The organism is Autumnicola musiva (assembly GCF_031846585.1).
Lineage (GTDB): Bacteria > Bacteroidota > Bacteroidia > Flavobacteriales > Flavobacteriaceae > Autumnicola > Autumnicola musiva.
Genome location: NZ_JAVRHK010000020.1, coordinates 1 through 53,474 on the forward strand (window position 1 = coordinate 1; position 53,474 = coordinate 53,474).

Here is a 53,474-nt window from a genome sequence, read left to right on the forward strand (position 1 = left end):
CATTAAAATAAAAAACGCTTACCTCAAGGACTCTAATCGCTCTCATTACTTCCATTTGAGCGTCCAAATCTATCTTTTCTTTCCTTCTCAGAATTTTATTTTTAGAAGGCGATTATGAGCATCACCGCAATTCCCTAAAATTTTGAATCCATTCCCGCAGATGTAGTTTAATATCTTTTTACTCCTTGTTACTTACAAATAGATCAGGTTTTAAATATCTCCAGTCATAAAGTCTGAACCTAATCTGTTTCTTAGTGCCGCCATATCATCACTAACTTTTCTATCTAAAATTTTTGCATAATGCTGAGTAGTTTGAAGATTTTTATGGCCAAGCATCTTACTCACACTCTCAATTGGCACACCATTAGACAAAGTTACCGTTGTGGCAAAAGTATGCCTGGCCAGATGAAACGTTAGATTTTTATTGATACCACAAATATCTGCAATCTCTTTAAGATATGCGTTTGTCTTTTGATTGCTTAAAACCGGCAATAATCTCTCCTCATTTACCTCTGGATGCGTTGAATATTTTTCGAGTATAGCTTCTGCAGTTGGAAGTAGAGGAACACTGCTGCGTGTTTTTGTCTTGGTCCTTTTTGTTTTTATCCATTGGTTTCCATCAAACCCTGTTACTACCTCTTTTGCTGAAAGTTTCTCTACATCAGCATACGAAAGTCCAGTAAAACAGCAGAAGAGAAAAATATCCTTTACAAGACATAATCTTTGATTATTTATCTCTTTTCCAATCATAACCTGCAGTTCCTCTTTTGTTAGAAATTCCCGGTCCACAACTTTTAATTTCCCTTTCCAGTTTAGGAACGGATCTTTGGTCATCCATTCATTTACATGGGCAATTCTTATGATCTTCTTGAAATTGGTAATGTATTTTATGGCTGAATTGTGGGCACAATTTCTTTCCGTTTTTAAATAGTACTCGAATCCTGAAATAAATTTGTGGTTTACATCTTTTACGGGAATATCGAAAGCTTTAAACTCCTTTTTAATATATTCCTCAACATGCTTTTTTGCAGTTCGATATCTTTCGGCAGTACCAGCGGCAAAATCTTTACCTATAAGCCGGTTCACACGGTCATTATGTTCCTGAAATATTTCAAGAAGCATTTTTACCTGGTTTTCATTTTCTTTATCCTTACCTAAAAAGACATTAATAATATCTTTTGCCGAAAATGATTCACCTCTATCAATTAGCTTTTGATGGGCAGTATAAATATCATTTTCCATTTTAGTGAGGAATCTATTAATAAGTTTTGCCTGAGATGAAGTTCCCAATGCTTTTCCAGCATTCACATTCCAAATTGAAAGAGGAATTTCTCTATTAGTTGTTGTAACTGCACGCTTACCATTCACGGTTATTCTAAGGTAGATTGTACCCATATCCGTTTTAGTTGTGCTTTTTCTTAAATAAAAGATGTGTGAGAATGAAGTTTTCATATCTTGAAAGTATTGATTCGACTGCTCCAAGATACAATATAAACAACTAATATATAAATAGTTAAGTTTTTGTTATTAGGATTATTCTTACTTTGGTTACACTAAAAAGTAGCTGTTCAAGTGTAACCGAATTTGTAACCGAATAGAATGATTTCAAATGGTTTTATTTGATATCTTAAAAAAGAAAAAAGCCCGGAAACCGTGAGTTTTCGGGCTTTTTGGTTCCATTTGATTGGAAACAAGCGGAGAAAGAGGGATTCGAACCCCCGGAGGTGTGACCCTCAACAGTTTTCAAGACTGCCGCATTCGACCACTCTGCCATTTCTCCTTAGCGGATGCAAATATAGAATGCTTTTTCATTTCAAAAAAGTTTTATTCATTTTTTTTAAACCTTTTTTTATTCCAATCTGGAAATGAATATTTTACAATATAAAATCCTGTTTCGGCTATATTAGGATTCCTTTTATCTATAAGGAAGGTTTCCAGTTGAGCTTTATTTTCAGCTATCTTAGGGTGCACATAAAAACTATAATTAAATGTCAGGAATTTTTTCACCTTTTCAAATTAAAGATGTTGAATTTAAAAACCGCCTTACTGTATCTCCAATGTGTATGTATAGCAGTGAAGATGGGTTTGCCAATAACTGGCATATGGTACATCTGGGCAGCCGTGCAGTAGGCGGCGCAGGATTGGTTTTTACTGAAGCTATTGCCGTTTCTCCGGAAGGAAGAATTACTCCTTACGATCTGGGGATTTGGAAAGAAGAACATATTATTAAACTAAAAGAAATAGTGGATTTTGCAACGTCTCAGGGAGTGGTTATTGGTACACAGCTGGCACACGCAGGTCGCAAAGCTAGCACTGCCCGGCCATGGGAAGGTGGTGCTCTTCTTGATGTGAATTCTGAGGGATGGGAAACTTTTGCTCCCAGTGAAATTCCCTTTTCAGAAGAGAACCCATCTCCACAGGAGTTGGATGAAGAAGGTTTGAAAAAGGTAGTAAACGATTTTAAATCGGCAGCTGCCCGTGCTGTGAAAGCAGGTTTTCAGGTCGTTGAAATTCATGCTGCCCATGGTTACCTGCTGCATCAGTTCCTTTCTCCGCTAAGCAACAAAAGAAATGACAATTATGGAGGCGGGTTTAAGAACAGGACGAGGTTGCTTTTGGAAGTAGTTGAAGCTGTAAAAGAAGAATGGCCCGGGAATCTGCCTCTTTTTGTACGTATTTCTGTGACCGGCTGGGTTGAGGGAGGCTGGAATGTGGAAGAATCGGTAGAACTTTCAAGAATTCTTAAGCAAAAAGGTGTGGACCTTATTGATTGTTCTTCCGGTGGCTTGATTCCAGATGCCAAAATTCCTGTTGCTAAAGGTTATCAGGTACAGTTTGCTGAAAAGATAAAATCTGAAGCCAATATAGCTACTGGTGCAGTAGGATTAATTACTACTACTGAAGAAGCTGAGGAAATTCTTTTCAAAAAGCAGGCTGATCTTATTTTTATGGCACGTGAGTTTTTACGTGAACCTTATTTTCCTCTCAAAGCTGCCGCAACTTTAGGATCTGAAATTCCCTGGCCTCCTCAATATGAACGTGCAAAACCCGGAAAATAGCCTAGTTTTAAACATGTTAATATTCACCATATTAGATCAAATTTAATTTTTATGAAAAAACAGAAACTTTTTACTTTGTTCCTTCTCTTAACCTGTTTTACACTTTTTGCTCAAAAAGAATATAAGGAACTTATGAGTCAGGATTGGTCAAATCTTAAAAAATATCGTTCTGATAATGAAGAGGTTGTGAAAAATGGCAATTATCCCAAGGTTGTGTTTATGGGAAATTCAATTACCGAAGGTTGGGTAAATATGCATCCCGAATTTTTTTCTGAAAATGATTATGCAGGAAGGGGAATAAGCGGGCAAACCACTCCGCAAATGCTCATACGTTTTACCCCAGATGTAATTGATCTTAAGCCGAAGGCGGTGGTAATTCTTGCCGGTACCAACGACATTGCCGGTAATACCGGTTTTTCTTCAGTAAAAATGATCACTGATAATATTAAAGCTATGGCACAACTTGCCGGGGCCAATGGAATAGAAGTTATTCTTAGTTCCATTTTGCCGGTTTATGATTACCCGTGGCGGCCGGGATTGGAACCGATAGATAAAATTGCCAAAATTAATACATGGATTGAAAAGTATTCCCGGGAAAATGGTCATACGTATCTGGATTATTTTTCAGCAATGAAAAATGAAAAAGAAGGTATGAAAGCTGAATATTCCGAAGATGGGGTGCATCCAACTTCTGCCGGTTACAATGTTATGGAACCTTTGGTGAAAGCAGCTATTAAAAAAACTCTGAAGGAGAATTAAAAATTGCAGGAGACCATTTTCATTCTAATTTGGCAGAAAATAGGCATAAAACTGCTATCTTGCTGCACCTTAAAACAAAATATCTAATTTTATATGAAGAAACTACTTTTGCTTGCACTTTTGGCTAATCTTTTTAGCTGCGGTGCTCATAAAGATGTGGAAAATGCAGATCCCATGGAGTATGCAAATACCATTACTACAAGTGAATTAAAAGAGCATCTTTACACTTTCGCCAGCGATGAATTTGAAGGTCGTGACACGGGAGAGCCGGGACAGAAAAAAGCGGCGGAATATCTTAAAAATGAATATCAAAATCTAAATATACCTGCTGCCCAGGGAAATGATGATTATTTTCAGGAAGTACCGGCAAGTTTTTTTCGTGGAGATATAAAAGATTCTGAAAATATGGTTGCTTATTTTAAAGGCAGTGAAAAACCTGAAGAAATTGTGGTGATTTCCTCTCATTATGATCACGTGGGAATGGATGACGAAGGCAATGTTTTTAATGGGGCCGATGATGATGGTTCCGGAACTGTTGGAATTCTTGAAATTGCTGAAGCTTTCACTAAGGCAAAAAAAGATGGCTATACTCCAAAGCGTTCCATTCTTTTTCTAAATGTAACCGGAGAAGAAAAAGGTCTCGTAGGATCAAAATATTATACTGAAAATCCAATATTTCCGCTTGAAAATACCGTAGCCGATCTAAATATAGATATGATTGGTAGAATAGATCCTGAGCATGCCGGAAATGATAATTATATTTATCTTATCGGGAGCGATAAACTGAGTACAGAATTGCACGAGTTGAGCGAACAGGTAAATGAAAAATACATGAACCTGGACCTGGATTATACTTATAACGATGAAAATGATCCAAATCGTTTTTATTACAGAAGTGACCACTACAACTTTGCAAAACATAATATCCCAATTATTTTCTACTTTAATGGGGTACATGAAGATTATCACAAAATCACAGATACGCCGGATAAGATTAATTACGAAGCATTGGCAAAACGTGCAAAACTGGTTTTTCTTACCGCATGGGAAATTGCCAATCGTGACCAGCGCCTTATCGTAGATAAAGCTGAAGAAGACACCGAGTAAATTTTTCTGGCAACCTCTTTTTTATGGAACTTTATCATGAACCTTAAAATTGTCCGGTTTTTCAGCAGAACAGGTGTCTTTATTTTGCCAATTAAAAGCTACAGTAGACACTTTTCCTTTTTCCGAAGAAATTTGCTGTGAATGCTCAGCAGGTGCTTCCATAATTAAGGAGAGTAAAAAACTGATTATAAGATTGATGAGAGTGCTCATAACTATTGGATGGTATCTGTTGTTGTAGTAGTGTCAAAAGCTTCTTTGTTAACGGATTGCTGATTACCGGAATCTTTATTTCGGTTTTTCTCAATCTGAATATCCACGCCATCATTATTTATATTTACCCTGGCATTGTAATCACCTTCTTCATTCCATTCATCATTATTCTCCCATTCTTCATTATTTGTTTCACTTTTAAAATCACTTTCATCAACAGGACAACTATTACAAATAGTTCCACCATCAATTACATGAAGATATCTTTCCTCGTCTGCCCTTTTAAATATATTATCACTTCCATACCTGCTAACATAGGCACTCGCGCTGGCATCAACGTGCATAGTGGTGCCTTCGGGTACATAAAGTGTAATTTCCACCTCCTGATCTCTGAATTTATTTTCCATGTCTGAAGTAAGATAACTGTCCAGCCGAAGTTCTTTCCCCTGAAGGTTCAACTCATAATTGATACTTTGAGCTCTTCGGTTAGCATCTTCAAAATCGCTTCCTTCAGCTTTTTTTACAATTTCTGCACTGGCCAATGAATCTCTTGTAGATTTAAATGTTAGCCAAACACGATCGGAAAAAAGCATTTTTCTACCATTTTCATCATGCCTAATTTTGAAATCACCACCGCGATAAAAACTGCTGGAAAAATTATTTGCATTTTCCATGGTGACATAAAGCGTATCCTGGGGACTTAGATTTAGGGATTGGGTAATCACAGTTTCCCCGTCAAAAGCACGATATGTGGCTTGTTGAATTCCAATTATACCAAGTCCTATAAGGGAGATTATCCAAAGTCCAAGCAGCACGTATTTTGCGGTTGTTCCGATAGACTTTAAATTTGGAACAAGAATTTTCAAGCCCAGGATAAACAGGAAGAAAAAAGGAATTGCCGTAAAGAAAAATGTTAATATCGAAATTAACCAAAATGGTCCGCCACTAACTGCCATTTCTACATAATCTATCCATGGGGTTTCAATAATGCCAAATATTCCCACTGTAAATAGGCCAATAAAGAGACCAATTAATATTGCTCCTGCAATTAGAATAAGTAATATCCCAATAAATTTCACAAAAACATTAAGCAATACTTTTATAATATTACCAATTGCTGAACCGGCGGAACTTGCTCCCGATCGGGCTCTCTGACTGTATTTTTGATAATCTACATCTTTAACCCTGCCGGAAACATTGTCAAAACCTTCACGGATTTTTTTTTCAATATTACTGATGGTGACTTCTTCTCCCTGCATGGCCAGGAAGTCTGCAGTGGTTTTAGCTTCGGGAACAAAGATCCATAAAGCAATATAGATTAATATGAAGGCTCCGCTGGTAAGGAAGGTGAGCAGTATCCATAAAAGCCTTATCCATACGGCATCTATTTCAAGATAATGTTCCAAACCTGAAGATACGCCCCCCACATAAGAATGCCGGGTATCCCGGAATAATTTTCTGCCACTGGTTTTATGCGTGGTTCCTTCATAAGCCGGTTCATCTTCAAAGATTTCTTCATCTACCATATAATCTTCAGGCTGGCCCATAATAACGATTACTTCTTCTACTTCTTTTAAACTTACTACCTGCCGTTTATCCTTTATTTTCTCAGTGAATAATTCAGCAATACGGGCTTCAATATCTGCTATAATTTCTTCGCTACCTTTCGTGTTAGTTAAAGAGCGTTTTATAGCTTCCAAATAATGTTGCAGTTTGGCGTATGCATCTTCATCTATATGAAAAAATACGCCGGCAAGGTTTATATTGACTGTTTTATTCATGATTTTTATTTTTTTGAGTGGTTACAATGGTTACGGCTGTTTGCAGTTCGTCCCAGGTACTGGTAAGTTCTTTTAGAAATATTCTTCCGGTCTCTGTAAGGCCGTAGTATTTACGGGGTGGGCCACTACTGGATTCTTCCCAACGATAAGATAGAAGTCCTGCATTTTTAAGCCTTGTAAGTAAAGGGTAAATAGTGCCTTCTACTACCAGCAATTTGGCATCTTTTAAGGTTTCGAGGATTTCAGCCACATAAGCGTCCTCATCCCGCAGGACAGAAAGAATGCAGTATTCCAGCACACCTTTACGCATTTGTGCCTTGGTGTTTTCAATCTTCATAACGTCTGATTTTGAATGTTGTTAAACTGTCCATTTTTTGATTGATGATGATTAGAGTGATGTTTCTTCTGAATCTTGTTAAATGAATTATAGTCTGGAATTTTTATCTATGGTTTTGACATTTCCGGTTTGGATTTCTGTTGAAATAAAACTGATACAAAGCGGATATTTATAAAATTCACCTTCACTTGCTTTTAAGCTGGCGCTTATCACCGCGTAGATTTCCAGTATAATAAGGCTTAGAATTAATGTTCCAAAAATCCCGGAAATAACAATTAGCGGAATAAATTCCTGAAAATTGTCCATTCGGATATGGTCATTATAGACATATAATGTGTCAAAGCTTAAGCTTACTCCAAACAATATCAGGATGGCAATTCCCAATACACCGAGTAAAATTGTGTAAAGGAAAATACTTATCTGGAAATTAACGGCATTTTTTCCATGGCTATCCACAAATGGATCCTGTTTTTTTAGAAGCCATAGCATAAGAGGGAAAAGGAAATTTCCAAAGGGGATTAAGTATTTGGAAAATACCGATAGATGGATGAGGGTGGCCAGCGATTTATCCTGATCTAATACCTGTGAGTTCATAACATATTAATTTCTTATACAAATATATGTTTAAAAGAAGGTATTTTGCAAAACATAGTACTATAATTTAACTTTTATTTAAGTTTTTAATATTTTATTTTGTAGAACCAGAACCATTTGAGTTTTAAACCAACGGGAGATAGCAAACATTCCGGTTAGATTATTTTAGCTACTTTTAAAAATTTAAAACAGCTACATGAAATTTACACCTGCCAAACTCAATACCTTTTTAATGCTGAAGTTACCTAGCGCATGGCTTTGCGGGGTTCGGGTTAAAGAAATAGAAGAAGATAAATGTACGGTAAGAGTAAAACATCGCTGGATTAATCAGAATCCTTTTAAATCAATGTATTTTGCGGTGCAGGCAATGGCAGCAGAGCTGAGTACCGGAGCTTTGGTAATGGCAAAAATTCAGAAGGAAAACCGCAAAATATCGATGCTGGTGGCCCAGAATAAATCTTCATTTTCTAAAAAAGCAACCGGCAAAATTACTTTTTTGTGTGAAGATGGTGAAAAGGTCAATGCCGCTATAGGTAAGACATTAGAAACCGGCGAAGGCCAAACCTTTTGGATGACGAGTATGGGGTATAACGAAGATGGGGTGGAAGTTTCCGGTTTTCAATTTGAGTGGACGGTGAAGGTGAAAAGCAGAATTTAGAACACCTGTTTCTTTTTTAAACGTTCTTCAAAAAAGAAACAGGTGTTCTGGTTGATTCCCTGTGGATGATAGCCGTATCCAAAACATGCTTTACGGGATCGGTATTTTCATCTTTTAATCTCGAAATAAGCGTTTCCACGGCCATTTTCCCCTGTTCTTCGGCATGTTGGTTCACCGTGCTCAGAGAAGGAAGAAAATGCTCTCCCATAAAACCATTGGTAAATCCAATTACCGAAATATCTTCCGGTATTTTATAGCCATTTTTTATAGCTGTACGCATTGTTAGAATGGCCGAAAGTTCATCGGCAGCCAATATTCCATCAACACATTTTTCAGAAATAACCGGCAACAATCGTTCCTGAAAAACAGCATAATCCTTAATATGAAGAATATAAGGTTCAGCTCTTCGCTTCGCCTGGGAAATGGTATATCCATTCTGTCTTTGCAGGTCTACACTGGTATCAAAGATTGTAGATAAGTAGATAATATTTCTGCAGCCGGTTTGGTGCATTTCATCAGTTGCTTTTTCTGCTATTTTTTTATCGTCTATAGAAATGCTGTCACAGGAAAGTTCATCTGAAATTCTGTCAAAAAACACTAAGGGAATTCCGTAGTCTATAATGCGTTTTAAATGATCCAGTTTCTTAGTTTGCTGGGTTTCTTTGGCCAGGGAAAGAATAATGCCATCTACCCGGCCACTAAGAAAGGTTCTGAGACTTTCTTCCTCTTTTTCTGTAGATTCATTGGAAATACAGATAATAATCTTATATCCTGCTTTAGCTGCAGTAGATTCAATGCCATGAAGCGCTTTTGTAAAAAAGGAGGGAAGGATATTAGGTATTACTACCCCAATGGTTTTTGTTTTGTTATTCTTTAAACTTTGCGCCATTCCATTGGGAACGTAATTATTTAAAAGAGCAAGTTGTTTGACGCGGCTTCTGGTTTGAGCACTAATTTCAGAGCTGTCATTTAATGCCTTTGAAACCGTGGAAACGGATAAATTCAACAGCCTTGCCAATTCTTTTAAAGTCACTTTTTGCTCCATAGTCTCATGTTTTGGTGTAATGCTGCTTCGGGAGTTGTTGTAAAGTTTCCGCCGCCATTTCTGCAGTAATATCCCTTTGCGGCCCTGCAAACATTTCGTAGCCCACCATAAACTTCTTAACGGTAGCCGATCTTAGCAAGGGTGGATAAAAAGACATGTGAAAATGCCATTCCGGATATTCGCCGCCATCTGTTGGAGCCTGATGAATTCCGGAGGAATAGGGGAAAGAAGTTTCAAAAAGATTATCATACATAATGGTCAATGCTTTAATTATTTCAGCAAAAGCTTTTTCTTCCTCCTGGCTTAGCTGGTTTATATTTTGATGTTGCTCACGCGGAATGATCATTGCCTCATATGGCCATACCGCCCAATAAGGCACTAAAGCAACAAAATACTCATTTTCAGATAGAATACGTTCTTTTAATTCCAGCTCCTGTGTTAAATAATCGCTAAGAAGACTACGTTTGTTTTTCTCCCAGTATTTTTTAAAATGACGGGATTTTTTCTGAATTTCGGTCGGGATAGAAGACTGGGACCAGATTTGCCCGTGCGGGTGCGGATTGCTGCACCCCATAATAGCACCCTTGTTTTCAAAGATTTGAACATAATTAATGTCGTCACTGCTCCCCAGTTCCCGGAATTCTTTTTTCCACATTTTTACCACTTTGGTGATGTCTTCAACTTCCATAAGTGGAAGTGTAAGAGAGTGGTTGGGTGAAAAACATACTACTTTACAAATTCCCTTTTCAGATTCAGCCTTTAATAAACCGTTATTAACTTCTTCCTCAGGAGTGTCAGGAAGTAAAGCCGAAAAATCATTTACAAAAGTATGTGGCTCGGTATATTGTGGATTGGTTTCTCCGCTGGCGCGGGTGTTCCCTGGGCAGAGATAGCAGGATTCATCATATTCCGGTCTTCTTTCAGTTAAATTTTTCTCTGTTTTCCCCTGCCAGGGCCGTTTTGTGCGGTGGGGAGAAACCAGGATCCATTCTCCGGTTAATATATTATATCTTCTGTGTGGATTATTATTTAGTGCGTTGCTCATTTTCAGCATTTTTCAGAATGATTTATTCTATAACAGTTCCTTCACTTGGAGAAACAGAAATTACATCCATATTAATATTAAATTTTTCAGCGTAAGCTTTAGAAATTTCCTTTACATAATCATCAATTTTGTTAGCTTCAATAAGATTGATGGTACAGCCGCCAAAGCCGCCGCCCATCATACGGGAGCCGTAAATAAAATCTTTATCTTCAGAAAAATCTACCATAAAATCCAGTTCCGGGCAACTTACTTCATAATGATGCTGAAGCCCTTTGTGCGACTGGTACATAAGCTCGCCAAATTTCTTCAGTTCCCCGTTTTTCATCGCTTCGGAAGCTTTTTGAACCCTTTCATTTTCATTTAAAACATAAAGGCATCGCTGGTAGGTTTTTTCTGTGAGCTGATCTTTAAATTCTTCCAGCATCTCAAAACTCACTTCTCTCAGGCTAGAAACTTCAGCATATTTTTGCTTAATTTTTTTTACGGCCCCTTCACATTCCGCCCTTCGGGTATTGTATTCACTGTCGGCAAGACTGTGGGAAACGTTGGTATTCAGTAACAATAGTTTACAGTCTTTAAAATCGGCCGGAATAAATTCCGTTTCCAGATTTCTACAATCCAACAGTATAATATGATCTTTTTTGCTCATTACAGAAGCAAACTGATCCATAATTCCACAATTGGAACCTACAAAATTATTTTCAGCCCGTTGCGAAAGCTCAACAATTTCCTGTTTTGATAAATTTAAAGTAAAGAGCTTGTTTAAACCGCCTGCAAAACCGCATTCAAGGGCTGCAGAAGAACTTATCCCCGCTCCAATAGGTAATTCGCTTTTTACAATACAATCGAAACCGCCCAGCTTTTTGTCCATTTTTTGAATTTCTTCAATCACACCAAGCAGGTAATTTTTCCAGGAATCCTTCTGTTTTGAAATTTCAGCGAGGGAGAATTCAAAATAGCTGTCAAAAGTTTTGCTATAAATCCTGCAATTATCGGTTGAAACATTTCTTTTAAATTCGAAGAAAATTTTTTTATCAATGGCAGTGGGCATTACAAAGCCATTATTGTAATCGGTATGTTCTCCAATGAGGTTGATACGGCCTGGTGAAGATACTTTTACTTCTGTCTGAAAATCGTTAAAAATTTTTGAAAGGGTCATGTAGCTTTCTTTATCTGAATATATAAATTATACTCAAAGGTAATAATTGTAAAAAATACGCTCATTCTAATTTTGAATTATTTCTATATCTTTAGAAAAAAATAAGAGATAATCTTAATAAATGACTGAAATTATATCTGATTTATACCACGTAAAGGATAAACTTTACGCGGCTGCAGACTGTATTATTTTTGGATTTGAAGGAGGGAGGATCAAACTATTGCTTTTTAGAAGAAGGGTTGAGCCGTTAAAGGGGGAATGGTCCCTAATTGGAAGCTTTGTTCGTTTGGATGAAGATGTGTCTGAAGCAGCAAAGCGGGTTCTTAAAGAAATCACCGGACTGGAGAATGTGTTTATGGAGCAATTAAAAGCTTACGGTAAAGCAGACCGGGATCCGGGCTTCAGGTGCCTCTCAATAGCTCAATATGCTTTAATCCGTATAAATGAATATGATGAGGAGCTGGTGGAAAAACATGGTGCCCATTGGTTTAATATTGATGAAATTCCGGATTTGGTTCTGGATCATAACCAGATGGTGGCAGATGCATTGAAGCGTTTAAAGCAAAAGGCGAGGTATCAACCCATTGGTTTTGAACTTTTGCCGGAAAAATTTACCATCCCTCAGTTACAACAGCTTTACGAGGCAATTTACCAGCGGGACCTGGATTCTCGAAATTTCAGAAAAAAACTGCTCTCTCTAAATGTGTTGATAAAACTTGATGAAAAGGATAAATCCAGCTCAAAAAGGGGTGCGTTTTTATATAAATTCGATGATAAGAATTATCAGAAATTATTGGAATCAGGTTATAATTTTGAGATTGCTTAGGCAAATCAATTTTACAAATCGAAGTATCACAGTTAATTAAATCTTATGGAGTACAAATATAACCGAAGACATGCTATTAAAAGTATAGCCCTGGGATCTGGAGCTTTAAGTTTAGGTGGTTTTTCTTTTGCCTCAACACAAACTAAAGAGAAGCGGAATTCAGAAAAATTAAAAGGAAATGTCAATCATTCTGCATGTCGCTGGTGCTATAATGATATTCCCCTGGAGCAATTTGCCCGTGAGTCTGCAGATTTAGGTTTGAAGGGAATAGATCTTCTAAAACCTTCGGAATGGAAAACTGCTGAAAAATACGGATTGGAATGTTCTATGGCTACCGATGATTTTGCCAATATTGAACATGGTTTTAATGATATTAAGAACCATGGAAAATTACAGGAGGCTTATAAAGCCTTGGTAAATAAAGCTTCGGAACATGGAATTAAGAATGTGATTTGTTTTTCAGGAAATAAAAGGCAGCTGAGTAAGGAGGAAGGGCTTGAAAATTGTGCCGTTGGCCTTACACCTTTGTTAAGGTACGCCCAGGGGAAAAATGTAAACTTGGTGATGGAACTGCTAAATAGTAAGGTAAACCATCCCGATTACCAATGTGACCACACCAAATGGGGCGCTGATTTATGCGAGAAGATGGGACTGGACAATTTTAAATTGCTGTACGATATTTATCATATGCAGATAATGGAAGGGGATGTGATAAGAACAATTACTGATAATCACCAATATATTAACCATTATCATACCGGTGGGGTTCCGGGGAGGCATGAAATTAATGATTCTCAGGAATTATATTATCCTGCTATTATAAAGGCTATTCTGGAAACCGGTTTTAAGGGATATGTTGCACAGGAGTTTGTTCCTACCTACGATGATAAAATGGCTGCGCTTAAAGAAGGTGTGACGATTTGTGATGTTTAAAATTGCACAAAGTTATTTGAATATAAAAACGGCCTCTTCCCGGAGGCCGTTTTGAATAACTAACACTTAAAGAATAAAATTATCCACATTTGGAAGAGCCGCAATCTTTACAGGTAAGGCAACCCTCCTGATAGATAAGGCTTGTGGAATTACAATTATTACACTTTTCTTTCCTTGCTACCGTACCATCGGCAATGTAACGTTTTAAGGCGCGTGCGACTCCGTTTTTCCATGTGTTTATAGATTCAGTGTCCAACTGAAGACTGGCAATGAGATCCACTACTTTTTCAATAGACATACCGTGCCTTAAGGTACTGGAAATTAGTTTGGCATAATTCCAGAATTCCGGGTTAAATTTATGGGAAAGTCCTTCAATGGTGGTTTTATAGCCTCTTTTGTTCTGATACTGAAAATCATACCTGGAGGTACCATCTTCATTCCTGTTTTTAATAATAAGGCCTTCATTAACCCAACGTGGTATTAATATGCCATCCTCATCATCGGCAAAACCGGTGAAAATTTCATAAGGCCGGTCATCAATAAGACCAATAAAAGCGATCCATTTGTCCTTGTTATTCTGAAATCGCACCACATCGGCTGTTAATACCTGGGGTCTTTTGGTCGGGAAAATTGAATTTCCCTCTTCATTTTCTTCTTCTTTTTTCTCTTCATTGGAGATCAATACTCCTGAACGGGAACCATCACGATAGACCGTTACCCCTTTACAACCTGCCTGCCAGGCTTCCAAATAAAGTCCGCCCACAAGCTCTTCAGTAGCATCATTGGGCAAATTAATAGTCACACTTATAGAGTGATCTACCCATTTTTGGACCGCTCCCTGCATTTTCACCTTGCTCAGCCAGTCCACATCATTAGAAGTTGCCTGATAATAGGGGGAGCTTTTTACCAGTTTATCAAGCTCTTCGTGCGAATAATTTTTTGTAGTGTCGTGGCCGTTTACCTGCATCCATTGCTTAAAGCGATGGTGGAAAACCACATATTCTTCCCAGGAGTCCCCAACTTCATCTACAAAATCAACACGTACATCCTTATCATTAGGATTTACTTTCCTTCTCCTTTTGTAAACCGGGAGAAAAACAGGCTCAATACCAGAAGTGGTTTGTGTCATTAAACTTGTAGTACCGGTAGGCGCAATGGTTAAAAGTGCAATATTCCTTCTACCGTGTTCAAGCATATCATAATATAGCTTTTCATCAGCCTCTCTCAAACGTTGAATGAATGGATTGTCCTTTTCCCTGTCGGAATCAAAAATGCCGAATGCACCACGTTCTTTTGCCATATTAACCGATGCCCTGTAGGCTTCAAGTGCGATTTTTTTATGTATATCTACTGAAAAATCCACGCCTTCCTTACTACCATATTTTAGGCCGAGCCCTGCCAGCATATCACCTTCTGCAGTAATTCCAATTCCTGTTCTACGGCCTTCCTGAGCTTTCTTCCTTATGTTGAGCCAAAGGTTTCTCTCCACGCCCTTGACATCTAAATTCTCAGGATCGGCATCAATTTTAGCTAAAATTCCATCAATTTTTTCCAGCTCCAGGTCAATAATATCATCCATTATTCTTTGTGCAGCTGCAACATGTTTGTTGAACAGGTTATAGTTAAAAGAGGCATTTTCAGTAAATGGTTCTTCTACATAAGAAAATAAATTAATGGCCAGTAAACGGCAGGAATCGTAAGGACAAAGCGGGATTTCCCCACATGGATTTGTGGAAACCGTTTTGTAGCCAAGATCTGCATAGCAATCGGGCACCGATTCATTTATTACCGTATCCCAAAATAAGATTCCCGGTTCGGCAGATTTCCAGGCATTATGAACTATTTTTTTCCATAATTTTTCTGCTTCAATGTCTTTTACGTTTACAGGGTCTTCACTATGAATTGGATATTTTTGAGTGTAAGTTGTATTATTTTTAACCGCTTTCATAAAAGCGTTATCAATTCTTACCGAAACGTTGGCACCGGTAACTTTTCCCTGCTCCATTTTTGCATCGATAAAATCTTCAGCATCTGGATGATTAACGGAAACTGAAAGCATAAGGGCGCCTCTTCTTCCATCCTGCGCCACTTCCCGGGTAGAGTTGGAGTAACGCTCCATAAAAGGAACAATCCCTGTAGAGGTTAAGGCTGAATTTTTAACAGGCGAACCTTTAGGGCGAATATGAGAAAGGTCATGACCAACCCCACCGCGACGTTTCATTAGTTGTACCTGTTCCTGATCAATTTTCATGATTCCACCGTACGAATCGGAGTTTCCGTCATTACCAATTACAAAACAATTAGAAAGTGAAGCAATTTGGTAAGGATTGCCAATACCGGCCATGGGGCTACCCTGTGGCACAATATATTTAAAGTCTTTAATCAAATCAAAGACTTCATCTTCTGTCATAGGATTTGTATAACGCTGCTCAACCCTGGCTATTTCCTTTGCTATTCTCCTGTGCATATCATTAGGAGTAAGTTCGTAAATATTACCAAAGGAATCTTTGAGAGCATATTTATTTACCCAAACCCTTGCGGCAAGGTCGTCACCTTTAAAATATTTTATTGAAGCCTGGAATGCTTCTTCCTGGGAATAGGTTTTGGAAGCTGTTGGTTTTGCTTGTACTGGCATACATTTTAGATTTTTGGGATTACTAACCTTATAAAGAATGAACGTAAATGTAGGCAAGAAAAACATATATATTCAAAAGTATCTTTCTAAAGTTATCAAGAAAATGATGTTAATATATTGTTTTTCAGAACTTTATTAATTTATCAACATTAAAAAGTTGACAAATTATAGGGATATTATTAGGAGGGATGAAGTTACTGGCAATGCGGAAACTACGGGAGTTGAATAGAAAAATGAAGGAATGGGTAAGAGAAAAAAGAAGTAGCTATTAAAAAAAGAGGCTGATTGAATTTCAATCAGCCTTCTTTGAATTAACACCTATGAAAATTCAAAATAAAAAATTATTCTGTATATCACCACAGAAATTCATCTTAATTTGTTTGCCCCATTCTCATTGGAGGTAGAGTAATAATTTAACCGGCAAAGAAAAAATCTTCCCGGAATTGTAGCCTTTCTATTTAAGTTACCAAGATAGGATTTTTTTGGAGCTTACCATGAAAAAAGTTCAGTAGCAGTTGATTTTTTTTATCTTTCTTCAAAAATATTACTAAAACAGGGTGAAAGAGTGGAGAAAGCCACACGGCAACTTGAATTTGATATTATGGAGAAACGAAGAGCAGTGATTTTTGATCTGGATGGAATAATTGTAGACACTACAGGTTTACAATTTCGCGCCTGGAAAAAGGTAGCTAATGATTTAGGTTGTAATTTTTCAGAAGAACAAAATGAACAGTTAAAAGGCATAAGCAGGGAAGATTGTTTAAAGCAGATTCTTTCCTGGGGGCAATTACAACTATCTCCTCATAATTTCCAGCATTGGATGCAGAAAAAAAATGATTACTACCTAAAATATGTTGAAGAAATAAATGCTTCAGCAATTCTGCCCGGAGTACAGGAACTAATTAATTCTCTTGACCGGAAAAATATTCCCTATGCATTGGGTTCTGCCAGTAGAAATGCCGGAACTATTCTTAGGAAGTTAAATCTGGTATCAAAATTCTCCGCTGTTGTTGATGGTAATGATGTAAATGAAGGAAAACCAGATCCCGGAATTTTTCTTCTGGCTGCCCAAAAATTAAATTGTTCGCCCTTGTCCTGTGTTGTATTTGAAGATTCTATAGCGGGAATAAAAGCTGCAAATCGTGCAGGAATGATAAGTATAGGGATAGGAAAAAGAGAAATTCTTTCAGAAGCTGATTATGTCTTCAAAAGCCTTCAGGAAGTAACCGAAAGTTTTTTATTGACCCTTCCTGCACTTAAAGTGCAGGAAAAATAGCGAAAATTGCCTCGTTATTTATAAAATTGAAAACTGCAATTTTATACGAATTGTTGATAATTCGAAGCTAAAAATCATAAAACATTAAAAAGCTTAACCTAAAATTACGCAATTTTATGAGTTATTAACCGAAAACGATTTAGTTTTTATCAAAATTAGGTTATAATGATTAATTGAAATAGATTTGGCTTAATGTCAAAGAAAATCAATACTATAGGAGTATTAACATCAGGAGGAGATGCTCCGGGAATGAACGCCGCAATACGGGCAGTTGTTAGGGCTTGCTCTTATTATCATTTAGACTGTAAAGGTATTTATCGTGGTTACCAGGGATTGATAGAAGGAGATCTCGAAACCTTAAATGCGCGGTCTGTAAGAAATATTATAAATAAAGGAGGGACTTTTTTAAAGTCAACCCGTTCTGAAGAATTCAGGACTAAGGAAGGTCGTGCAAAAGCGCATGAAAAGCTAAAGCAAGAAGGGGTAGATGCCCTGGTGGTAATTGGTGGAGACGGAACTTTTACAGGAGGTAAGCTTTTTAGTGAAGAGTTTAATTTTCCGGTAGTAGGAATACCTGCTACTATAGATAATGACATTAACGGAACAGACTATACCCTTGGCTACGACACTGCATTAAATACAGTAGTTGAAGCCATAGATAAAATACGGGATACGGCCAGTTCCCATAATCGTCTTTTTCTTATTGAGGTTATGGGGCGTGATGCCGGAGACATCGCCTTAAATAGCGGTATAGGTGCGGGAGCTGAAGAAATCCTTATTCCTGAAGAGACTGCTGGTGTGGAGCGTATGCTGGAATCGCTTCATAAGAGTAAGAAGTCAGGAAAAACTTCCAGTATAATAGTGGTTGCAGAAGGGGAGAAGAGCGGTAAGAATATTTTTGAACTTGCCGATTTTATACATGAACAGGACGAGGAATATGATATAAGAGTGTCAGTTCTGGGGCATATTCAAAGAGGAGGTTCTCCAAGTTGTTTTGATAGGGTACTTGCCAGTAAACTGGGAGTTGGTGCTGTAGAAGCTTTAATGGATGGCAAAAGCAATGTAATGATTGGTATCCATCATCAAAAAGTAGACAGTGTTCCTCTGGAAACAGCACTTATAGGGAATCCAAAAGTAGATAAAGAATTAAGAAGGGTGGCAGACATCACTTCAGTTTAAATTTTAAAAATAGAAAAATGAGTACAAAAATTGGAATTAACGGTTTCGGTCGAATAGGAAGGATTGCTTTCAGAATAGCGGCTGAAAATGATAATGTTGAAGTTGTAGCAATTAATGATTTACTGGATGTAGAACACCTGGCATATTTGTTAGCTCATGATTCGGTACATGGGAAGTTTAAAGGAGAGGTTTCTGTGAAAGACGGAAATCTTGTAGTAAATGGAAAAACAATTCGCGTAACCGCAGAACGTAATCCTGAAGATCTTAAATGGGATGACGCCGGAGCTGAGGTTGTTTTAGAATGTACCGGTATTTTTACATTGAAAGATAAAGCTGAAGCGCATCTAAAAGCGGGAGCTAAAAAAGTAGTGATTTCAGCACCTTCTAAAGATGCTCCAATGTTTGTTATGGGAGTAAATCATAATGAAGTGAAAGCTGAAGATAAGATTATCTCAGGAGCTTCATGTACTACAAATTGTCTTGCACCTCTAGCTAAAGTTATAGAGGATGAATTTGGTATTGTGGAAGGTTTAATGACTACTGTTCATGCCAGTACTTCTACCCAGTTTACCGTAGATTCTCCTTCAAAGAAGAACTACAGGTTAGGAAGAAGTGCAATGGCAAACATTATCCCGAGTTCTACAGGTGCTGCCGTGGCGGTAACCAAAGTAATTCCTGAATTGAAGGGGAAATTAACTGGAATGGCTTTCCGTGTTCCAACTACCGATGTTTCTGTAGTTGACCTTACAGTGAGAACTGAAAAATCTGTTTCTTACGATGATGTAAAAGCTGCATTCAAGAAGGCTGCAGGAGGTGATTTTAAAGGGGTGATTTCTTATACTGAAGAAGAAGTGGTTTCCCAGGATTATGTATCAGATCCTCATACATGTAATTTCGATGCAGGAGCCGGTATCGCTTTAAATGATAATTTCTTCAAATTGATCGCATGGTATGATAACGAATATGGTTATTCATCAAAATTGATTGATTTGGCTGCACACGTTGCTAAATTATAATATTTCCAAAGCCTGAAAATATCTGACTGTGGTTTCTTACAGAAGATGTTTCAGGCTTTTTTGTCTCTTATTATCAAATAAAAAATTATGATTTTAATTACCGACGGGGGATCAACAAAGTGTGATTGGATTTTACTGGATCATCAGGGAGAACAGGTTTTTAAAACCCGTACAAAGGGGTTGAACCCTGCAGTATTTCCCGAGCTGGTTCTCGAACAGCGTATTGAAGAAAATCCTGAATTGAGATCAGTTAAAGATCAGATTGAAAAAGTACATTTTTTTGGAGCCGGTTGCGGGACGGAAACCCCACGCAAGTTGTTGCAGGATATTATTGCTAATTTTTTCACTAATGCAGATGAAGTACTGGTAAGGGAAGACACCGTAGCGGCAGTTTATGCCACAGGTAAAAGTCCGGGTATTGTATGTATACTGGGTACAGGCTCCAACAGTAGTTACTTTGATGGAGAGGAAATTCACCAGACCATAAATTCCCTGGGGTATATACTTATGGATGAGGCCAGTGGAAATTACTTTGGAAAAAGGCTTATTAGGGACTATTATTATAAAAGAATGCCTCCGGAACTGGTAGTGAAATTTGAAGAAAAATTTAATTTAGATTCCGACGAAATTAAAAAGAATCTGTACCGGAAAGAAAATCCTAATACTTATCTGGCTTCCTTTGCGGAATTTATTTTTACAAATGAGAGAAATGGCTATTTCTACAAACTCGTGTATGAAGGAATCCAGGATTTTGTTCAAAGCAGGGTCTTGTGTTATAAACAAGCTCAGAGCGTACCTATTCACTTTATTGGAAGTATAGCTTATTTCAGTGAAGATATTATAAGAGCGGTATTTCAACCTTACGGATTGGAATTAGGAAAAATGGTTCGTAGGCCTATAGATGGTCTTATTGAATACTATCAAGCAAATTTTTTCAATAAAACTACTCAGGGGTAAAAATTTTACTAGAAAATAGAAAAAGCCGGTTTTCAATGAAAACCGGCTTTTTTATTAATTCAGCAGAATCAAAAATAACTTCCCTTCAACATTAAAATTTTATTACATTTAGTAGATATAATTCTTTTAAATGCTGGTAAAGATCTACGGCAGTGCCGTTTTTGGTGTGGAAGCAACTACAATAACCATAGAGGTTAATGTGGTTACTGGTATTGGCTATCACCTGGTAGGTTTGCCTGATAATGCGGTGAAGGAAAGCAGTTACAGGATTGCTGCTGCACTTCAGAATATCGGTTATAAATTTCCCGGAAAGAAAATTATTGTGAATATGGCTCCTGCCGATCTTCGTAAGGAAGGTTCAGCTTATGATCTTTCTTTCGCAATGGGAATACTTGCAGCTTCAGAACAAATCAAGGCTGAAAACATTGGGGATTTCATAATCATGGGGGAACTTTCTCTTGATGGAAGCCTTCAGCCTATAAAAGGAGCCCTTCCAATTGCAATAAAAGCAAAAGAAGAAGGTTTTAAAGGTTTTATACTTCCCGTACAAAATGCGAAAGAAGCCGCTATTGTTAAAGGACTGGATGTATATGGAGTTGAAAATATCCTGCAGGTAATCAAATTCTTCAATGAAGGCGCTTCTTTAGAGCCAACAGTTATCAATCCCCGGGAAGAATTTTATAGGAATATTGATAATAACGATCATGATTTTGCCGATGTAAAAGGACAGGAATCCATCAAACGATGTATGGAGATTGCCGCAGCAGGCGGGCATAATATAATTCTAATCGGCCCGCCTGGAGCAGGAAAAACGATGCTTGCAAAGCGGCTTCCGGGAATTCTTCCACCCATGACCTTGCGTGAAGCTTTGGAAACTACCAAAATTCATAGTGTGGTGGGACGCTTAAAAGAAAATAAAGGGCTAATGTCTCAGCGCCCCTTTCGTAGTCCGCACCATACAATTTCAGATGTGGCCCTGGTAGGCGGGGGAGCTTATCCTCAACCAGGAGAAATTTCACTTTCCCATAATGGGGTACTCTTCCTGGATGAATTGCCGGAATTTAAAAGAAGTGTGTTGGAGGTAATGCGGCAACCGCTGGAAGATCGGGAAGTTACAATTTCCAGAGCAAAATTTACCGTAACCTATCCTTCCAGTTTTATGTTGGTAGCCAGTATGAATCCCAGCCCCAGTGGTTATTTTAACGAACCCGGCGGGCCTGCTTCCTCTTCCCCGGCAGAAATGCAGCGCTACATGAGCAGGATTAGCGGCCCTTTACTGGACAGGATAGACATTCATATAGAAGTAACTCCGGTGCCTTTTGATAAATTGAGTGAAGACAGAAAAGGAGAAAGTAGTAATACAATACGGGAGCGTGTTTCAAAGGCCAGGCAATTGCAAACAGCGAGGTTTGAGAACTTTGGGAATGTACATTATAATGCGCAGATGAGTGTGAAGCATATTCGGGAATTCTGTGTTTTGGATGATTCTTCAAAGCAACTATTAAAAACTGCCATGGAGCGCCTTAATCTTTCCGCACGTGCTTATGACCGGATTTTAAAAGTCTCCCGTACTATTGCCGATCTGGAAGCTTCAGATAAAGTTAAAGATGTTCATATTAGTGAGGCAATCCAGTATCGCAGTCTTGACAGGGAGGGTTGGTTAGGTTAAGTAATTGTCTTTTATTATACTCCAGTAAGGCATTCCACATTAAAATATGAGTTCTTTTATGGCAAGAACTATTATATTTACGCAAATAACCCCGATAATTATGAAAAAGTTCCTTGTACTTATTGCTTCAGTTCTTGTTATGGGATGTAAAGGAGATAATTCTAATAATTTGGAGGAAGTCTCCAATTCTGAAACTGATAGTATTATGGAAGAAGATTTTATTCCCGATTCCATTCTTGGTGTAGATAAAATAAAATTCAACATTGAAGAGGCCAACAAACTGGCAGAATTGCCGCTGAATTGTATAGAAACAGAATATCCTAATAAGCTGGGACAAACGCTGGAGAATGCAGATGCAATAGGTGAGCCGCAGGAGTTACATCCCGCTTTCTACGGATGCTTTGACTGGCACTCTTCCGTGCATGCACACTGGTCTCTCGTAAAGTTGTTAAAGCAGTTTCCGGGGTTGGAAAAGGAGCAAGTAATACGTGAAAAACTGAAGAAGTCTCTTTCCGAAGAAAATATAAAATCTGAAGTAGAATATTTTAACCGAAAGGAAAGTGACTCCTATGAACGCACCTACGGCTGGGCCTGGTTGCTTAAACTCGCTGAAGAAGTAAAAACCTGGAATGATCCGTTAGGGGAAGAAATTAACGAGAATCTACAACCGCTAACCAATCTAATTCTTCAGCGGTTTCAAGAATTTCTGCCTAAGCTCAATTACCCGGTGAGGGTTGGGGAGCACAGTAATACCGCTTTTGCTTTGAGTTTTGCATATGATTATGCTGAAGCTACCCAGGACCAGGAACTGCTGGAACTTATATCCAAACGTGCGAAAGATTTTTATTTAAAGGATGATGATTGTCCTGTAAGCTGGGAGCCGGGAGGCTTCGATTTTCTTTCTCCATGTCTGGAAGAAGTGGACATTATGCAAAAAGTGCTGCCTAAAAACGCCTTTAATCTGTGGATAGAAGATTTTATGCCCAATCTTAAAAATGAAGATTTTACCATGGAAGTGGGAGAGGTTTCAGACCGAAGTGATGGTAAGCTGGTGCATTTGGATGGCCTCAATTTTAGCCGCGCCTGGGTATTTTATCATCTTGCAAACAAATACCCTCAGGAGTTTTCTCACCTGGAATCATTAGCAAATGAGCATGTGGCATATTCTTTTCCTAATTTAGTTGAAGATAGCTATGAAGGTGGCCATTGGCTTGGTAGTTTCGCTATATATGCCCTGGAAAAATCCAAAGGGAAGGAGTGAAAAATTTTTTACGCCAGCTAGGTCCCGGGGTTTTAGTTTCTGCGGCTTTTATTGGCCCCGGGACGGTAACTGTCTGTACACTGGCTGGTGTGAATTTTCGGTATGGGCTGCTTTGGGCCCTAATTTTATCTGTAATTTCCTGTATTGTACTTCAGGAAATGTCTGCCCGGGTGGGATTGGTTTCACAAAAAGGTTTAAGCGATTGTATAAGAGAAGCGATAAAAAGACCTTTTTTCAAATTTATAGCGCTTTTACTTATTTTTTCGGCAATTGTAGTTGGTAATGCCGCCTATGAGGCTGGGAATATTACCGGTGCGGTGCTGGGGGCAGAAGCTTTTTTTGGAGATGGAAATTTTTCTTTGGGTAAGTTCACTTTGAATTTATGGAGCCTGTTGATTGGGGGTGCCGCATTTGCCTTACTTGCAATAGGAAACTATAAAATGTTGGAAAAAATTTTTATCAGCCTGGTAATATTGATGAGCATTTCTTTTATAGTCACTGCTCTAATTACCAGGCCAGATCTTATTGAAATTTTAAAAGGTTTTGTTCCTGCGGCTGGTTCTGCTGAAATTATTACGGTAATTGCTCTTATAGGAACTACAGTGGTACCTTATAATCTTTTTCTTCATGCATCACTGGTAAGCGAAAAATGGAAACATGCCGAAGATTTACCTGTGGCAAAAAAGGAACTGTCAATTTCTATTATCCTGGGTGGAATGGTTTCTATGGCTATTGTAATTTGCGGTGCATCTTCCAGTTTAACCGAAGTTTCTTCGGCAGCAGATCTGGCAGCGGGCCTGGAGCCATTATTTGGCAAATTAGCCACGTTATTCATGGCAGTTGGATTATTAGCCGCGGGAATAACCTCATCGGTTACAGCGCCTTTGGCTGCCGCATATGTGGTAAAAGGTTGCTTGGGATGGGGTGACGGCTTAAAATCTTTCAAGTTTAAAACGGTATGGGCAGTTGTGCTTCTTTCCGGTGTTTTCTTTTCTTCAGTTGGAATAAAGCCTGTCCAAATAATTCAATTTGCCCAGATTGCCAATGGAATCCTGTTGCCTGTCATTGCAATTTTCTTAATTTGGATTGTAAACCAAGATTCGGTCATGGGGAAATACCGTAACACCAAAAAACAGAATATTATAGCAATTCTTGTATTGGCAATTAGCTTTTTCCTCGGAATTAAATCGGTTTATGCAGTAATCTTAAACTTTTAAAAGATGAAAGAAATACATATAAATTGCGATCTGGGCGAGGGAGGCGATTTTGATGCTGAACTAATGCCACTGATTTCTGCCTGTAATATTGCCTGCGGAGGACATGCCGGAAATTCGGTATCTATTAGCAGGACCATTGATCTCGCGATTGCTAATAATGTTGAAATTGGAGCTCATCCTTCCTATCCCGATAAGGAAAACTTTGGAAGAAAATCACTTAAATTACCAGATGAAGATTTAATAGCTTCTATTATAGAACAGGTAAAGCTGGTAAAGAAAATAGCTGAAGAAAAAGGAGGAAAGATTTCTCATGTAAAACCTCATGGAGCACTTTATAATGATGCCGCAAAGAATAAAAAAACAGCAGAAATCGTGCTGGATTCTTTAAGGCAAATTGAAGGTGATTTTACACTTTATGCACCTTACAATTCTATAATTTCACGCTTAGCCAAACCTGAAATTAAAGTTGTTTTTGAAGCTTTTGCAGACCGTAATTATAATGCAGATTTAAGCCTGGTCTACAGGTCCAAACCTAATGCAATCATTCATCAGGAAGAAGCGGTTTTTAAGCATGTTTTTCAAATGTTTTCTGAGGGAAAAATCAGGAACGGAAATGAGAGCGAAATCAACATTAAAGCAGATACTTTTTGCCTGCACAGCGACACAAAAAATTCAGTACAAATCCTTAGTTTTTTAAATAAAAATCTGCTGGACAGAAATGTTAAAATTAGATAATTATGAAAGAAGATTTTCCGCGGATAAAACCTATGGGTGAGCGGGCAATTCTTATTGAATTTGAGCCGGAAATCAGTGAAAATTTACTGGAAAAAATTTTATTTTATAAGAAAGAAATTGAAAAATATTATAGTGAAGTAAAGATTGAAGTAACTAATACATATAACTCGTTATTAATTAATTACATTGTTAATATAGAGGATGTCTATGGAGAAGTTTTGGTTATTGAAAAGTTAATTAAGGGAGCTAATGTAGTCAAAAATTTTGAAGCCAAACTTTACAGGCTTCCGGTTTGTTATAGTGCAAAATTTGGCGTTGATCTTCAATTGATTTCCGATGAAAAAAATATGGAAATCAGTGAAATTATTAGATTGCATTCCACGGTGGTGTATCCGGTTTATTTTATAGGTTTTTTACCCGGATTTTTATACCTGGGAGATCTGGATAAAAAACTTCATTTCCCACGTAAAAATGAACCCAGAATGAAGATAGAAAAAGGAGCGGTTGGCATTGGGGAAAATCAAACCGGAATTTATCCAAAATCCAGTCCGGGAGGGTGGCAGATAATTGGTAATTGTCCGGTGCCTGTTTTTGATAAAAATAAGCTTCCGCCATGTGAAATTTCTGCCGGGGATAAGGTTAAATTTTATCCGGTTTCCGAAGAGGAATTTGAAAAAATTTCAGAAGAAGTAAGTAAAGGGGAATTTGAATTAAAAGCTGAAAAATATGTTGGGTGAAATTGAAGTTTTACAACCGGGATTATTTTCAACAATTCAGGATTTTGGAAGAAAGGGATTTCAAAAATTTGGTATTCCTCAAAGTGGGGTTATGGATTCTTATGCTGTAAAAAAGGCAAATCTTATATTAAGAAATAAACCTGAAGATTCCGTTCTGGAAATTACACAACTGGGGCCAAAATTAAAATTCCATGAAGCTGCAAAAATTGTTATTTCAGGAGCAAATTTATCTCCGGAAGTAGATGGTGTAGTGGTGGAGCAAGATTCAGTAATAAAAATGAACGGCGGAGAAATACTGTCCTTCGGAAGGAGAAAACTTGGTTGCCGCGCCTACGTGGCAATAAAAGGTGGTTTTAGAACCGAAAAAATTTTTCAGAGCAGAAGCTGGTATGAAGGAATAAGTTCTTTTCAAAAACTTGAGAAAGGTGCTAGATTACCTTTTGAAGTAAACGAAAATGAAAAGAAAGAAACTTTTACCAGTGTAAAGTCTTTTTTGGATTATATGAAATCTGGTGAAGTTGAGGTTTATCCCGGCCCTGAATATGATGAACTATGTGATGCGCAAAAGCTGCTGTTGGAAAAAACTGAATATACCATTGGTAAAAATAATAACCGGATGGCCATTCAGCTTGCTGAACCGTTGGTTAATGACCTAACCGCCATAATTACCGGCCCCGTGTTACCGGGAACAATTCAGCTAACGCCTTCAGGGAAAATGATGGTGCTCATGAGAGACGCTCAGACCACCGGTGGATATCCCAGGATTCTTCAGTTAAGTGAAGATGGAATCAATACTATTGCACAAAAAGTTATGGGGGACAGAGTAACTTTCAAATTTCGCCATTATAAAAACAACTGAAAGAAATGCCGCATCAGCAAATAAAGGTGAAAATTTGATAATTGTATATGACAATGTGCATATGAAAATATTTTTCAACCACAGTATCCCTTATTACTAACTTAACCAATTAGGCAGTATCTTTGCTCAAAATAATGAAAAAGAAAAGTGATTGATTCAGCAAAAATAGAATTACGAAATCTTCGTGTAAAAGATTATGAAGAGTTAAAGATATCCATGATCAAAAGTTATCAGGCGATGCCTAACGAATACTGGTCTAAGGGGGACATTAAAACATTAATAAATAAATTTCCCGAAGGTCAGCTTTGTATTGTTATTGATAATAGGATTGCCGGTTGTGCCCTCTCCATAATTGTGGATTATGATCAGTTTGACGATAATCATACTTACGAAGAAATCCTGGGCGGCGAAAATTTCTCCACGCATACCAAAAACGGAAATGTTCTTTATGGAATAGATGTTTTTATACATCCTGAATTTCGGGGTATGCGTCTGGGAAGAAGGCTGTACGAAGTACGAAAAGAATTATGCGAGCATCTTAATTTAAAGGCAATTGTTTTTGGCGGTCGTATTCCTAATTATTCCAAATATGCTAATGAATTAACTCCAAAAAAATATATTGATAAGGTGAAGCTGCAGGAAATTCATGATCCTGTGCTTTCTTTTCAGCTTTCCAATGATTTTCATGTAAAAAAGGTTATCAAAGGTTATTTACCGGGAGACCATGAAAGTAAGGAATTCGCCACCCTCATGGAGTGGAATAATATTTACTACTCCAAACCTCAAAAGCTGGTAAATACCACAAAAACAGTAGTAAGGCTTGGCTTGGTGCAATGGCAGATGCGCCTGTTTAAAGATTATGAGGCTTTGGTGTCACAAATAGAATTTTTTGTGGATGCCGTAAGTAACTATCAGAGTGACTTTATACTTTTTCCTGAATTGTTTAACGCGCCGCTTATGGCACAATTTAATGATCTGTCAGAACCGGAAGCTATACGGGGTCTTTCGGGATATACAGAGCGCTTACTGGAGACCTTCAGGGAATTTGCCATAAATTACAATATCAATATTATTACCGGAAGTATGCCGCAGGTAATTGGGGAGCATATGTACAACGTGGGGTACCTTTGCCGAAGGGACGGGAGTTACGAACGTTATGAGAAGCTGCACATTACTCCCGCCGAAGAATCTGCCTGGGGAATGAAAGGGGGAAACAAACTTGAAACTTTTGATACCGATTGTGGTAAAATTGGGGTGTTGATTTGTTATGATATAGAGTTTCCTGAAGTATCCCGTATCCTGGCAGAAGAAGGCATGAATATTCTTTTTGTTCCTTTTATGACCGATACCCAAAACGGGTATTCCCGGGTAAAGATTTGCGCCCAATCCCGTGCTGTGGAGAATGAATGTTATGTGGCAATTGCCGGTTCGGTTGGAAATCTTCCTAAAGTGAACAATATGGATATCCAGTATGCTCAGAGTGCAGTTTTAACCCCTTCAGATTTTGCTTTTCCCGTAAATGGAATTAAGGCGGAAGCAACTCCAAATACAGAAAGTACATTGCTGGTTGATGTAGACCTGGATTTGTTGAAGGAACTGCATAACTTTGGAAGTGTGAGAAATATGAAAGACAGGAGAAAAGATCTTTATTCCCTGAAGAAGAAAAAATAATCTCCAGTAGAAAACAGCAATGAGCATAGAGGGCTGAAAATAAATAATTTTTCAGCCCTCTCTCTATTCTTGCAGTTACATTTTCACCACATTATCTTTTTCGATGTAATCCTGCCTGTTCTTTTTAAGTTCATCCATTCCTATTCCCGTTCGGATAGAATAAAATCTTTAATAAAAAGAAAAATTGAACGATAGAAGATCGGTGCGGCAGTGCCTGTCTTTACCTGAATATTAATTTTATTGAAAATTATAAATTTTAGGGTATTGTGTGTTAATATCCTATTATAAATCATAAGACTTAAGAATTTTAGATAAAGTATCATGTATTATGAACGAAATTTTAAGATATAATATTTCCGATTTCGTAAGTCTTCTTCTGTTCCATTTTTTCCAGCTATCGTAACAAAACTCAAATTAACTATCTGTAAATCAGATTATTGTTGATATATGTGTTTTTTTGAAAGTAATTTCCTGTGTTTTCAGGAAGAGGCTAACTATTCCCAAGCTGTTAACTTTAATTTTTATAAGAGAATTAATATAGAATGAACAATAAGTATAGTCAGGTATTAACACAAAGCGATTCACAACCAGCTGCCCAGGCGATGTTGCATGCAATAGGATTAACAAAAGAAGATTTTAATAAACCTTTTATTGGAGTTGCCAGTACCGGATATGAAGGGAATCCGTGTAATATGCACCTTAACGATTTGGCCAAACTGGTAAAACAGGGCTGTAATGAGAGCGAACTCGTTGGCCTTATTTTTAATACTATTGGCGTAAGTGACGGAATTTCCATGGGGACACCTGGAATGCGTTACTCCCTTCCTTCCCGAGATATTATAGCAGATTCTATGGAAACTGTGGTAAACGCCATGTCTTATGATGGAATGGTAACCGTAGTTGGATGTGATAAAAATATGCCCGGAGCACTTATGGCGATGTTACGTATTAACCGGCCTGCGATTTTAGTGTATGGTGGGACTATAGCTTCAGGATGCCATAAGGGGAAAAAGCTGGACGTGGTTTCAGTTTTTGAAGCCTGGGGCTCTAAAGTTTCAGGAGACATAAGTGATGAAGATTACGACAGTGTAATAGAGAAAGCCTGCCCGGGTGCAGGTGCCTGCGGTGGAATGTACACCGCAAATACAATGGCTTCAGCAATTGAAGCATTGGGAATGTCTTTGCCGTACAATTCTTCCAATCCCGCGGTGGGAGAAGAAAAACGTGCAGAAAGTATCGCTGCAGGAAAAGCAATGCGGCTTCTGGTTGAAAAAGATATTAAACCTCGTGACATTGTAAATAAAAGATCCATTGAAAATGCCATTAGGGTGTTAACGGTTCTTGGTGGTTCTACCAATGCGGTGCTGCACTTTCTTGCCATAGCCAAAGCTGCGGAAGTTGAATTCAGTTTAACCGATTTTGAAAGAATATGTGACAGCACTCCATTTCTGGCAGATTTAAAGCCGAGTGGAAAATATGCTATGGAAGACGTTCACAGAGTAGGTGGAATTCCTGCAGTTTTAAAATATATGCTGAAAAATGACATGTTGCATGGGGACTGTCTTACGGTTACCGGTAAAACTTTAGCTGAAAATTTAGCGGAATTACCAGATTTGGATGCCGGTCAGGATGTGATAAGGCCATTGGATAATCCAATCAAGAAAACAGGCCATATCCGCATTCTGTACGGGAATTTAGCTGAAGAAGGTTCCGTGGCAAAGATCACGGGAAAAGAAGGCCTTCAGTTTACCGGAAAAGCAAGAGTATTTAATAGTGAATATGATGCAAATGATGGAATTTCCGAAGGGAAAGTAAAAAAAGGAGATGTTGTGGTAATTCGTTATGAAGGTCCAAAGGGCGGTCCGGGAATGCCCGAAATGCTGAAACCTACCGCGGCTATTATGGGTGCGAAATTAGGAAAAGATGTGGCGCTTATTACCGATGGGAGATTTTCCGGAGGAACCCATGGATTCGTGGTAGGGCATATTACTCCTGAGGCCCAGGAAGGTGGATTAATAGCATTCATTAGAGATGGTGATGAAATCACCATTAATGCGGAAACAAACAAAATTGAAGTGGCACTTTCAGAAGAAGAAATTGCAGAAAGAAAGAAAAACTGGGAGGCTCCAGCCTTAAAATTTAAAAAAGGAGTGCTTTATAAATACGCGAGAACGGTTTCTTCGGCTTCACAGGGCTGTGTGACCGATGAATTTTAATACGGTGAATTATGGAAGTAAAAACAGCAAGTTTCGAAAGAAGGACCACTGAGGCAACAACTAAAGTCTCTGGTGCCGAAGCGGTAATAAAATGCCTGTTGGAAGAAGGAGTGGATACCATTTATGGATATCCCGGCGGTGCGATTATGCCCGTTTATGATGAATTGTACAAATATCAGGATAAGCTCCATCACGTCCTTACCCGCCATGAGCAGGGCGCCACGCATGCTGCCCAGGGTTATGCACGGGTAAGCGGGAAGGTGGGCGTCGCTGTGGCTACTTCCGGTCCGGGAGCTACCAATCTTGTCACCGGTATTGCCGATGCGCAGATAGATTCCACTCCTATGGTTTGTATTACCGGCCAGGTTGGTTCACATCTGCTGGGAAGTGACGCATTCCAGGAGACCGATATTGTGGGAATTTCTACCCCTATCACTAAATGGAATTATCAGGTAACAAGAGCTGAAGAAATTCCTGAAGTGCTGGCAAAAGCATTTTATATAGCAAGATCAGGCCGGCCCGGCCCCGTATTGGTTGATATTACCAAAGATGCGCAATTCGCTTCACTGGATTTTAGCTATAAAAAATGTTCGGGGATAAGGAGCTACAAACCTTTTCCGGAAGTAAACCTTCTGGACGTGGAAAGGGCTGCCGAAGCTATTAACAATGCCAAAAAACCTATGATTGTTTGGGGGCAGGGCGTTATTCTTGGTGGTGCCGAATCTTTACTGAAAGAAGTAGTGGAAAAAGCCGGAATTCCGGCGGCATGGACCATTCTTGGGCTTTCCGCTCTGCCTACCAAACATCCGCTAAATGTGGGAATGGTTGGGATGCATGGCAATTATGGTCCTAATATGCTTACCAATGAGTGTGATGTGCTAATCGCAATAGGGATGCGGTTTGATGACCGGGTAACCGGAAATCTGGAACATTATGCCAGGCAGGCTAAAGTGATTCATTTTGAAATAGACCCGGCAGAGGTTAATAAAAATGTACATGCTGATATTCCTGTTTTGGGCAATGTAAAAGAAACTCTGAAGCTTTTGCTTGAACTGCTGAAGCCCAATAAGCACGAAGCATGGCATCAGAATTTTAAAGATCATTACAATATAGAGTTCGATAAGATCATCAAAAATGATCTAAATGCCGAACGTGGAAAAATTGGGATGGCCGAGGTAATGGATGAAATTAATAAATGCTCCAATGGAGATGCCGTAATTGTTTCTGATGTGGGACAGCACCAGATGGTTGCCTGTCGTTATTCCAAATTTAATCAGACCAGGAGCAATGTTACTTCCGGTGGGCTGGGAACTATGGGTTTTGCCCTTCCGGCAGCAATAGGAGCCAAAATGGGCGCGCCAAAACGGGATGTTGTGGCCATTATTGGGGATGGTGGTTACCAGATGACCATTCAGGAGCTGGGCACGATCTTTCAGACAAAGGTTCCGGTGAAAATTGTGGTTTTGAACAACGGATTTTTAGGAATGGTAAGGCAATGGCAACAATTGTTTTTTGACAGGAGATATGCCTCTACAGAAATGACAAATCCTGACTTTGTAACCATAGCTAAAGGTTATCATATAAAAGCTAATCAGGTGACCGAGCGGGCACAGTTAAAGGATGCGGTTAAGGAAATGATGGAATCGGAAGAAGCCTATTTCCTTGAAGTAAAAGTTGAACAGGAAGAAAATGTATTCCCAATGATACCAACGGGAGCAGCAGTTTCAGAAATATTATTAGAGTAATGGAAAATAAAACCTATACCGTTTCTATCTATACGGAAAACAATCTGGGATTATTGAGCAGAATTGCCGCAATTTTCCTGAAGAGACATATTAATATAGAGAGTATTACCGCTTCCCCAAGCGAGGTGAACGATGTAATGCGCTTTATTATTATTGTGAATGTAACTGAAGAGCAGATAAAGAAAATAGTGGGCCAGATCGAAAAACAGATAGAAGTGATTAAAGCTTTTTATCATACCGATAAGGAAACTATTTTTCAGGAAACCGCTCTTTATAAGATTAAATCGGAAGATTTTCTGGACGATCATAATATCCAGGATTTCATCAAAGAGACCAATGCAAGGATTGTTACGGTTACCAGAGAATTCTTTGTAATTGAAAAAACCGGTAAACGTCATGAAGTAGACCATCTGTATGAGGTTTTAAAACCATACGGATTGATGCAGTTTGTTAGATCGGGTACAATCGCGGTAACCAAAAACGAAATGCCAATATCAGGAATATTAGAAAAATTTAATACAACAAATTCAATATCATGACGAACTATTTTAACAGCCTTTCTTTACGTGAACAATTAGCCCAGCTGGGAACCTGCCGGTTTATGGCACTGGATGAATTCAGCGACGGGGTGGCTGCATTAAAAAATAAAAAAATAGTTATTGTGGGCAGCGGAGCCCAGGGACTAAATCAAGGGTTAAATATGAGGGACAGTGGTCTCGATATTTCCTATGCCCTTCGTGAAGGTGCGATAAAAGAAAAACGCCAGTCCTGGAAAAACGCAACCGAAAACAATTTTAAAGTCGGTACCTATGAAGAAATGATTCCGCAGGCTGATCTGGTAATAAACCTTACTCCGGATAAGCAGCATACTTCTGTGGTAAATGCCATTTTGCCTCATATCAAAAAGGACGCTGTACTTTCCTATTCCCATGGTTTTAATATTGTGGAAGAAGGAATGCAGGTAAGGGACGATATCACCGTAATTATGGTGGCCCCAAAATCTCCCGGTTCCGAAGTAAGGGAAGAATATAAAAGAGGATTTGGTGTGCCAACCCTTATTGCCGTACATCCTGAAAATGACCCGCAGGGGATTGGTTTTGAATGGGCAAAAGCTTATGCCGTGGCAACCGGCGGACATAAAGCCGGAGTTTTGGCTTCTTCATTTGTAGCGGAAGTAAAATCAGATCTCATGGGAGAGCAAACCATTTTATGTGGAGTGCTTCAAACAGGATCCATCCTTACGTTTGATAAAATGGTGGCCGATGGGATTAAACCTTCATACGCGGCAAAACTTATTCAGTTTGGCTGGGAAACAATTACGGAAGCTTTAAAGCATGGCGGAATTACCAATATGATGGACCGGCTTTCCAATCCTGCCAAAATAAGAGCAAATGAAATTTCTGAAGATCTGAAACAACAAATGCGCCCGCTTTTCCAGAAGCATATGGATGATATTATTTCAGGAGCCTTCAGTAGCCGGATGATGGAAGACTGGGCAAATGATGACAAGGAACTATTGGAATGGCGTGCTGCTACAGAAAATACTGCTTTTGAACAAACTGAAGCTACTTCAGAAGAAATCAATGAACAGGAATACTTTGATAAAGGAGTTTTATTAATTGCTTTTGTAAAATCGGGTGTGGAACTTGCTTTTGAAACTATGGTGGAAGCCGGAATAATTGCAGAATCTGCTTATTATGAATCGCTGCATGAAACGCCGCTAATTGCCAATACCATTGCGAGAAAGAAATTATATGAGATGAACCGGATTATTTCAGATACAGCAGAATATGGCTGTTACCTTTTTGATCATTCCGCTAAACCGCTAATTAAGGATTATGTAAATAGCCTTGAAGCTGAAGTGGCGGGGAAATCTTACGGAACCGATTATACAGGAGTGGATAATCAGGAATTAATAGCGGTTAATGACGCTATCAGAAATCACCCGGTTGAAGAAGTAGGGGGAGTGCTGAGAAAAGCTATGACCGCAATGAAGAAAATATACGCATAATGGAGACTTTGCTGGCAGACGAGAAAAGATATAAACCCCGGCTGGAAGCGGTTAAAGATGCCGCTGAAAGAATTGCTAAAGTGGTGGTGAGGACTCCTCTTGCAGATTCTTTTACCTACACCAATAGATATGACGCCCGTGTTTTGCTGAAAAGGGAGGACTTACAGCAGGTGCGTTCTTATAAAATTCGTGGGGCTTATAACAAGATTTCAAGTTTGCCGCAGGACCAGCTGGACAAAGGAGTAATTTGCGCCAGTGCTGGGAATCATGCACAAGGTGTGGCCTTCGCCTGTAATAAGTTGCAGGCGAAAGGCGTCATCTATATGCCCATTACCACTCCGCGTCAAAAAGTGGAGCAAACCCAGATGTTCGGTGGAGAATGGGTGGAGGTTATTCTTAAAGGGGATACATTTGATGACTCCTATAAAAATGCCTTGAAACACGGAACGAAATTGGGCCAGGTGTTTATACATCCTTTTGATGATGAAAAAGTGATTGAAGGCCAGGCAACCATCGCTCTGGAAATCCTGGAACAGGCAGATGCACCTATAGATTATGTATTTGCACCTTTGGGTGGCGGCGGACTTTTAGCCGGGATTTCTTCAGTCTTTAAGGAACTTTCGCCTGACACTAAAATTATTGGTGTGGAACCGGAAGGTGCGGCATCCATGACTTCTTCCCTAAGGGAAGGAAAAGTGGTGGAGCTTTCACAAATTGAACGTTTTGTAGATGGAGCCGCAGTGCAAAAGGTGGGAACACGGAATTTTGCTATCTGTAAGGAAAATTTAAGTAAAATGGTAACTGTTCCAGAAGGGAAGATATGCCAGACAATTCTTGACCTTTATAATCAGGATGCGATTGTGGTGGAGCCTGCCGGGGCAATGTCTATTTGCGCTTTAGATTATTTTGCTGAAGAGATTAAGGGCAAAAATGTGGTATGTATTGTAAGCGGGAGTAACAATGATATTACGCGGACTGCTGAAATTAAAGAGCGAGCCTTGCTGTACCGCGGGCTTAAACATTATTTTATAATAAGCTTCCCCCAAAGAGCCGGTGCTTTAAAAGAATTTGTCGCGAAGGTTTTAGGACCACATGACGATATTACCCATTTTGAATACTCCAAGAAACACCACCGGGAAAATGGTCCAGCCGTGGTGGGAATAGAACTGAGTGATCCGGCAGATTTTGAACCGCTGGTAGAGAGAATGAAGAAAAAGAATTTTTATGGGGAATATTTGAATGACAAACCAAATTTATTTCAATTTTTAGTCTGAAGAATTTTGTGGGTATAAAATTTAATGTACATTTATAATATGATTTCAAAGAGAAACATAATATTACCAGATTTTCGCCGCTGTCCGCGGATCCGCAGGTAAGCGATAACTTCCACACATTATTGTAATATTATTGAAATCATCTACATTGAAAAAACTAAGCGACATATTAACAACTACATATTTCAGGATTCTTTCTGAACTATCTCCCATGCGCCGCTTTTTCCCCCGCACGTAAGTGCGTGTATCTATTTATGGAACTTAGGTGAGTCCGGTTCCCCTTCAGAAAACAAATCGAATTAATTTTTTCAACTTAATTTCTTAGCATATGAAGATTATCATTGCTAATAAATCTCATGCTTCTTACGCAGAGATCATTTGTACCACTATAGAAGAATCGGCCAAAGTTCGCGGAACAGGTATTGCACGCCGCACACCCGAATATGTGATTAGTAAAATGGAAAAAGGGAATGCGGTAATTGCACTGGATGGAGATAATTTTGCCGGCTTTTGCTATATCGAAACCTGGAGCCACGAAAAATTTGTGGCCAATTCTGGTCTCATTGTACATCCTGATTACAGAAACCAGGGACTTGCCAAGGATATAAAAGAAGTAATCTTTAAATATTCCCGTGAAAAATATCCCGCTGCAAAAATCTTCGGAATTACAACCGGACTGGCTGTGATGAAGATTAATTATGAACTGGGATATCAGCCAGTTACTTTCTCGGAACTTACCGATGATGAAAGCTTCTGGAAAGGCTGCCAGACCTGTAAGAACTACGATATACTCACAAGGACAGAACGTAAGATGTGTCTTTGTACCGGGATGATGTACGATCCTGAAAAGAAGAAAAAACCTGAAGAGAAAGAAGACAGCCTTAATGACAAAGCTTTTAAAAGGTTGAAAAACATAAAGCAGACGCTTTTTTATAAAAAAGAGAAAAGTGAAAACTAACCACCCCGGCCTACGGCCACCCCTCATCGAAAAAGGAAAAAGGAGGGGAACATAATAAGTAAAAATTATTCGTGCATTTGTGACGAAAAAGTATTTGAAATGAAAAAAGTAGTGATAGCATACAGTGGAGGTTTGGATACTTCTTACTGTGCAAAATATTTATCAAAAGAAGAAAACTTTGAAGTTCATGCGGTTAGCGTAAATACCGGTGGATTTTCTCAGGAAGAAATTGAAAAAATAGGTTCCAATGCCCAAAAGATAGGAGCGAAAACCTATAAAAATATTGATGCCGTGGCTTCCTTTTATGATAAGGTGGTGAAATTTCTCATTTTCGGCAATGTGTTAAAGAACGACACGTATCCACTTTCCGTAAGTGCAGAACGTATTGTGCAGGCGATTGAAATTGTGAGTTATGCTAAAGAAATTGGAGCAGAATATATCGCCCACGGCAGCACCGGCGCAGGAAATGACCAGGTAAGGTTTGATATGATTTTTCAAACAATAGCTCCTAAAATTAACATTATCACCCCAATTCGGGATAAGCAGTTAACCAGGCAGCAAGAAATAGAATATCTGCAGGCTAACGGAGTAGATATGAACTGGGAAAAAGCTAAATATTCCGTGAATAAGGGCCTTTGGGGTACCAGCGTAGGTGGTTCAGAAACTTTGACTTCTGAGAATCCACTTCCGGAAGAAGCATATCCTTCGCAATTGCAGGAAAAAGAGCCTAAACAAATCAGCCTTCATTTTACAAAAGGAGAATTAACAGGTGTAAATGGAAAGGAAAATATGCCGGAAAAGAATATTGAAATTCTGGAAAGCCTTGCTTCAAAATACGCTATTGGAAGGGATATTCATGTTGGTGATACCATTATTGGAATTAAAGGAAGGGTTGGTTTCGAGGCTTCGGCAGCATTGATTACCATAAAAGCACATCATTTACTGGAAAAACATACGCTAAGCAAATGGCAGCTTCAGCATAAGGATTATATGGCTAACTGGTATGGGACGCATCTTCATGAAGGCCAATATCTGGATCCGGTAATGCGGGATCTAGAAGCTTTTCTGCAGAATTCCCAGGAACAGGTTACCGGGGAGGTTTTTGTGACACTTCATCCTTACCGGTTTACTTTAGACGGAATCAGATCTAGAAATGATTTAATGAACAGCAGCTTCGGAAAATATGGCGAAGAAAATAAAGCCTGGACGGCAGATGACGCCAAAGGATTTATTAAAATTCTTTCCAATGCCGGAAAGATTTATCAACACGTAAAACAGGAACAATGATCGAAGCCGGAATTATTGGAGGTGCCGGTTACACGGCAGGGGAGCTTATCAGGATTTTGTTAAGGCATCCGGAGGTAAACATCAATTTTGTTTACAGCACCTCACAACCGGGAAAGCCTGTTGCAGCAGTGCACCAGGATCTTGTGGGTGAAACAGATTTACAGTTTAGCGGAGAGATAAATAAAGAAATTGATGTTGTTTTCCTTTGCCTGGGGCATGGAAATTCGGTAAAATTTCTTTCTGAAAATCAATTTTCAGAAAAGACAAAAATAGTTGATCTGAGCACCGATTACCGAATGGCTACTAAAGAACATTCTTTTGTATACGGCCTGCCGGAATTCAAAAAAGAAGCCATAAAAAAGGCAAATTTTATCGCTAATCCGGGTTGTTTCGCCACGGCCATTAGCTTGGCTATTTTGCCGCTGGCAAATGCAAACCTGTTGAAAGATGAATTGCACATCAACGCCGTTACAGGTGCAACGGGAGCGGGAACCTCTCTTTCTGAAACCACTCATTTCACCTGGCGGGATAATAATTTTTCAGCTTATAAGGCTTTTGAACATCAGCATTTAAATGAAATAGGGCAGAGTCTTAAACTGCTTCAACCGGATTTTTCTACTGAAGTTAATTTCATTCCGAACAGGGGAAATTTTTCCCGTGGAATCCACGCCACTGCATATACCAAATTTTCAGGAAGCCTGGAAGAATCAAAAGAGCTCTATCGGGAAACCTATAAAGATGCCGCTTTTACCTTTGTGGTAGAGGATCAGCTTCATCTAAAACAGGTGGTAAACACCAATAAATGTTTGCTGAAATTGCAAAAATTCGGCAATAAGCTCTTAATAACCAGTATCATTGATAATCTGTTGAAAGGGGCTTCAGGACAGGCAGTTCAAAATATGAATTTAATGTTTGGCTTTGAGGAAACTGCTGGATTAAACTTAAAGGCAAATTATTTTTAAGAGTGAAAAGAGAAAGGAAGTAAGAAGTACGAATTTGGAAGTTAGAGGTTAAAACTTGGGAAGATTGAAAAGTTTCAGTTAATAGAAATTCATCATTTAAAATTTAAAATACAGATATGAAAATAGCCATTTTGGGAGCCGGAAACCTGGGGATTTCTATTGCAAAGGGATTGATCTTTAGCAATGCTTTTACCACGCTCTACCTTAGTAAAAGAAAGGTAGAGGACATAAAGGATTATGAAGAATATTCAAAAGTAACGGTTACCACAGATAATCTCGAGGCGGTGAGAAATTCTGATATTCTTATTTTTTCTGTACAACCCACGCAACTGGAGAGGATTCTTGAAGAAATTAAAGACGAACTAACCGATAAGCACGTACTGATTTCCACGGTAACCGGGTTTAAAATTCCCAGGATGGAAGCTATTGTAGGCGAAGAGCATTTTATTGTGCGTTCCATGCCAAATACAGCTATAGCGGTTGGAAAATCCATGACCTGCCTTTGCAGCAATGAAAAAGGCAGGAAAAGAATTGCCATTGCCGAGGCTATTTTCAACCGCCTGGGAAGCAGTATTATTATTCCTGAAAATAAAATGCAGGCCGCCACGGTAATTTGCGCCAGCGGAATTGCCTTTTGGATGCGTTTAATTCGTGCAACTACTCAGGGAGCAGTACAACTGGGATTTGATGCAAAAGACGCTCATGAGCTTTCAATGCAAACCTGCCTGGGAGCGGCAAGTCTTTTAATAGAATCCGGAAATCATCCCGAAGAAGAAATTGATAAAGTTACCACGCCCCGCGGCTGTACCATTGAAGGATTAAATGAAATGGAACATAATGGTCTAAGTTCGTCACTTATCAAAGGGATTCAGGCTTCATTTAAAAAAATAAATAATATTTCAGAACAGTAACTATGAAATTATTTGATGTTTACCCTCTTTACGATATTACTCCTATGAGAGGTGAGGGCGCTTATGTTTTTGATGAAGAGAATAACAAATACCTGGATTTATATGGCGGCCACGCAGTGATTTCTATAGGCCATTCCCACCCGGCGTATGTAAAAGCCATCAATGACCAGGTGAAGAAGCTGGGATTTTATTCCAATTCGGTTAAAAATCCATTGCAGCAGGAACTTGCGGAAAAGTTGGGGAAAGTTTCCGGAGTGAAAGATTACAGTTTGTTTTTGTGCAATTCCGGAGCTGAAGCCAATGAAAATGCTCTAAAACTCGCTTCTTTTCATACCGGAAAAGAAAAGGTGGTTTATTTTGAAAAGTCCTTCCATGGAAGGACTTCCGGAGTGGTGGCCGTTACCGATAATGAAAGTATTAAATCCACATTTAATAAGGGGCACCAGGTAGTAAAATTAGCTTTTGATGATACTGAAGCTTTAGAAAATACGCTGAAGAACAAAGATATCGCAGCGGTCATCTTTGAAGTAATCCAAGGAGTTGGCGGTTTGGATGAAGCCAACAATGAATTTTACCAGAAAGCTTCGGAATTGTGTAAAAAATATGGTGCTCTTCTAATTGCAGATGAAGTTCAGTCAGGTTACGGCCGTACCGGTGATTTTTTTGCTTTTCAGAAGCATGAAATCCGGCCCGATATAATTTCCATCGCAAAAGGAATGGGTAACGGTTTTCCCGTTGGCGGGATTCTTATCGATAATAAAATTGAGGCGAAATTTGGACTTTTAGGCACCACTTTCGGTGGAAATCATCTGGCATGCGCTGCAGGAATTTCAGTTCTTGATATTATTAAAAAAGAGCAGCTGCTTAAAAATGCCAAAAGTTTATTTGATTATGTGAAGGAAGAAGCGGCTAAAATTCCGCAGATAAAAAAAGTAAAAGGAAGAGGTTTAATGATTGGGCTGGAATTCGATTTTGAAATTGCCCAGCTTCGGAAGGATCTGCTGTTTAAACATCAGGTTTTTACCGGTGCGGCTTCAAATAAAAAGTTGCTCAGAATTTTGCCTCCGCTGAATATCAAAAAAGAACATTTTGATGTGTTTTTTAGAGCTTTGAAAACCGCATTGAAATAAATTCCTGCAAGGTTTATAAAACCTTGTAGGGCTAAAAGGAAGATAAGAAAATAAACCTGCAAGGGCTTGAAGACCTTGCAGGAAACGTAAAGAAGATTAGAATAATGAACAATTATATCACTTTATCTGACATAGAGAACCTGGAAGAATTAATTAAAGAAGCCATTCAGCTAAAAAAAGAGAATTCAGCAGCCGGTTTAGGAAAAGGTAAAACTCTTGGAATGTTGTTTTTTAATCCCAGTTTACGTACACGATTAAGTACAGAGAAAGCTGCGAAGTTATTGGGAATGGAAGTGATGGTAATGAATGCCGATAAAGATGGTTGGGCGCTGGAATTTGAAGACGGAGCGGTAATGGATTCCAATAAAGCGGAACATATAAAGGAAGCAGCGGCTGTGCTTTCCCAATATTGTGATATTATTGCCGTACGGGCCTTTCCCGAGTTAAAGGAAAGGGAAAAAGATGAAGCCGAGCTGGTAATCAATAATTTTACGAAATATGCTTCAGTTCCTGTGGTTAATCTTGAAAGTGCAACGGGACATCCGCTGCAGGCACTTACAGATGCTATTACCATTTCAGAATTAAAGAAATCCAAAAGACCTAAAGTAGTGCTTACCTGGGCGCCACATCCAAAAGCTTTACCACAGTCAGTACCCAATTCCTTCGCAGAAATCATGCAAAAATCCAATGTTGATTTTGTAATTACCAACCCTGAAGCTTACGATTTGAATCCAAATATTACCAAAGAAGTTTCAATAGTTCATAACCAGCAAGAGGCTTTAAAAGATGCCGATTTTGTGTATGTGAAAAACTGGAGCAGTTACCAGCAATACGGGCAATCACCTAAGGTAGAAGAGAACTGGACACTAACAGGAGAAAAGTTAAAGGCGACAAATAATGCGAAAGTAATGCATTGTTTACCGGTAAGAAGAAATGTGGTAATTGCAGACGAGGTTCTGGACAGCTATAATTCTGTAGTTATTCATCAGGCGAATAACCGGACTTTTGCGGCACAGGCAGTGCTTAAAAGCTTATTGAAGAAATAAAAATTTATCAGGGGGCAAAAATACAAGATGGAAAAACAGATACTGAAAGTTGTAAAAATAGGTGGTAAGCTCATTGAAGATGAAAATAAGCTCAGGGAATTTTTGAAGGATTTCTGCGCATTGCCATTTCCAAAAATTTTAGTGCATGGCGGCGGTACAATGGCTACAAAACTGGCAGAAAAGTTAGGTTATGAGACAAAAATGGTAGACGGTCGCAGGATTACCGATGCTAATTCCATGAAAGTGATCACTATGGTTTATGGCGGGCTTATCAATAAAAATATTATAGCAAAACTGCAGGCTATAGGCACAAATGCTCTGGGGCTTTGCGGTGCCGATGCCGGTACCATTATTTCTAAAAGACGTGAGATTAAGGAGGTTGATTTTGGATTTGTAGGAGATATAGAAAGAGTAAACACAGGTTTTATTTCTTCCACATTGCAGCAAAATATCACGCCGGTATTTTCCGCAATTTCCTATGATGGCCGGGGAGAATTGCTTAATACCAATGGTGATTCGGTTGCGGCGGAAATCGCAAAAGCCATGGCCGGAATTTATGACGTTGAACTTTTTTATTGCTTTGAAAAGAAAGGAGTGCTAACCGATGTGGAGAACGATGAGTCAGTAATTGAAGATATTGACGAGCAGCTTTACCGGCAATTGTTAAACAGGGGGATAATAAGTGAAGGAATGCTGCCCAAACTTCAAAATTGCTTTGAAGCCCTGAACAATGGAGTGAGTAAAATTTTTCTGGGCGATTCTAATCTGCTCAAGAAAAATGCTATACATACCAAAATCGTAAAGTAATATGAAAATTGGCAATTTACAGCAAGAAGCCCTGGACCTGCTTAAAAATCTAATTGAAACCCAATCCTTTTCAGGAGAAGAAAAAGGTACAGCCGAACTATTGGAAAACTGGTTTAAGAAGAAAAATATCCCTTTTTACCGGCACCTGAACAATGTCTGGGCCTCCAATAAGAAATTCGATAAGACAAAGCCGACATTGTTGCTCAATTCCCATCATGATACAGTAAAACCAAATTCCGGTTATACCCGCGATCCTTTTAAAGCTGAAATTGAGGACGGAAAATTATATGGACTCGGGAGTAATGATGCGGGTGGTTGCCTTGTATCTTTACTGGCTACTTTCACTTATTTTTATGCTGCGGAAGATCTTGAATACAATATTATTTTCGCCGGTTCTGCGGAAGAGGAAACCAATGGGAAAAACGGAATTTCCAGTCTGTTGTCAAAAATGCCGAATATTGATGTAGCTATTGTAGGTGAACCTACGCTGATGAACCTTGCAATTGCGGAAAAAGGCCTGGTGGTTTTTGATGCCGTGGTAAAAGGAACGCCTTCCCACGCAGCGCATCCTAACGACAATAATGCTATTTATAAAACTGCCAAAGTTTTGCAATGGTTTGAAAATTTCAGCTTTTCGGAAGAATCGGAAGCCCTGGGAGAAGTAAAACTCACCGTTACTCAAATTAATGCCGGTAATCAGCATAACGTGGTGCCGGGTAATGTAGATCTTGTAATTGATGTACGGGTGAATGATCGCTACAGTAATGCCGAAATTGCTGAAATTCTGCATAAAAAAGCTCCCGTAGATGAAATTACTCCTCGCTCTTTAAGGCTAAATTCGTCTTCCATCCCGCAGGATCATGATTTGGTAAAGGCCGGAGTTGCTTTGGGAATGGAAACATACGGATCTCCCACACTTTCTGACCAGGCGATGCTGAAATGTCCTTCCTTAAAACTGGGGCCTGGGGATTCCACCAGGTCACATTCCGCAGATGAATTTATTTATGTTAAAGAAGTGGAAGAAGGGATTGAAAAATACGTAAAACTGCTTGAAAAGGCACTAAAGAAATAATTATTAATCAAACTTCACAGGTTTTTAAAACCTGTGAAGTTTCTGGTGAACATACAATATGAAACTCTGGGATAAAGGCATTTCAATAGATAAAAAGATTGAAAAATTTACGGTTGGAAATGATAGGGAACTGGATGTATTTTTAGCCGAATATGATCTTACTGCTTCCCTTGCTCATGCTAAAATGCTTGGTAAGATTGGAATTCTTGAAGCGGAAGAAGTCACTGCAATTGAAGCGGAACTGAAGAAATTAAGGCAGCAGCTTGAAAATGGCAATTTTAATATTGAAGAGGAATTTGAAGACGTTCATTCTAAAATTGAGTTTGAGCTCACCAAAGCTTTAGGAGATACCGGAAAGAAAATCCATACTGCCCGCTCCAGGAATGATCAGGTTTTGGTGGCAATGCAGCTTTATTTCAAGGACAATTTGCAGCAGATTTCCGCTAAAACAAAAGAGCTGATCGATGTGCTTTTAGGCCTTGCCCAAGAACATCAGGAAAAATTGCTGCCCGGTTATACACACCTTCAGGTGGCAATGCCTTCCTCTTTTGGATTATGGTTTTCAGCTTATGCTGAATTGCTTATTGATGACCTTTATTTAATGGAGGCCGGGCTGAAAGTTGTAGATCAAAATCCATTGGGTTCTGCCGCGGGATATGGTTCCTCATTTCCAATAGACAGGGATTACACAACCAGGGAATTAGGTTTTTCAGCATTAAAATACAATGTTGTTGCCGCGCAAATGAGCCGTGGAAAATGTGAAAGAACGGTAACTTCAAACATTTCTTCTGTAGCAAATACGCTTTCCCGCTTCGCGATGGATATATGCCTTTATATGAGTCAGAATTTTGATTTTATCACTTTTCCTGATGAACTCACCACAGGGTCCAGCATTATGCCACACAAGAAAAATCCTGATGTGTTTGAACTTATCAGGGGCAAATGCAACAAACTTCAGAGTATTGCGAATGAGATGATTTTAATTACTAATAATTTGCCCAGCGGCTACCACAGGGATTTTCAGCTAATCAAAGAAAACAGTATTTATTCCGTAGAAAATATTAAGGAAATTCTGGATATTTTCATTCATTCTATTTCACTTATAAATGTAAAAGACGTAAACCTGGACGATGAAAAATATAAATACCTGTTTACGGTAGACAGCATCAACGATCTGGTAATGCAGGGGCAGTCTTTCAGGGAAGCTTATAAGGAAATAGGGGGGCAGGTGCAAAATGGCAGTTATCAACCTGCTGCCGGGAAAAAACATACTCACCTGGGGAGTAAGGATAACCTGGCACTTGATGAAATAAGGAAAAAGAAAGAAAAGGTTTAAGGCAGCTGTCTGTATAAAAGCTTATTCTCATGCTGAATATATCTTGCCGATAAGGCAGGCAGGCAGAATTATTTCAGTATAATCGGCATATTTAAAGAATAACTTTGATAACTCTGGCTCAGGCCTGATTGCCTGGTTTTATGTGGCGATTTATTATTGCGTTTAGCGAACTTCTATATCTGGTATCTGAATACATTTAAAAACAAAAAACCTCCCGCCAAAACCACACAAGAAGCGAGAGGTGCAAAAAAATCAAATAAAAAAGTTGATTAGATTATAGTCATTTGTCCAAAATTCAAATTTTCATTGTTGATGTTACTGTTATCAGGATCACTAATAATTCCCTCAAGGAAGTCTCCAACCTTAGCGGTGGAGTAGTGGTTATCGCTATTTAAATCCTGTGTACATACATTCATTTGAATACTAATTTCAACCGCCTTACGTACTACTTCTGCTTCTTTAGTAAGGTTAAAATGATCCAGCAACATGGCAGCTGAAAGAATGGAAGCAACGGGATTGGCTATTCCTTTCCCGGTTGCCTGAGGGTAGGAACCATGAATAGGTTCAAACATAGCACTCTCTTCCCCAACAGATGCTGAAGCCAGTAAGCCTATACTGCCTCCAATAACACTGGCCTCATCAGATATGATATCCCCGAACATGTTTTCCGTAAGTATTACATCAAATTGAGTGGGGTTAAGGATCATTTGCATAGCCGCATTATCCACAAAAAGAAAATCAAGTTCCACATCATCATAAGCGCGGGCTACTTCTTTAACGGTTTTACGCCATAACCGGGAAGTTTCCAGCACGTTGGCTTTATCTACAAGGGTAAGTTTTTTACGACGTTGCTGGGCAGCTTTAAAAGCCAGATGGGCAATACGTTCAATTTCTTCTACGGAATACGTGCAGGTATCTGTAGCGCTCTTTCCGTCTTCAGCGGTGCTCTTATCTCCAAAATAAATTCCGCCGGTAAGCTCCCGGTATATTATTAAATCGGCTCCGGCAATGCGATCCCGTTTCAAAGGGGACTTATCCAGAAGTTTTTCATATGTATTCACCGGCCGGATATTGGCAAAGAGGCCAAGGCCTTTCCTTAGCCTTAATAAACCCTGTTCAGGCCTTACTTTGGAATCGGGATTATTGTCAAATTTTGGATGACCTATTGCCCCAAAAAGTACCGCATCAGAATTCTTGCAAAGATCCAGGGTAGCTTCAGGTAAAGGGTCTCCAACAGAATCTATGGCAGCGGCTCCAACCACGGCATTTTTAAAATAAAAATCATGATCAAAACGATCGGCAACAGCTTTAAGAACTTTTACTGATTGCTGCGTAATTTCAGGGCCAATGCCATCTCCTGGTAATACTGCTATATGTAGTTTCATTCTATTCTAATCTTAATCTGAAATAATATCTTCTTGAATTTTTCAGAAATTATATTCCTACCGAAGCAGGTGTGATTTTTTTATTTTTCTCGTAATTTTCTATGGCATCAATTTTACTCACCAGAAAATCAATATCATCAAATCCGTTAATCATACAGGTTTTCTTGTAAGGATCGATATTAAATTCTTCTGACGCCCCAGTACTTTCAATATTAATTTTTTGGTTCTCCAGATCTACCTTAATTTTTTCTGCGGAATTCTTCTGGATAGCAATAAATAATTTCTCCAGGAATTCAGGTGATACCTGTACCGGAAGCAATCCGTTATTGAGAGAATTACCTTTAAAAATATCGGCGAAATAACTTGAGACGACTACTTTAAAGCCGTAAGCTTTTAAAGCCCAGGCTGCATGTTCCCGGCTGGAACCACAGCCAAAATTATTTCCCGCCACTAATATAGATCCGGAATACTGATCCTGGTTTAACACAAAGTCAGGATTGGGTTCATCATACTTATCAAACCTCCAATCCCTGAACAGGTTTTCGCCAAAACCGGCCTTATCTGTAGCTTTTAGAAATCGTGCCGGAATAATCTGGTCTGTATCCACATTTTCAATATCTAATGGAACAGCGGTATCTGTGAGTGTGGTAAATTTTTCCATTAGTTCAATTGTTTGGTATAATCGGTTAATTTGCCTGCAACTGCAGTTGCAGCTGCGGTTAGCGGACTTGCTAAAATTGTTCTTGAACCCTGGCCCTGTCTTCCTTCAAAATTTCGGTTACTTGTAGAGACGCAGTATTCTCCCGCAGGTATTTTATCATCATTCATTGCCAGGCACGCGGAACAACCCGGTTGCCTAAGCGTGAAACCCGCTTCTTCAAAAATAGCACGAAGTCCCTCCTGCTCAATTTGTGCGGCCACCTGTCTTGATCCCGGAACGATAAGAGCATTTACATTCTCTGCCTTTTTCTTGCCTTTTATATAAGCTGCTGCAGTCCTGAAATCTTCAATTCTGGAATTGGTACAACTTCCAATGAAAATATAATTAATTGGCTTATCCAAAAGGATTTCTCCCGGTTTAAAGCCCATATATGTTAATGCTTTGGCATTAGTTTTCCCACCTTCAACAGGAATGGAACCATTTAATTTTATTCCCATTCCGGGATTGGTTCCATAAGTGATCATAGGTTCAATATCTTCAGCGTCAAAATTATATTCCTGGTCAAAAACAGCATCCTCGTCTGTTTTCAGAGTTCGCCAATATGTTTTTAACTGTTCAAATTCTTTTCCTTTAGGAGCAAACTCCCGCCCTTCAACATAATCAAAAGTAGTTTCGTCCGGAGCTATCATTCCGCCGCGGGCACCCATTTCAATACTCATATTACACACCGTCATACGACCTTCCATAGACATATTTTCAAATACATCTCCGGCATATTCGCAGAAATATCCGGTACCGGAATTCGTGCCGAGTTTGCTGATAATATATAAAATCACGTCCTTCGGAAGGACTCCATTCCTGAGTTTCCCATTTACGTTTACCCTCAGTTTCTTTGGCTTTTCAACCAATAGACACTGGCTGGCAAAAACCTGTGCTACCTGGCTGGTACCAATACCAAATGCAATTGTTCCAAAAGCACCATGAGTAGAAGTATGGCTGTCTCCACAAACAATTGTCATTCCCGGTTTGGTAACTCCAAGTTCTGGAGCCATAACGTGAACAATCCCGTTGTATGGGTGGCCAAGACCGTAAAGAGTAATATCGTTTTCCTCGCAATTTTGGGTAAGTTCCTTCAATTGCTTCCGTGACAAAAGATCCTGAACCGGTAGGTGCTGATTTTCAGTTGGTGTATTATGATCGGCCGTGGCAACAGTTTGCTGCGGGCGAAAAAGAGGAACTTCTCGTTCTTTTAATTCATTAAATGCCTGCGGACTCGTAACCTCATGAATAAGGTGTTGATCGATATATAAAATATCCGGGCCGTCAGGGATAGATTCTACTATATGAGAATCCCATATTTTATCAAAAAGTGTTTTCTTCATTATGCAATAGCCATATTTTTTCTTGATAATTTCATGATTTCATGAATATCATTGTCCGCGACTTCTTTTCTACAATCAGCGTAGTTCAAAAATTCATGATAAACACAATCTAACTGAAGTTTTGTAAGTTCATACCCCATTTTTTTGGCCCGAAAGGCAAGTGCAGCTCTTCCACTTCTGGCGGTGAGGACAATAGCTGATTCGGTTACACCAACATCGGCAGGGTCTATAATCTCATAGGTTTCCCTATTTTTAATAACGCCATCCTGGTGAATTCCGGAGCTGTGGGCAAAGGCATTTGTTCCTACAATAGCCTTGTTAGGCTGAACAAACATACCCATCTCCCTTGAAACCATACAGCTGGTATCGTAAAGAAATTTAGGATCAATATCTGTAGTTAAATTTAGAGTTGGATGCTGTCTAAGGATCATTACCACTTCTTCCAAAGCGGTATTTCCTGCACGTTCACCAATTCCGTTTATTGTACATTCAATTTGCCTTGCTCCGTTACTAACACCGGCAATGGCATTTGCGGTAGCCATACCTAAATCATTATGACAATGGCAGGAAATACGTACGTTTTCAATGCCTTTTACATTGTCTTTAAGATATTTAATCTTCTTGCCATATTCTTCAGGAAGGCAATAACCCGTTGTATCGGGTATATTAAGCACAGTTGCACCGGCTTCCACGGCAACAGTACAAACTTTAGCAAGAAATTCATTTTCCGTACGCCCGGCATCTTCAGCATAAAATTCTACGTCATCAACAAAAGTTTTGGCGTAAGCCACAGCTTCCCTGGCCCTTCTGATAATTTCTTCCCGGGTGGAATTGAATTTGTATTTAATATGGGAATCTGAAGTGCCTATACCGGTGTGAATCCTGGGTTTTTTAGCATATTTCAGTGCTTGTGCTGCAATCTCTATGTCCTTCTTCACCGCTCGTGTTAATCCGCATACCGTCGCATTTTTAACCAATTTCGAAATTTCAAAAACCGATTGAAAATCACCCGGACTTGAAACCGGAAACCCTGCCTCAATTACATCTACGCCCAGCTCATCCAGTCTGGCAGCAATTTTCAATTTTTGGGCGGTATTTAATTTACAGCCCGGTACCTGTTCTCCGTCTCGTAAAGTTGTGTCAAAAATTTCTACCTTTTCTGTACTCATAAGAGATTTTTTTTACTTTATCTTTAACTAAATTATGATTTACATCCGCACTTAGAGTGTTCTCAAGCTATACGTTACGATAATTGATCTGGAAATTAAACTGTAATTATACTGATAACCAGTAAATTAAAAAGCTTTTTGTTACAATGACTAACGATTTGTCTGACAATCTTTTTTCTTTAATTAAATCTCTTTCCCCTTCAGAAAAGAGGCAATTTTCCCTATATGTGGGAAGAATCGGGGTAAATGCCGATAGTAAATTCCTTAATTTATTTAAGGTGATGTCTAAGCTGAAGAAATATGATGAAGAGGTAATCCTGAAAAATACCAAAATCAGCAAAAGACAATTATCTAATGTAAAAGCCCACCTGTACCGCCAGATATTAATCAGCTTAAGATTAAATCCTTCTCATCAAAGTATGCCGGTTCAAATAAGGGAGCAACTGGATTTTGCCATTATCCTTTATCGTAAGGGGCTATACAAGCAAAGTTTGAAATTGCTAGATAAGGTAAAAGCTACCGCTATCTATTATGAAGAGAAAAATATAGCTTATGAAATTCTGGATTGGGAAAAAATTATAGAATCCCAATATATTACCCGCAGTATTAATAATCGTGCAGAAACCTTAATTGAACAAACCGAGGAACTCACTCAGCTTAGCGTTATTGCCAGTAAACTTTCCAATCTTTCTTTGCATTTATATGCAATCTTTTTAAAGATGGGATATGCGCGTACCGAGGAAGAAGCCCTTCAGGTAAAACGGGATTTTGAGAGAGGCCTGCCGGAATATAATTTCAGGGAACTGGGCTTTCGGGAAAAATTGTGGCTATATAAGGCGTATCTCTGGTATAGTTTTATTCGCCAGGATTTTCTTGCCTGCTTTCGGTATGCATCAAAATGGATAGAGCTTTTTAATGAAAATAAACATTTAATACCGGTGCACCCTGTTTCCTATTTAAAAGGAAATCATTATTTGCTGGAAGCTTTATTTTATCTCAATCACGCCAGCTTATTTGAAAAAGTGCTAAAAGATCTGGAAAAAAGCCTGAAAGATCCACGTGTGCCCGATGATGATAATATTGCAGCCCTTTCCTTTCTTTATTTGTATTCTAATAAACTGAACCTAAGGTTTATGAAGGGGGATTTTGCCAACGGAGATAAGCTGGTAGATAAAATCCAGAAAAAAATAAAAAAATATAAGAGCAGGGTGGATGAGCACCACATCATGGTTTTTTACTATAAAATTGCCTGCCTTTATTTTGGGGATGGGAACAATAAGAAATGTATTGAATTTCTTAAAAAGATTATTAACAACAAATCGCTGGAAATGCGGGAAGATCTCATGTGTTTTGCCAGAATTTTAAACCTGGTGGCGCATTATGAAGCAGGGCTTGATTACCATTTGGAGAGATTGATTAAATCTACTTATAAGTTTTTAATAAAGATGAACGATCTTCATGAAGTGCAGTTGGAAATGATAAAATTTTTGAGACATTTGCCCGATGTTTCTCCTTTGGAAATCAAAGCAGAATTCCGCAAATTGCACAGCATTTTGAAATCGTATGAAGATCATCCTTATGAGCGAAGGGCGTTTTTATATCTTGATATTATTTCATGGCTGGAAAGTAAAATAGAAAACAAACCGGTAGGTGAGGTAATTAAGGAAAAAGCGCTTCAGGTATCCAGATAATGAGCTAAATTGACTGTAAAAAACCAGCATTTTAAAAATATTCTCGAGCTCAACCTTGCTGTTTTGCTTATTAGTACCTCCGGAACTTTAGGGAGGTACATCACTCTTAGTCCTTTTGTGATTATCCTTTTTAGGGCAATTATGGCCGGAGCTGTACTTTATCTATTTTGCAGGTATAAAAACTTCAGAATAAAAGTTGCCAATAAGCGCGATCTTCTAAAAGTAATTGTAGGTGGTTGCCTAATGGGAATCCATTGGGTGACTTATTTTTTTTCGCTAAAGTTTTCAAGTGTGGCCATAGGTATGTTATCTATCTATACTTACCCTGTAATCACAACTTTTCTCGAACCATTACTGCTCAAGACCAGTTTTAGCAAAATACATCTGGCACTGGCCGTGTTGGTGCTCTGCGGGATTTATTTCCTGGTGCCGGAATTCAGTTTTGAAAATGATCAAACACTGGCAGTTGCTTTTGGAGTGACTTCAGCCTTTTTTTATTCCCTTAGAAATATCCTGATGAAGCAGGAAGTAGAAAGATATAACGGCTCGGTTTTGATGATGTATCAAATGCTTATTATCAGTTTTCTACTCATCCCGGTATTATTTATTTTTGACCTTTCCGGTGTGGTATCTCAGCTGGTGCCCATTTTTGTACTTGCCTTAATTACCACCTGTCTCGGCCATACCTTGTTATTGATGAGTTTTAGGAATTTTTCGGTTACCACCGCAAGTATTATAAGTAGTGTACAGCCGGTCTATGGAATTTTACTCGGATTAATATTTTTAGGAGAGTACCCCGCCTTAAAAACTTTAATAGGAGGCGCGCTCATTATCTGTGCTGTTTTTGTTGAAATAAGCCGGAATATGAAAAAGCAAAATTAAGCTTTACAGGCATTCCAGATTGCGTCTTCCGGTGGAGGGGCAATTATGTGTACAGGATCTTTTTTAACGGGGTGTACAAACATTAACTCCCGTGCATGGAGGTGAATGCTGGCATCTTTATTACTTCTGTCAAAACCGTATTTCAGGTCTCCTTTTATCGAACAGCCAATTGCCGATAACTGACTTCTTATCTGGTGATGTCTTCCCGTATGCAGATCTATTTCCAGCAGGTAATAATTATCCAGTTTTTTAAGAACCTGATAATCCAGAATAGCTTTTTTACTGTCCGGAACTTCTTTTATATGAGCGTACGATTTGTTTTGCTTAGAGTTACGCTTCATATAATGAACCAGTGTATCATTGGTTTTAGGGGGTTCATTTTTAACCACAGCCCAATATTTCTTACCGGCATCTTTTTCTTTAAAAATTTTATTTAGTCTTGGAAGCGCTTTAGAAGTTCTGGAAAAAAGCACGATTCCACTTGTGGGCCGGTCTAGGCGGTGTACCACACCCAGATAAACATTTCCAGGTTTATTATATTTTTCCTTTAAATAAGATTTTACAACCTCACTCAGTGGTTTATCGCCGGTTTTATCGCCCTGCACAATGTCCCCCGGCCGTTTGTTAACCACAATAATATGATTGTCTTCGTAAAGAACCTGTAAATTATCTTTGGTAGAAATGATTTTTTCTGAATTCAAATTTGAATAAGTTTTGTAGAAAAAATATGCCAGATGCTTTTGAAAAAGCCTGTAAATGATAATTTCTTCTAACTTCTAACTTCTAACTTCTAACTTCTAACTTCTAACTTCTAACTTCTAACT

At 38.8% G+C, this 53,474-nt stretch carries 47 protein-coding genes and 1 tRNA gene; 33 read left to right on the top strand and 15 right to left on the bottom strand.

Features of this window, described 5'->3' with window-relative positions; genetic code table 11:
• Positions 1-210 precede the first annotated feature (210 nt).
• Positions 211-1,452, bottom strand: a complete 1,242-nt coding sequence (locus RM539_RS17345; RefSeq protein WP_311504686.1) for a site-specific integrase — start codon at positions 1,450-1,452, stop codon at positions 211-213.
• Positions 1,453-1,695: 243 nt separating this feature from the next.
• A tRNA-Ser gene (locus tag RM539_RS17350) sits at positions 1,696-1,780 on the bottom strand.
• A 208-nt stretch (positions 1,781-1,988) separates the two neighbouring features.
• Between RM539_RS17350 and namA the strand changes: the two genes are divergently transcribed.
• The 3 genes from namA to RM539_RS17365 all read left to right on the top strand — a co-directional run bounded on the left by namA (position 1,989) and on the right by RM539_RS17365 (position 4,925).
• Positions 1,989-3,059 carry an NADPH dehydrogenase NamA gene (gene namA, locus RM539_RS17355; RefSeq protein WP_311504687.1) on the top strand — a complete coding sequence of 357 codons (1,071 nt, stop codon included), beginning with the start codon at positions 1,989-1,991 and terminating at the stop codon, positions 3,057-3,059.
• Between the two features lie 51 nt (positions 3,060-3,110).
• Positions 3,111-3,818, top strand: coding sequence for an SGNH/GDSL hydrolase family protein (locus RM539_RS17360; RefSeq protein WP_311504688.1), 708 nt, complete (start codon positions 3,111-3,113; stop codon positions 3,816-3,818).
• A gap of 93 nt (positions 3,819-3,911) precedes the next feature.
• Positions 3,912-4,925: a M28 family metallopeptidase gene (locus tag RM539_RS17365; protein WP_311504689.1), complete on the top strand. Its 1,014-nt coding sequence runs from the start codon at positions 3,912-3,914 to the stop codon at positions 4,923-4,925.
• 21 nt (positions 4,926-4,946) lie between these two features.
• On the opposite strand, the gene RM539_RS17370 is transcribed toward RM539_RS17365, so the two are convergent.
• The 4 genes from RM539_RS17370 to RM539_RS17385 all read right to left on the bottom strand — a co-directional run bounded on the left by RM539_RS17370 (position 4,947) and on the right by RM539_RS17385 (position 7,847).
• Positions 4,947-5,135: a hypothetical protein gene (locus RM539_RS17370; protein ID WP_311504690.1), complete on the bottom strand. Its 189-nt coding sequence runs from the start codon at positions 5,133-5,135 to the stop codon at positions 4,947-4,949.
• Between the two features lie 2 nt (positions 5,136-5,137).
• Positions 5,138-6,916, bottom strand: coding sequence for a PspC domain-containing protein (locus RM539_RS17375; protein WP_311504691.1), 1,779 nt, complete (start codon positions 6,914-6,916; stop codon positions 5,138-5,140).
• Positions 6,909-7,253, bottom strand: a complete 345-nt coding sequence (locus tag RM539_RS17380; RefSeq protein WP_311504692.1) for a PadR family transcriptional regulator — start codon at positions 7,251-7,253, stop codon at positions 6,909-6,911. The genes RM539_RS17375 and RM539_RS17380 overlap by 8 nt, the downstream gene beginning before the upstream one ends.
• Before the next feature lie 87 nt (positions 7,254-7,340).
• The gene (locus tag RM539_RS17385; protein WP_311504693.1) at positions 7,341-7,847 is read right to left on the bottom strand and encodes a DUF4870 domain-containing protein; all 507 of its coding nucleotides are present in this window, start codon (positions 7,845-7,847) and stop codon (positions 7,341-7,343) included.
• A gap of 196 nt (positions 7,848-8,043) precedes the next feature.
• On the opposite strand from RM539_RS17385, the gene RM539_RS17390 reads away from it, so the two are divergent.
• Positions 8,044-8,505 (top strand): DUF4442 domain-containing protein, encoded by a 462-nt coding sequence (locus RM539_RS17390; RefSeq protein ID WP_311504694.1) that lies wholly within the window; start codon positions 8,044-8,046, stop codon positions 8,503-8,505.
• 16 nt (positions 8,506-8,521) lie between these two features.
• On the opposite strand, the gene RM539_RS17395 is transcribed toward RM539_RS17390, so the two are convergent.
• Genes RM539_RS17395 through galK form a run of 3 tightly spaced genes read right to left on the bottom strand, consistent with a single transcriptional unit; the run spans position 8,522 to position 11,754 of the window.
• A complete protein-coding gene (locus RM539_RS17395) occupies positions 8,522-9,550 on the bottom strand; it encodes a LacI family DNA-binding transcriptional regulator (RefSeq protein WP_311504695.1) in 1,029 nt (342 codons plus the stop codon).
• Between the two features lie 4 nt (positions 9,551-9,554).
• Positions 9,555-10,595 (bottom strand): UDP-glucose--hexose-1-phosphate uridylyltransferase, encoded by a 1,041-nt coding sequence (locus tag RM539_RS17400; protein ID WP_311504696.1) that lies wholly within the window; start codon positions 10,593-10,595, stop codon positions 9,555-9,557.
• Positions 10,596-10,617: 22 nt separating this feature from the next.
• Positions 10,618-11,754, bottom strand: coding sequence for a galactokinase (galK, locus tag RM539_RS17405; protein WP_311504697.1), 1,137 nt, complete (start codon positions 11,752-11,754; stop codon positions 10,618-10,620).
• 121 nt (positions 11,755-11,875) lie between these two features.
• Here galK and RM539_RS17410 point away from each other — a divergent pair, with 121 nt between their 5' ends.
• Positions 11,876-12,580, top strand: a complete 705-nt coding sequence (locus RM539_RS17410; protein ID WP_311504698.1) for an NUDIX hydrolase — start codon at positions 11,876-11,878, stop codon at positions 12,578-12,580.
• 45 nt (positions 12,581-12,625) lie between these two features.
• Positions 12,626-13,513 (top strand): hydroxypyruvate isomerase family protein, encoded by an 888-nt coding sequence (locus RM539_RS17415; RefSeq protein ID WP_311504699.1) that lies wholly within the window; start codon positions 12,626-12,628, stop codon positions 13,511-13,513.
• Between the two features lie 79 nt (positions 13,514-13,592).
• Here RM539_RS17415 and RM539_RS17420 read toward each other — a convergent pair whose 3' ends face one another.
• Positions 13,593-16,148 carry an adenosylcobalamin-dependent ribonucleoside-diphosphate reductase gene (locus RM539_RS17420; protein ID WP_311504700.1) on the bottom strand — a complete coding sequence of 852 codons (2,556 nt, stop codon included), beginning with the start codon at positions 16,146-16,148 and terminating at the stop codon, positions 13,593-13,595.
• A gap of 565 nt (positions 16,149-16,713) precedes the next feature.
• Between RM539_RS17420 and pgmB the strand changes: the two genes are divergently transcribed.
• From pgmB to argH, 25 genes are all read left to right on the top strand, one after another.
• Entirely contained in the window at positions 16,714-17,424 is a 711-nt protein-coding gene (gene pgmB, locus RM539_RS17425; RefSeq protein WP_311504701.1) for a beta-phosphoglucomutase, read from the top strand.
• 192 nt (positions 17,425-17,616) lie between these two features.
• A complete protein-coding gene (gene pfkA, locus RM539_RS17430) occupies positions 17,617-18,603 on the top strand; it encodes a 6-phosphofructokinase (RefSeq protein WP_311504702.1) in 987 nt (328 codons plus the stop codon).
• A gap of 17 nt (positions 18,604-18,620) precedes the next feature.
• Positions 18,621-19,619, top strand: coding sequence for a type I glyceraldehyde-3-phosphate dehydrogenase (gene gap, locus RM539_RS17435; protein ID WP_311504703.1), 999 nt, complete (start codon positions 18,621-18,623; stop codon positions 19,617-19,619).
• Positions 19,620-19,706: 87 nt separating this feature from the next.
• The gene (locus tag RM539_RS17440) at positions 19,707-20,576 is read left to right on the top strand and encodes an N-acetylglucosamine kinase (protein WP_311504704.1); all 870 of its coding nucleotides are present in this window, start codon (positions 19,707-19,709) and stop codon (positions 20,574-20,576) included.
• Positions 20,577-20,706: 130 nt separating this feature from the next.
• Positions 20,707-22,245 (top strand): YifB family Mg chelatase-like AAA ATPase, encoded by a 1,539-nt coding sequence (locus RM539_RS17445; protein WP_311504705.1) that lies wholly within the window; start codon positions 20,707-20,709, stop codon positions 22,243-22,245.
• Positions 22,246-22,345: 100 nt separating this feature from the next.
• Positions 22,346-23,506 carry a DUF2891 domain-containing protein gene (locus RM539_RS17450; protein ID WP_311504706.1) on the top strand — a complete coding sequence of 387 codons (1,161 nt, stop codon included), beginning with the start codon at positions 22,346-22,348 and terminating at the stop codon, positions 23,504-23,506.
• Entirely contained in the window at positions 23,503-24,723 is a 1,221-nt protein-coding gene (locus RM539_RS17455; protein ID WP_311504707.1) for an Nramp family divalent metal transporter, read from the top strand. The genes RM539_RS17450 and RM539_RS17455 overlap by 4 nt, the downstream gene beginning before the upstream one ends.
• A gap of 3 nt (positions 24,724-24,726) precedes the next feature.
• Positions 24,727-25,458, top strand: coding sequence for a 5-oxoprolinase subunit PxpA (pxpA, locus tag RM539_RS17460; protein WP_311504708.1), 732 nt, complete (start codon positions 24,727-24,729; stop codon positions 25,456-25,458).
• 2 nt (positions 25,459-25,460) lie between these two features.
• The gene (gene pxpB / locus RM539_RS17465) at positions 25,461-26,195 is read left to right on the top strand and encodes a 5-oxoprolinase subunit PxpB (RefSeq protein ID WP_311504709.1); all 735 of its coding nucleotides are present in this window, start codon (positions 25,461-25,463) and stop codon (positions 26,193-26,195) included.
• On the top strand, positions 26,185-27,054 hold the full coding sequence (locus RM539_RS17470; RefSeq protein ID WP_311504710.1) for a 5-oxoprolinase subunit C family protein: 870 nt from the start codon (positions 26,185-26,187) through the stop codon (positions 27,052-27,054). Before pxpB ends, RM539_RS17470 begins: the two co-directional genes overlap by 11 nt.
• A gap of 147 nt (positions 27,055-27,201) precedes the next feature.
• Positions 27,202-28,725, top strand: a complete 1,524-nt coding sequence (locus RM539_RS17475; RefSeq protein ID WP_311504711.1) for a bifunctional GNAT family N-acetyltransferase/carbon-nitrogen hydrolase family protein — start codon at positions 27,202-27,204, stop codon at positions 28,723-28,725.
• A gap of 542 nt (positions 28,726-29,267) precedes the next feature.
• Complete coding sequence (ilvD, locus tag RM539_RS17480) at positions 29,268-30,941, top strand: dihydroxy-acid dehydratase (protein ID WP_311504712.1); 1,674 nt, start codon at positions 29,268-29,270, stop codon at positions 30,939-30,941.
• Positions 30,942-30,952: 11 nt separating this feature from the next.
• Positions 30,953-32,686: a biosynthetic-type acetolactate synthase large subunit gene (gene ilvB / locus RM539_RS17485; RefSeq protein ID WP_311504713.1), complete on the top strand. Its 1,734-nt coding sequence runs from the start codon at positions 30,953-30,955 to the stop codon at positions 32,684-32,686.
• Complete coding sequence (gene ilvN, locus RM539_RS17490) at positions 32,686-33,225, top strand: acetolactate synthase small subunit (RefSeq protein WP_311504714.1); 540 nt, start codon at positions 32,686-32,688, stop codon at positions 33,223-33,225. Before ilvB ends, ilvN begins: the two co-directional genes overlap by 1 nt.
• Positions 33,222-34,697, top strand: coding sequence for a ketol-acid reductoisomerase (ilvC, locus tag RM539_RS17495; RefSeq protein WP_311504715.1), 1,476 nt, complete (start codon positions 33,222-33,224; stop codon positions 34,695-34,697). Before ilvN ends, ilvC begins: the two co-directional genes overlap by 4 nt.
• On the top strand, positions 34,697-35,971 hold the full coding sequence (gene ilvA, locus RM539_RS17500; RefSeq protein ID WP_311504716.1) for a threonine ammonia-lyase IlvA: 1,275 nt from the start codon (positions 34,697-34,699) through the stop codon (positions 35,969-35,971). Before ilvC ends, ilvA begins: the two co-directional genes overlap by 1 nt.
• Positions 35,972-36,299: 328 nt before the next feature.
• Positions 36,300-36,929 (top strand): GNAT family N-acetyltransferase, encoded by a 630-nt coding sequence (locus tag RM539_RS17505; RefSeq protein ID WP_311504717.1) that lies wholly within the window; start codon positions 36,300-36,302, stop codon positions 36,927-36,929.
• 99 nt (positions 36,930-37,028) lie between these two features.
• Positions 37,029-38,216 carry an argininosuccinate synthase gene (locus tag RM539_RS17510; RefSeq protein ID WP_311504718.1) on the top strand — a complete coding sequence of 396 codons (1,188 nt, stop codon included), beginning with the start codon at positions 37,029-37,031 and terminating at the stop codon, positions 38,214-38,216.
• Positions 38,213-39,178 (top strand): N-acetyl-gamma-glutamyl-phosphate reductase, encoded by a 966-nt coding sequence (argC, locus tag RM539_RS17515; protein ID WP_311504719.1) that lies wholly within the window; start codon positions 38,213-38,215, stop codon positions 39,176-39,178. The genes RM539_RS17510 and argC overlap by 4 nt, the downstream gene beginning before the upstream one ends.
• Before the next feature lie 116 nt (positions 39,179-39,294).
• Positions 39,295-40,089, top strand: coding sequence for a pyrroline-5-carboxylate reductase (proC, locus tag RM539_RS17520; RefSeq protein ID WP_311504720.1), 795 nt, complete (start codon positions 39,295-39,297; stop codon positions 40,087-40,089).
• A 2-nt stretch (positions 40,090-40,091) separates the two neighbouring features.
• Positions 40,092-41,219: an aspartate aminotransferase family protein gene (locus tag RM539_RS17525; protein ID WP_311504721.1), complete on the top strand. Its 1,128-nt coding sequence runs from the start codon at positions 40,092-40,094 to the stop codon at positions 41,217-41,219.
• 104 nt (positions 41,220-41,323) lie between these two features.
• On the top strand, positions 41,324-42,265 hold the full coding sequence (locus RM539_RS17530) for an N-acetylornithine carbamoyltransferase (RefSeq protein WP_311504722.1): 942 nt from the start codon (positions 41,324-41,326) through the stop codon (positions 42,263-42,265).
• A gap of 27 nt (positions 42,266-42,292) precedes the next feature.
• Positions 42,293-43,072 carry an acetylglutamate kinase gene (argB, locus tag RM539_RS17535; RefSeq protein ID WP_311504723.1) on the top strand — a complete coding sequence of 260 codons (780 nt, stop codon included), beginning with the start codon at positions 42,293-42,295 and terminating at the stop codon, positions 43,070-43,072.
• Position 43,073: 1 nt separating this feature from the next.
• Positions 43,074-44,144 (top strand): M20 family metallo-hydrolase, encoded by a 1,071-nt coding sequence (locus tag RM539_RS17540; protein ID WP_311504724.1) that lies wholly within the window; start codon positions 43,074-43,076, stop codon positions 44,142-44,144.
• Between the two features lie 58 nt (positions 44,145-44,202).
• Positions 44,203-45,480, top strand: coding sequence for an argininosuccinate lyase (gene argH, locus RM539_RS17545; RefSeq protein WP_311504725.1), 1,278 nt, complete (start codon positions 44,203-44,205; stop codon positions 45,478-45,480).
• A 269-nt stretch (positions 45,481-45,749) separates the two neighbouring features.
• On the opposite strand, the gene leuB is transcribed toward argH, so the two are convergent.
• From leuB to RM539_RS17565, 4 genes are read right to left on the bottom strand one after another with little or no spacing between them, the layout of a single operon-like run.
• On the bottom strand, positions 45,750-46,865 hold the full coding sequence (leuB, locus tag RM539_RS17550; protein WP_311504726.1) for a 3-isopropylmalate dehydrogenase: 1,116 nt from the start codon (positions 46,863-46,865) through the stop codon (positions 45,750-45,752).
• A gap of 49 nt (positions 46,866-46,914) precedes the next feature.
• Entirely contained in the window at positions 46,915-47,526 is a 612-nt protein-coding gene (leuD, locus tag RM539_RS17555) for a 3-isopropylmalate dehydratase small subunit (protein ID WP_311504727.1), read from the bottom strand.
• Positions 47,526-48,908, bottom strand: a complete 1,383-nt coding sequence (gene leuC, locus RM539_RS17560; RefSeq protein ID WP_311504728.1) for a 3-isopropylmalate dehydratase large subunit — start codon at positions 48,906-48,908, stop codon at positions 47,526-47,528. Before leuC ends, leuD begins: the two co-directional genes overlap by 1 nt.
• A complete protein-coding gene (locus RM539_RS17565) occupies positions 48,908-50,077 on the bottom strand; it encodes a 2-isopropylmalate synthase (RefSeq protein ID WP_311504729.1) in 1,170 nt (389 codons plus the stop codon). Before RM539_RS17565 ends, leuC begins: the two co-directional genes overlap by 1 nt.
• A 146-nt stretch (positions 50,078-50,223) precedes the next feature.
• On the opposite strand from RM539_RS17565, the gene RM539_RS17570 reads away from it, so the two are divergent.
• Both RM539_RS17570 and RM539_RS17575 read left to right on the top strand, forming a co-directional pair.
• Entirely contained in the window at positions 50,224-51,768 is a 1,545-nt protein-coding gene (locus tag RM539_RS17570; protein ID WP_311504730.1) for a hypothetical protein, read from the top strand.
• Positions 51,769-51,777: 9 nt separating this feature from the next.
• Positions 51,778-52,650, top strand: a complete 873-nt coding sequence (locus tag RM539_RS17575; protein ID WP_311504731.1) for a DMT family transporter — start codon at positions 51,778-51,780, stop codon at positions 52,648-52,650.
• Here the strand turns inward: RM539_RS17575 and RM539_RS17580 are convergent.
• On the bottom strand, positions 52,647-53,351 hold the full coding sequence (locus tag RM539_RS17580) for an RluA family pseudouridine synthase (RefSeq protein WP_311504732.1): 705 nt from the start codon (positions 53,349-53,351) through the stop codon (positions 52,647-52,649). The genes RM539_RS17575 and RM539_RS17580 overlap by 4 nt on opposite strands.
• Positions 53,352-53,474: the final 123 nt, after the last annotated feature.

Bases quoted from the DNA above. Each gene is read 5' to 3' on its own strand.
- RM539_RS17345 (WP_311504686.1), bottom strand. From the start codon at position 1,452: ATGAAAACTTCATTCTCACACATCTTTTATTTAAGAAAAAGCACAACT.
- namA (WP_311504687.1), top strand. From the start codon at position 1,989: ATGTCAGGAATTTTTTCACCTTTTCAAATTAAAGATGTTGAATTTAAA.
- RM539_RS17360 (WP_311504688.1), top strand. From the start codon at position 3,111: ATGAAAAAACAGAAACTTTTTACTTTGTTCCTTCTCTTAACCTGTTTT.
- RM539_RS17365 (WP_311504689.1), top strand. From the start codon at position 3,912: ATGAAGAAACTACTTTTGCTTGCACTTTTGGCTAATCTTTTTAGCTGC.
- RM539_RS17370 (WP_311504690.1), bottom strand. From the start codon at position 5,135: ATGAGCACTCTCATCAATCTTATAATCAGTTTTTTACTCTCCTTAATT.
- RM539_RS17375 (WP_311504691.1), bottom strand. From the start codon at position 6,916: ATGAATAAAACAGTCAATATAAACCTTGCCGGCGTATTTTTTCATATA.
- RM539_RS17380 (WP_311504692.1), bottom strand. From the start codon at position 7,253: ATGAAGATTGAAAACACCAAGGCACAAATGCGTAAAGGTGTGCTGGAA.
- RM539_RS17385 (WP_311504693.1), bottom strand. From the start codon at position 7,847: ATGAACTCACAGGTATTAGATCAGGATAAATCGCTGGCCACCCTCATC.
- RM539_RS17390 (WP_311504694.1), top strand. From the start codon at position 8,044: ATGAAATTTACACCTGCCAAACTCAATACCTTTTTAATGCTGAAGTTA.
- RM539_RS17395 (WP_311504695.1), bottom strand. From the start codon at position 9,550: ATGGAGCAAAAAGTGACTTTAAAAGAATTGGCAAGGCTGTTGAATTTA.
- RM539_RS17400 (WP_311504696.1), bottom strand. From the start codon at position 10,595: ATGAGCAACGCACTAAATAATAATCCACACAGAAGATATAATATATTA.
- galK (WP_311504697.1), bottom strand. From the start codon at position 11,754: ATGACCCTTTCAAAAATTTTTAACGATTTTCAGACAGAAGTAAAAGTA.
- RM539_RS17410 (WP_311504698.1), top strand. From the start codon at position 11,876: ATGACTGAAATTATATCTGATTTATACCACGTAAAGGATAAACTTTAC.
- RM539_RS17415 (WP_311504699.1), top strand. From the start codon at position 12,626: ATGGAGTACAAATATAACCGAAGACATGCTATTAAAAGTATAGCCCTG.
- RM539_RS17420 (WP_311504700.1), bottom strand. From the start codon at position 16,148: ATGCCAGTACAAGCAAAACCAACAGCTTCCAAAACCTATTCCCAGGAA.
- pfkA (WP_311504702.1), top strand. From the start codon at position 17,617: ATGTCAAAGAAAATCAATACTATAGGAGTATTAACATCAGGAGGAGAT.
- gap (WP_311504703.1), top strand. From the start codon at position 18,621: ATGAGTACAAAAATTGGAATTAACGGTTTCGGTCGAATAGGAAGGATT.
- RM539_RS17440 (WP_311504704.1), top strand. From the start codon at position 19,707: ATGATTTTAATTACCGACGGGGGATCAACAAAGTGTGATTGGATTTTA.
- RM539_RS17445 (WP_311504705.1), top strand. From the start codon at position 20,707: ATGCTGGTAAAGATCTACGGCAGTGCCGTTTTTGGTGTGGAAGCAACT.
- RM539_RS17450 (WP_311504706.1), top strand. From the start codon at position 22,346: ATGAAAAAGTTCCTTGTACTTATTGCTTCAGTTCTTGTTATGGGATGT.
- pxpA (WP_311504708.1), top strand. From the start codon at position 24,727: ATGAAAGAAATACATATAAATTGCGATCTGGGCGAGGGAGGCGATTTT.
- pxpB (WP_311504709.1), top strand. From the start codon at position 25,461: ATGAAAGAAGATTTTCCGCGGATAAAACCTATGGGTGAGCGGGCAATT.
- RM539_RS17470 (WP_311504710.1), top strand. From the start codon at position 26,185: ATGTTGGGTGAAATTGAAGTTTTACAACCGGGATTATTTTCAACAATT.
- ilvD (WP_311504712.1), top strand. From the start codon at position 29,268: ATGAACAATAAGTATAGTCAGGTATTAACACAAAGCGATTCACAACCA.
- ilvB (WP_311504713.1), top strand. From the start codon at position 30,953: ATGGAAGTAAAAACAGCAAGTTTCGAAAGAAGGACCACTGAGGCAACA.
- ilvN (WP_311504714.1), top strand. From the start codon at position 32,686: ATGGAAAATAAAACCTATACCGTTTCTATCTATACGGAAAACAATCTG.
- ilvC (WP_311504715.1), top strand. From the start codon at position 33,222: ATGACGAACTATTTTAACAGCCTTTCTTTACGTGAACAATTAGCCCAG.
- ilvA (WP_311504716.1), top strand. From the start codon at position 34,697: ATGGAGACTTTGCTGGCAGACGAGAAAAGATATAAACCCCGGCTGGAA.
- RM539_RS17505 (WP_311504717.1), top strand. From the start codon at position 36,300: ATGAAGATTATCATTGCTAATAAATCTCATGCTTCTTACGCAGAGATC.
- RM539_RS17510 (WP_311504718.1), top strand. From the start codon at position 37,029: ATGAAAAAAGTAGTGATAGCATACAGTGGAGGTTTGGATACTTCTTAC.
- argC (WP_311504719.1), top strand. From the start codon at position 38,213: ATGATCGAAGCCGGAATTATTGGAGGTGCCGGTTACACGGCAGGGGAG.
- proC (WP_311504720.1), top strand. From the start codon at position 39,295: ATGAAAATAGCCATTTTGGGAGCCGGAAACCTGGGGATTTCTATTGCA.
- RM539_RS17525 (WP_311504721.1), top strand. From the start codon at position 40,092: ATGAAATTATTTGATGTTTACCCTCTTTACGATATTACTCCTATGAGA.
- RM539_RS17530 (WP_311504722.1), top strand. From the start codon at position 41,324: ATGAACAATTATATCACTTTATCTGACATAGAGAACCTGGAAGAATTA.
- argB (WP_311504723.1), top strand. From the start codon at position 42,293: ATGGAAAAACAGATACTGAAAGTTGTAAAAATAGGTGGTAAGCTCATT.
- RM539_RS17540 (WP_311504724.1), top strand. From the start codon at position 43,074: ATGAAAATTGGCAATTTACAGCAAGAAGCCCTGGACCTGCTTAAAAAT.
- argH (WP_311504725.1), top strand. From the start codon at position 44,203: ATGAAACTCTGGGATAAAGGCATTTCAATAGATAAAAAGATTGAAAAA.
- leuB (WP_311504726.1), bottom strand. From the start codon at position 46,865: ATGAAACTACATATAGCAGTATTACCAGGAGATGGCATTGGCCCTGAA.
- leuD (WP_311504727.1), bottom strand. From the start codon at position 47,526: ATGGAAAAATTTACCACACTCACAGATACCGCTGTTCCATTAGATATT.
- leuC (WP_311504728.1), bottom strand. From the start codon at position 48,908: ATGAAGAAAACACTTTTTGATAAAATATGGGATTCTCATATAGTAGAA.
- RM539_RS17565 (WP_311504729.1), bottom strand. From the start codon at position 50,077: ATGAGTACAGAAAAGGTAGAAATTTTTGACACAACTTTACGAGACGGA.
- RM539_RS17570 (WP_311504730.1), top strand. From the start codon at position 50,224: ATGACTAACGATTTGTCTGACAATCTTTTTTCTTTAATTAAATCTCTT.